At 38.1% G+C, this 57,671-nt stretch carries 48 protein-coding genes (2 of these 48 cut by a window edge); 16 read left to right on the forward strand and 32 right to left on the reverse strand.

The features are described from left to right. The 27 genes from BVH02_RS02010 to BVH02_RS02140 all read right to left on the reverse strand — a co-directional run. A protein-coding gene (locus tag BVH02_RS02010; protein WP_086498337.1) for an ankyrin repeat domain-containing protein crosses the window boundary here: on the reverse strand, positions 1–489 show its 5' end (the start). The gene continues 705 nt to the left of window position 1, outside the view; the window shows 489 of its 1,194 coding nt (coding positions 1–489); the start codon lies at positions 487–489; the stop codon falls past the left edge of the window. A 27-nt stretch (positions 490–516) separates the two neighbouring features. Continuing rightward, positions 517–2,874 (reverse strand): GumC family protein, encoded by a 2,358-nt coding sequence (locus BVH02_RS02015; protein WP_086498339.1) that lies wholly within the window; start codon positions 2,872–2,874, stop codon positions 517–519. A 7-nt stretch (positions 2,875–2,881) separates the two neighbouring features. Next, a complete protein-coding gene (locus tag BVH02_RS02020; protein ID WP_086498947.1) occupies positions 2,882–3,613 on the reverse strand; it encodes a polysaccharide biosynthesis/export family protein in 732 nt (243 codons plus the stop codon). Between the two features lie 164 nt (positions 3,614–3,777). After that, positions 3,778–5,082, reverse strand: coding sequence for a nucleotide sugar dehydrogenase (locus tag BVH02_RS02025; RefSeq protein ID WP_086498949.1), 1,305 nt, complete (start codon positions 5,080–5,082; stop codon positions 3,778–3,780). 239 nt (positions 5,083–5,321) lie between these two features. Beyond that, on the reverse strand, positions 5,322–7,007 hold the full coding sequence (locus BVH02_RS02030) for a capsule assembly Wzi family protein (protein WP_086498341.1): 1,686 nt from the start codon (positions 7,005–7,007) through the stop codon (positions 5,322–5,324). A 5-nt stretch (positions 7,008–7,012) separates the two neighbouring features. Beyond that, entirely contained in the window at positions 7,013–8,101 is a 1,089-nt protein-coding gene (locus BVH02_RS02035; protein ID WP_086498343.1) for a DUF1972 domain-containing protein, read from the reverse strand. Beyond that, entirely contained in the window at positions 8,094–9,689 is a 1,596-nt protein-coding gene (locus BVH02_RS02040; protein ID WP_086498345.1) for a glycoside hydrolase domain-containing protein, read from the reverse strand. Before BVH02_RS02040 ends, BVH02_RS02035 begins: the two co-directional genes overlap by 8 nt. Beyond that, entirely contained in the window at positions 9,686–10,753 is a 1,068-nt protein-coding gene (locus tag BVH02_RS02045) for a glycosyltransferase family 4 protein (protein ID WP_086498347.1), read from the reverse strand. The genes BVH02_RS02040 and BVH02_RS02045 overlap by 4 nt, the downstream gene beginning before the upstream one ends. Continuing rightward, positions 10,716–11,876, reverse strand: coding sequence for a hypothetical protein (locus BVH02_RS02050; protein WP_146849409.1), 1,161 nt, complete (start codon positions 11,874–11,876; stop codon positions 10,716–10,718). Before BVH02_RS02050 ends, BVH02_RS02045 begins: the two co-directional genes overlap by 38 nt. Next, positions 11,869–13,152, reverse strand: coding sequence for a glycosyltransferase family protein (locus BVH02_RS02055; protein WP_086498351.1), 1,284 nt, complete (start codon positions 13,150–13,152; stop codon positions 11,869–11,871). Before BVH02_RS02055 ends, BVH02_RS02050 begins: the two co-directional genes overlap by 8 nt. A gap of 3 nt (positions 13,153–13,155) precedes the next feature. Next, positions 13,156–14,325: a glycosyltransferase family protein gene (locus tag BVH02_RS02060; RefSeq protein ID WP_143244172.1), complete on the reverse strand. Its 1,170-nt coding sequence runs from the start codon at positions 14,323–14,325 to the stop codon at positions 13,156–13,158. Continuing rightward, positions 14,322–16,199, reverse strand: coding sequence for an asparagine synthase (glutamine-hydrolyzing) (gene asnB / locus BVH02_RS02065; RefSeq protein ID WP_086498354.1), 1,878 nt, complete (start codon positions 16,197–16,199; stop codon positions 14,322–14,324). The genes BVH02_RS02060 and asnB overlap by 4 nt, the downstream gene beginning before the upstream one ends. Positions 16,200–16,206: 7 nt before the next feature. After that, positions 16,207–17,337: a glycosyltransferase family protein gene (locus BVH02_RS02070; protein ID WP_086498356.1), complete on the reverse strand. Its 1,131-nt coding sequence runs from the start codon at positions 17,335–17,337 to the stop codon at positions 16,207–16,209. Between the two features lie 3 nt (positions 17,338–17,340). Beyond that, complete coding sequence (locus BVH02_RS02075; RefSeq protein ID WP_086498358.1) at positions 17,341–18,804, reverse strand: lipopolysaccharide biosynthesis protein; 1,464 nt, start codon at positions 18,802–18,804, stop codon at positions 17,341–17,343. After that, entirely contained in the window at positions 18,801–19,937 is a 1,137-nt protein-coding gene (locus BVH02_RS02080; protein WP_086498360.1) for a TDP-N-acetylfucosamine:lipid II N-acetylfucosaminyltransferase, read from the reverse strand. The genes BVH02_RS02075 and BVH02_RS02080 overlap by 4 nt, the downstream gene beginning before the upstream one ends. Further along, the gene (gene rffA, locus BVH02_RS02085; RefSeq protein WP_086498362.1) at positions 19,934–21,076 is read right to left on the reverse strand and encodes a dTDP-4-amino-4,6-dideoxygalactose transaminase; all 1,143 of its coding nucleotides are present in this window, start codon (positions 21,074–21,076) and stop codon (positions 19,934–19,936) included. Before rffA ends, BVH02_RS02080 begins: the two co-directional genes overlap by 4 nt. A gap of 68 nt (positions 21,077–21,144) precedes the next feature. Continuing rightward, positions 21,145–22,113, reverse strand: coding sequence for a Gfo/Idh/MocA family protein (locus BVH02_RS02090; RefSeq protein WP_086498363.1), 969 nt, complete (start codon positions 22,111–22,113; stop codon positions 21,145–21,147). Positions 22,114–22,115: 2 nt separating this feature from the next. Further along, complete coding sequence (locus tag BVH02_RS02095) at positions 22,116–22,688, reverse strand: acyltransferase (protein WP_086498366.1); 573 nt, start codon at positions 22,686–22,688, stop codon at positions 22,116–22,118. An 85-nt stretch (positions 22,689–22,773) separates the two neighbouring features. Further along, positions 22,774–23,901 (reverse strand): DegT/DnrJ/EryC1/StrS family aminotransferase, encoded by a 1,128-nt coding sequence (locus BVH02_RS02100; protein WP_086498951.1) that lies wholly within the window; start codon positions 23,899–23,901, stop codon positions 22,774–22,776. 7 nt (positions 23,902–23,908) lie between these two features. Beyond that, positions 23,909–25,009, reverse strand: coding sequence for a GNVR domain-containing protein (locus BVH02_RS02105; protein WP_086498368.1), 1,101 nt, complete (start codon positions 25,007–25,009; stop codon positions 23,909–23,911). A gap of 49 nt (positions 25,010–25,058) precedes the next feature. Further along, positions 25,059–25,658 carry an acetyltransferase gene (locus BVH02_RS02110; protein ID WP_086498370.1) on the reverse strand — a complete coding sequence of 200 codons (600 nt, stop codon included), beginning with the start codon at positions 25,656–25,658 and terminating at the stop codon, positions 25,059–25,061. Positions 25,659–25,716: 58 nt separating this feature from the next. Then, complete coding sequence (locus tag BVH02_RS02115; protein ID WP_086498371.1) at positions 25,717–27,036, reverse strand: UDP-glucose dehydrogenase family protein; 1,320 nt, start codon at positions 27,034–27,036, stop codon at positions 25,717–25,719. Between the two features lie 28 nt (positions 27,037–27,064). Further along, positions 27,065–29,677 (reverse strand): SLBB domain-containing protein, encoded by a 2,613-nt coding sequence (locus tag BVH02_RS02120; RefSeq protein ID WP_191278308.1) that lies wholly within the window; start codon positions 29,675–29,677, stop codon positions 27,065–27,067. Between the two features lie 169 nt (positions 29,678–29,846). Further along, entirely contained in the window at positions 29,847–30,275 is a 429-nt protein-coding gene (locus BVH02_RS02125; protein ID WP_317045410.1) for an ArsR family transcriptional regulator, read from the reverse strand. A 203-nt stretch (positions 30,276–30,478) separates the two neighbouring features. Then, the gene (locus BVH02_RS02130) at positions 30,479–30,850 is read right to left on the reverse strand and encodes a hypothetical protein (protein ID WP_086498375.1); all 372 of its coding nucleotides are present in this window, start codon (positions 30,848–30,850) and stop codon (positions 30,479–30,481) included. A gap of 96 nt (positions 30,851–30,946) precedes the next feature. After that, a complete protein-coding gene (locus tag BVH02_RS02135; protein ID WP_086498377.1) occupies positions 30,947–33,361 on the reverse strand; it encodes a penicillin acylase family protein in 2,415 nt (804 codons plus the stop codon). 138 nt (positions 33,362–33,499) lie between these two features. Further along, on the reverse strand, positions 33,500–34,075 hold the full coding sequence (locus BVH02_RS02140; RefSeq protein WP_086498378.1) for a DUF2911 domain-containing protein: 576 nt from the start codon (positions 34,073–34,075) through the stop codon (positions 33,500–33,502). Positions 34,076–34,114: 39 nt separating this feature from the next. Here BVH02_RS02140 and BVH02_RS21355 point away from each other — a divergent pair, with 39 nt between their 5' ends. Then, positions 34,115–34,282: a hypothetical protein gene (locus tag BVH02_RS21355; protein ID WP_158093848.1), complete on the forward strand. Its 168-nt coding sequence runs from the start codon at positions 34,115–34,117 to the stop codon at positions 34,280–34,282. Between the two features lie 37 nt (positions 34,283–34,319). Continuing rightward, on the forward strand, positions 34,320–35,363 hold the full coding sequence (locus tag BVH02_RS02150; RefSeq protein ID WP_086498384.1) for an endonuclease/exonuclease/phosphatase family protein: 1,044 nt from the start codon (positions 34,320–34,322) through the stop codon (positions 35,361–35,363). Between the two features lie 8 nt (positions 35,364–35,371). Here BVH02_RS02150 and BVH02_RS02155 read toward each other — a convergent pair whose 3' ends face one another. After that, positions 35,372–37,627, reverse strand: coding sequence for an efflux RND transporter permease subunit (locus BVH02_RS02155; protein ID WP_086498387.1), 2,256 nt, complete (start codon positions 37,625–37,627; stop codon positions 35,372–35,374). Positions 37,628–37,762: 135 nt separating this feature from the next. Between BVH02_RS02155 and BVH02_RS02160 the strand changes: the two genes are divergently transcribed. Together BVH02_RS02160 and BVH02_RS02165 are read left to right on the forward strand one after the other, a co-directional pair. After that, the gene (locus BVH02_RS02160) at positions 37,763–38,557 is read left to right on the forward strand and encodes a thymidylate synthase (RefSeq protein ID WP_086498389.1); all 795 of its coding nucleotides are present in this window, start codon (positions 37,763–37,765) and stop codon (positions 38,555–38,557) included. 102 nt (positions 38,558–38,659) lie between these two features. Then, positions 38,660–39,358: a PKD domain-containing protein gene (locus BVH02_RS02165; protein ID WP_086498392.1), complete on the forward strand. Its 699-nt coding sequence runs from the start codon at positions 38,660–38,662 to the stop codon at positions 39,356–39,358. Between the two features lie 63 nt (positions 39,359–39,421). Here the strand turns inward: BVH02_RS02165 and BVH02_RS02170 are convergent, their stop codons facing one another. Together BVH02_RS02170 and BVH02_RS02175 are read right to left on the reverse strand one after the other, a co-directional pair. Then, complete coding sequence (locus tag BVH02_RS02170; protein ID WP_086498394.1) at positions 39,422–42,250, reverse strand: S9 family peptidase; 2,829 nt, start codon at positions 42,248–42,250, stop codon at positions 39,422–39,424. Positions 42,251–42,255: 5 nt separating this feature from the next. Further along, a complete protein-coding gene (locus tag BVH02_RS02175) occupies positions 42,256–44,175 on the reverse strand; it encodes a M14 family metallopeptidase (protein WP_086498396.1) in 1,920 nt (639 codons plus the stop codon). A 404-nt stretch (positions 44,176–44,579) separates the two neighbouring features. Between BVH02_RS02175 and BVH02_RS02180 the strand changes: the two genes are divergently transcribed. The 10 genes from BVH02_RS02180 to BVH02_RS02225 all read left to right on the forward strand — a co-directional run bounded on the left by BVH02_RS02180 (position 44,580) and on the right by BVH02_RS02225 (position 53,198). After that, positions 44,580–45,053 (forward strand): Lrp/AsnC ligand binding domain-containing protein, encoded by a 474-nt coding sequence (locus BVH02_RS02180; RefSeq protein ID WP_086498399.1) that lies wholly within the window; start codon positions 44,580–44,582, stop codon positions 45,051–45,053. A gap of 232 nt (positions 45,054–45,285) precedes the next feature. Further along, positions 45,286–46,731 carry a Fe-S cluster assembly protein SufB gene (gene sufB / locus BVH02_RS02185; RefSeq protein WP_086498401.1) on the forward strand — a complete coding sequence of 482 codons (1,446 nt, stop codon included), beginning with the start codon at positions 45,286–45,288 and terminating at the stop codon, positions 46,729–46,731. 49 nt (positions 46,732–46,780) lie between these two features. Then, complete coding sequence (gene sufC, locus BVH02_RS02190) at positions 46,781–47,545, forward strand: Fe-S cluster assembly ATPase SufC (protein WP_086498956.1); 765 nt, start codon at positions 46,781–46,783, stop codon at positions 47,543–47,545. 22 nt (positions 47,546–47,567) lie between these two features. After that, positions 47,568–48,836, forward strand: coding sequence for a Fe-S cluster assembly protein SufD (gene sufD / locus BVH02_RS02195; protein ID WP_086498404.1), 1,269 nt, complete (start codon positions 47,568–47,570; stop codon positions 48,834–48,836). Positions 48,837–48,838: 2 nt separating this feature from the next. After that, positions 48,839–50,062: a cysteine desulfurase gene (locus BVH02_RS02200; RefSeq protein WP_086498406.1), complete on the forward strand. Its 1,224-nt coding sequence runs from the start codon at positions 48,839–48,841 to the stop codon at positions 50,060–50,062. Then, positions 50,059–50,490: a SufE family protein gene (locus tag BVH02_RS02205; RefSeq protein WP_086498408.1), complete on the forward strand. Its 432-nt coding sequence runs from the start codon at positions 50,059–50,061 to the stop codon at positions 50,488–50,490. The genes BVH02_RS02200 and BVH02_RS02205 overlap by 4 nt, the downstream gene beginning before the upstream one ends. A 4-nt stretch (positions 50,491–50,494) precedes the next feature. Then, positions 50,495–50,839 carry an iron-sulfur cluster assembly protein gene (locus BVH02_RS02210; protein WP_086498958.1) on the forward strand — a complete coding sequence of 115 codons (345 nt, stop codon included), beginning with the start codon at positions 50,495–50,497 and terminating at the stop codon, positions 50,837–50,839. A gap of 26 nt (positions 50,840–50,865) precedes the next feature. Next, positions 50,866–51,288, forward strand: a complete 423-nt coding sequence (locus BVH02_RS02215; protein WP_086498412.1) for a BrxA/BrxB family bacilliredoxin — start codon at positions 50,866–50,868, stop codon at positions 51,286–51,288. Positions 51,289–51,529: 241 nt separating this feature from the next. Further along, entirely contained in the window at positions 51,530–52,816 is a 1,287-nt protein-coding gene (locus BVH02_RS02220; protein WP_086498415.1) for a citrate synthase, read from the forward strand. A 121-nt stretch (positions 52,817–52,937) separates the two neighbouring features. After that, the gene (locus tag BVH02_RS02225) at positions 52,938–53,198 is read left to right on the forward strand and encodes an acyl-CoA-binding protein (protein ID WP_086498416.1); all 261 of its coding nucleotides are present in this window, start codon (positions 52,938–52,940) and stop codon (positions 53,196–53,198) included. Positions 53,199–53,272: 74 nt separating this feature from the next. Here BVH02_RS02225 and BVH02_RS02230 read toward each other — a convergent pair whose 3' ends face one another. Beyond that, positions 53,273–54,262 carry a bile acid:sodium symporter family protein gene (locus tag BVH02_RS02230; protein WP_086498419.1) on the reverse strand — a complete coding sequence of 330 codons (990 nt, stop codon included), beginning with the start codon at positions 54,260–54,262 and terminating at the stop codon, positions 53,273–53,275. Beyond that, on the reverse strand, positions 54,259–55,008 hold the full coding sequence (locus BVH02_RS02235) for a TrmH family RNA methyltransferase (RefSeq protein ID WP_086498960.1): 750 nt from the start codon (positions 55,006–55,008) through the stop codon (positions 54,259–54,261). The genes BVH02_RS02230 and BVH02_RS02235 overlap by 4 nt, the downstream gene beginning before the upstream one ends. A 19-nt stretch (positions 55,009–55,027) precedes the next feature. Between BVH02_RS02235 and tamL the strand changes: the two genes are divergently transcribed. Together tamL and hemF are read left to right on the forward strand one after the other, a co-directional pair. Further along, a complete protein-coding gene (gene tamL / locus BVH02_RS02240; protein ID WP_086498421.1) occupies positions 55,028–57,451 on the forward strand; it encodes a translocation and assembly module lipoprotein TamL in 2,424 nt (807 codons plus the stop codon). A 10-nt stretch (positions 57,452–57,461) separates the two neighbouring features. After that, positions 57,462–57,671: the 5' portion of an oxygen-dependent coproporphyrinogen oxidase gene (gene hemF, locus BVH02_RS02245; RefSeq protein WP_086498424.1), read on the forward strand. Its footprint extends 702 nt past the window's final position; only the first 210 of its 912 coding nucleotides appear in the window; it begins with the start codon at positions 57,462–57,464; the stop codon falls past the right edge of the window.

Below are 57,671 nucleotides of genomic sequence, written 5' to 3' on the forward strand. Positions count from 1 at the left end.
TAAATTCACAGCATTATTCATATATGCTGTGAATAAACCATAACCATTAAGATCTAATGGCAAAGGGAAGGAAGTTTGAGTTAAAATTTCACCAGTATCGATTCCATCGTCAATTTTATGTAAGGTGACACCTGAAACCTTATCACCGTTTAACAAAGGTAAACAAGATGTATATACACCTTTATATAGCGGTAATAATGAAAAATGTATATTAAATAAATTTGAAGAATTAAATTTTTGTGTTTTAATAATTTGGTCAAATTCTAAAGATATGAAAACTAAGTCTTCAATATCATATAATTCTTCAAGCTGAACAATTTGAAGATTTAATCTCTTTGCAGATTTCTTTAATGATGGCTGCCAGCCATCCATCTCCTGATCATTTTTATTAGTGCAAACTAGAATATCATGTTTAGAAATGCCTATTTCTAATAAATAGTCTATTGCTTCACATGCTATTTTATAATTGCCTCCAATAGCAATCTTCATTTTTTATGAATTTTTTTGTGAAACAATTTATTTACTTTTTTTATCGTCTTCATAGTAACCGTAACCATATCCATAAGTATAACCATACCCATAAGTTACATTTTTACCATCAACGCCGTTAAATACAGCATACAAATTATTAATGCCATTCTTGGTTTTAAGACCATTTAGTGCACTCACAAAGCTTCTCTGAGAGAAGTTCTGTCTAAACACGAATATGGTCATATCAACATAAGCTAGAAGATCGAGTGTCTCACTTACTAATCCCACAGGAGGAGTGTCCAAAATGATTACATCATATTCCTGTTTTAATTCAGCCATCAAGGTTGCAAAAGTCTCAGTAAATAACAGCTCCGCAGGGTTAGGTGGAGTTGGACCTGAAACAAGAATATCAAGGTTATCATACTTTGTTTGTTTCACGACATTCCTCCAATCTTTCTCTTGTTGACTGAGAATAGTGGAGAGTCCTTTATCATTTGGCAAACCAAAATCTTCAAAGATTTTCGGCTTTCTCATATCACAACCTATCAATATCGTCTTTTTACCAGTCAAAGAGTAAACCGAAGCAAGATTCATTGCACAAAAAGTCTTCCCTTCACCAGATATGGTAGAGGTAACCATTAGAGTAAGTTGATTCTCAGTAGGCAATATAAATTTAATATTTGCTCTCAAAGACCTAAACCCTTCTGCAATACCCGACTTACCCTGTTCAAAAACCGCTAGGCTATTTTTCTTTTTATTGAATAAAATAGTGGATAAAACAGGTATTTTAAGTCTATTCTCAAGAAACTTCACATCCTCGATTTTAGTACGTACAATTTCCCTCAAAAAAACCAGCATTATTGGGAAGAATAATCCAGCCAATATTGATATGAAATAATTTCTTGTATCCCTTGGACTTACTTTGCCTAAAGCAGTGGCAGGCTCAATAACTTTATTATTTGCTGTATTAGATGCCTTGGTAATTGCTGACTCAGCTCTTCTTTGACTTAAAAACGTATAAATATTTTCATTCAAGTCAAACTGCCTTTTAATTCTGATTAAATTTTGCTCAGTTTGAGGTAAGCTTCTAAATGAAACTTCGATTTGGTCTATTCTACTCTTCAGATCTTTTATTAAAAATGCTGAATTAGAATCACCATTTGCTAGCGCTTGTTGAATAGATAAATTAAGATCATTAATTTTCCTAATTACTTCCTTAACTATAGGAGAATCCTCCGTGTTGGTTGCCAGAATTCTTGACTTATCTACTTGTAAGGACAATAGGTTAGTGATAAGTGTATTTAATATTGGATCCTCTATACCAATTCCTGATGGAACAATTATATCTCTGTAATTTTCCCTTACTAAATAATCCTTTAACTTCTGATAATATGATTTTTTAAATTCCTCTTGTTTTAATTGAGTTTCATATTGCACCAATTGCTCGTAGACGATAGAACTTTCATTCTCTAAATCATAAATTTTATTTGATGATCTGAAAGTTTCTAGTTGACCTTCAAAAAACCGTAATGAATCCGCAACACCTGCTACTTGAGAATCTATAAAGGCGATGGTACTTTCTGCAATCTCATTTTTTTCTTCAAGTTCAAGCCTCATATATGTTTCCATAAGCTTGTTTAAATAAACTTCCCCTTTTACAGGGTTAGAAGTAACCAATGAGAGACTTAAAATGGATGCATTTCTGTCCACCTTTTGAATTTGCATATTACTTGCATATTCCCAAACCAACGAACTTAAATCACGAAGTTTAATCAGTATTTCTCCTGATTCTTCAATATTTGTTTTTGTAATTTTGAATGTGAAGTTATTCGTTTGAATTAACTCTCCGAAATTAAATACCTGTGGTTTAGGTAAGATTTCAAGTTGTATTACGTTTCCATCCGGAAGATATTTCCAATATACTTCCTCGATAAAACTTACGGTGTATTGTTCGGAATTAACCCAACTAATTTTCAATAAGCCATTAATTATCTGAGGAGATTTCCAATCTATTTCCGCCAGAATAGGAATGTTCCTATAGACCTCATTATTTATATATCGCCCTTCTTCAAAATATTCAACGTTGAAGTCCAACTGCTTTAAAGTTTCTTCAGCAATTGGTTTAGATTTAATAACAATAACCTCATTTTGTAATCCAAGATTGCCATTATCCATAATGCTAGGAGCATCAAATAATGCTAAGGCAGATTCTTTTTCCTTAACAAAAAACAAGCTAGAGACCTTATATAAAGGCACCGTGAATTTCGTGTAAAAATAACCGGCTAAAAAGAACACAACGACCGAAAGTAAAATATACGGCCAAATTCTAATAACTTTTGGGATTAAGGCTTTATAGTCGAATGATCTATTCTCTTGTAAAAGCAAATCTTCCTCTTCTCTCATTTTTGAATTATTTACTAATTAGTGCGATAACCAATGCTACTGTGGATACCAATGATGTTACGAATGTAAGTGTCTGAAGAAAATTCCCTTCTGAGCCTACTTCTCTAGCCTTCAATGGTTCTGCATAAAGAACATCATTTGGTCTTATGAAATAAAAATCTGAACTGAGTAAATTTTTATCAAGCAAATTAATTTTATTAATTTGTGATCCTTCAGGATATTGTCTAATTAAAACAATCTCTTCTCTTTTTGCAATTAAATTTAAATCTCCAGCTGCCGCAATAGCTTCAAATATTGTGACGCTATTTTGGAGTATGGTTTGCTTTCCAGGTGAATTAAATTCGCCTAAAGCACTGAACCTAATCCCTCCTAATCTAACTCTCACGAAATATTCATCCTCATTAACGAATTGTCGAACTTTATTTTCAATAACCTCTTTAGCTTGCTTCAAAGTATGCCCCTTTAAATTCAATTCGCCAATGAGCGGCAATTCTACTATTCCATTTCTGTCAAGAAAAAACCCATTCATAAAAAAAATATCTCCTCCATTCTGAACCCCCATCATATTTCCATTGGAGTTACTAGTTCCAGTCATTTCAAATAACTGGTTAATTTCAGCACTGGTGGTCTTAATATTAATTTCGATTATATCGTTTGACTGAAGCATATACTCCTCAGCATTATAAGGAATAATCTCGCTTGTCGATACTACAGGATCTGTTACTCCTAAATCTTGCATGTAAGTCAACTTTTTGTTGGATATACAGGAGGATGCTATCAAGACAAATAATATGATCCAGAAATTATTGGGCAAATGTATATTTTTCATTCTATCCATGGTACCGATTAAATTTAAATTCTTAAGTGTGGGTGATTTTTTTATATTTTAAGTTGATCTACAAATTATAATCTAGCATCAATATGTTCTTTTTTTAGAAATCCTTTCACATCATACACCACCTGATCTTTGGTCTTTGATATATTGAAAGAAGCAAATTCTTTATGGGCTACAGCCAAAATTATTGCTGAATATCCCTCTAGAATTGGGTCGCTTTCCTTACTCAAAATCTGTATCCCGTATTCATGCTCTACCTCCACTGGATTTGCCCAAGGATCATACACATCCACGTCCATATCAAAAGACTTTAATTCGTTGTAGATGTCAATCACACGTGTATTTCTTACATCAGGACAGTCTTCTTTGAATGTAAATCCTAAAATAAGAACTTTAGAATCTATCACTTTTAGATCCTTGCGCATCATTAGTTTGATGACTTCTGTGGCTACATGCTTCCCCATACTGTCATTAAGTCTTCTACCGGCTAGGATAATTTCTGGGTGATATCCTACTTCTTGAGCTTTTTGTGCAAGATAGAAAGGATCAACACCAATACAATGACCTCCAACGAGTCCCGGTTTGAATTTCAAAAAATTCCATTTGGTGCCGGCTGCTTCAAGAACTTCATTCGTGTCAATTCCCAACAAATTGAAAATCTTGGATAATTCATTTACAAATGCAATGTTTATGTCACGTTGAGAGTTTTCAATCACTTTTGCTGCTTCAGCCACCTTGATAGAAGATGCTTTATATGTACCCGCTGTAATAACAGTTCGATATAGCTGATCAACAAACTCTGCAATCTCTGGAGTAGAACCTGAGGTGACTTTCAAAATCTTGGCAACCGTGTGTTCTTTGTCTCCAGGGTTAATTCGCTCTGGTGAATAACCTGCAAAAAAATCATCATTGTATTTAAGCCCAGATATTTTTTCTAGAACAGGTACACATTCTTCTTCAGTCACTCCAGGGTAAACTGTGGATTCGTAGATGACTACATCTCCTTTATTCAAGAATTGACCAATATTCTCAGATGCTTTGAGCATTGGTGTAAGTACAGGTCTGTTATGCTTATCTGTCGGAGTAGGTACAGTAACAATATAAACCGTACAATCAGTAAGAGCTGAAGACTGATTACTGACGAATAATCCATTTCCAGATTTCCCGGAAAAATCGCTTACTAAAACTGATTTTAGCAGATCATCTGATATCTCAAGCGTATTATCTTTACCTGAATTCAATTCTCCTATCCGCTTTAAATCTATGTCAAAACCCACTGTAGGATACTTCTTTGCGAACTCAACTGCCAATGGAAGGCCAACATAACCTAAACCAATAATTGCGATTTTTACGTCTTTTAAATCTGTATTCATATTAAATTTTTTATTACCTGAAATCATAAAAAAGATTTCTTATTTACTTCTTTATACAGCTTCGCTCTTTCAGTCCCAAGACTTAGCTTTACAGGTAGAAATCAGGAAACTTACAGCTGGATAATTTGACATAAAATATGTCCTGATATCCTAAATGTTTAATTGAGTCTTAAGTGAGTACTTCTGGTACTCATTTAAAATTCAGCGCAAAACTAATCATTTTTAACTTATTTTAAGTATTACTTTTTCAACTTTTGGATTTGATAAATAAAATTTAAGGTCCCTGAAAAGGTCCACAGGTTCTGTCCTTGCGGAAAATCAATAGTTGAACTTGGAGAATTCTCCCATTGGTAATTTTGGCCTTGAATCATCTGAGCTTTACTACTGAGTATTAATCTATCCCATTGATGATCCCAGAGTAGCCCCACACTAAAATCTACCCATGGGCGCTTACTGGGATTTTCCGCAAAGGCTCTGTAATAGAAATCTTGATGATTTTCTAGTCTTTGTAGAAGGACCCCAACCTTATTGAGGTTGGTGATTTTGGAAACTTCCAATATCTGCGCATTACCTCCTACTCCAATTCCTACTCCCATAGATTGACCTTCATTGGTAAATCCTCGTACTTGGTAATGCGTATGCCAACTGGTATTTCCTGAATTAAGGTCTGCATATCTAATGTATCTATTCACAGACTCTGCCTGCTGAACAATCTCAGCTCGCACTTGAACAAATTCTCTTGGTTTGTTTGTCTTGAAGAGTTTGGAGAAACCAAACAGATACGCTCTTGCATGCTCTGGATTTAAGATAAATTCCCGCCAATTATAACTATGATCCTGCTTCCCATACTCTGCATACAGTTCGAAATTGCCTTTATCACTGTAATACCTCAAGAAAAAAGAGACTTGTTGATCCTGGCCCTCTGAATCATAAACAACCGAATTATCATTAGTGAATAAATTTACCTTTTGAAAGGCTTCAAGAACAGGCATTCTTCCCTGGAAAGTATTGGTCACATCGTCATTGTATTGCTGAAAAGTTCTACTAAAGCCCGCAAAAAAATTAGGTAAAAACACTGGCTGAAATGTCATAGTTAAACCAGTAACATATTTCCAGTCGTCGCGGAAAGGTCTAGCAAAAATACTATTCAAGCGTGCATTTTGAGAAGGTAGCAAACCAGAATCCTCTGCTCTACCCACGATCAACTCGGCTTCTAGCTTCCCTATAAAAATATTTACTGGTCGGCTAGTCCGTAAAAACAAATGCTTCATCCCCCTAGCATTATTACTGAAAATCAGTGAATTAAACTGACCTGGCCCCCACCAAATATTCTCAGTGGATGCTCCAAGTGCTATAGGACCTGCATTTAGGCTAATGTAAGATTGACCCCACCAAGCGAATGAATTATACGCTTCCGAAAATCGCTCTGGATGATCCCCAAAATTCCAATACCTGAATCTTGCAAAAAGGATATTATCAGAATAATTTTCACCAAAACCTTGATAGGGTTTATTCTGGCTTGCAACGAATTCCGGTCTAAATTGAAAATTCAAAAACAGCAATTTCCCATAAATACCAGGAGATAGCAGCGTCTGAATTCCAGCACTATTCATCATGCTAAAATTACCCCAACCGTATGGTCTATTGGAATTATAAACTGTGGTGCTAAGCACTGGAAGGAGTTCCAAATGAGCCTTCTTCACGTGAATTGGCAAAGTGTCATTTAGGGAATTAAAGCGATTTTGCTTCAGATTCACAATAGGCCTCAATCCAAAGGAAAAGTCTTTTAATTCTTCTACTCCTTGTAATTGCTGCCTTCTGAGGCTTTCTTCCAAAACAGGAAATCCGGCTGGAATAGTCTGCGACAAGCTAGCATTGGCAATAAAGAAAACCAAATAGAGAGAATTCCGAAATAATGGAAACATCAATTTCAAAGTGATTTCAACATCTTGACGTACTGTTTATTTATCGCTTTCCACGAGTAATTTTTTCGAGCAAGTTTATACATGACGCCAGACATCTCATCTCTATCATACTCCTTCAGCTTGGATAATTGCAAATACAACTCATTTGAATTATTGAAATAAATTGCCTGATTGAAAGTAGTCTCTCTATTGTAATTTACTCCAAATGCAATAATCGGAAGGCCTAGATACATGGCCTCTACAAGAGAGGGATTAGTTCCTCCTGCACTATGACCATGCAGGTAGTAATGACAATTTGATCTCAATACGTTCAGCTCTTCACTTGCATAAATGGGATTATACAAAATCACATTCTTCTTTGTAGAGTACTTTTCATACAGTCGCATGCCGTAGTCACTGGCATTCCAATTCCCTACGATCACATAGGGAAAAGAAAGGTCATTCTCAGAGAAAACCTTCAGTTGCATTTCTATATTATTTTCTGGCTCAATACGGCAGACAGTAAAAATATAAGGCGAAGTTATGAATGAGTATTTCTTTTTATAAGGAATAGGGTCCACATAGCTTACATGGTTTGCTCCATAGGCTATCAAATGTGAATCAGCATTATATTCTTCCTTTACATAATCGTAAATATGCTTGTTGTCTGATATAATAGAATCAGAATACTTAACAGCTACAGATTCTGAGAACTTCAAAAATCTCTTTGCAAAAGCCCCCCATTTATCACGCTTCCACTCTAATCCATCAATGTGGGTAACAATTTTAGCTTTGGTAAATGGACGTATCATAGGAATGGAGATAGCTCCCGAAACTCCTAAGATCAAAATATAGTCAAATCCTTTGGTTGACTTCCATAGAGAAATCGAATCATAGATTACACTCTGCACACCGTTGGCCTTGAGATTTAAGTAAACAAGCTTTGCACCCTTATAGGTATCCATCTTCTCAGGATAACTCGAACTTTGACAGTAAATTGTGACGTCGTAAAACTTTGGCAGTAAGTCTAGTAGGTATTCTACCAAAGTTTCAAAACCTCCGTAATTAGCAGGGACACCCACTATGCCGACAATAGCTAATTTTTTCTTAATCATTGAGATAGTTCTTCATTGCTCTCACCATACTACTTCTTTCGGTCTGATTATTACGCAAAAAGTAACGGGTATGTGAAGTTATTAATTCTTGTGTTTTACTAAGATTGGCTTTTTGATCTGCCTTAAGAACTTCTTCCAATGCATCTTTCAAAAGTAAATACCGCAAAGAAACTTGTCCATCAGGATATACAAAGTGGCTATCTCCAGAAGGTAAGTCTGAAAATAACGCTGATTTCATTATCTGTGGTGACCAGAGATTGAACGCCCATCTTAGCATACCATCGTACCCATGTGCTCTAGAGAGCATTACCAAGAAGTAGATGTCTTCATAATTCGAAGCAATTAACATATTTGGTTGCACTTCAAAGCAAGAGGTATAGATTGTAGTTTTGTATCCTTTAGAAATTCTCGCAGCCAATTGGTTAGGTTCTAATATGATATTGCTAGACAAAGAATAGTCAAATATTTCCTCTGATAAAGTCGAACTGAATGTGCCCGAGTATCCAAACTTAAATTTTGGCTCAATTTCTTTTACAAAATGAATGAGATTTTCAGTCATCGAAAAATCACGCTCATCAATCCAAAAGACGGTCTTATCCATCCATTTTTTAGACTTTAAGAATGAGGCGAAGTCAATGAGAAAAGGCTTCCAAAATGCTTTATACTCCGGGGTACCTGGTTCAGAAGTAAAGGTCTTTATTTGACCAGAAGCTTCATCAAAGTAAAAGTATGTTAAGTTCCACGGAAAAAGATTATGTACAGCAATTTCTTTTGAAATGCCTTTCGATACTGCCAGTTCTACATATTTTTCAAAAATTGAATAATTATAAGTAAAGGAGCCATCCTTCTTTTTGCAAACTTGGATCATCATCTGCTCCAGCGGTTTGACAGAAGTGTTATACAAGTCGTAGAATATAGATGTAGTAACCACCCCTTGATTGATCCCTTTCAACTGGTCAAACATCAAGGCTATTTTGTTCCAATGCTCCGATGAATAAGGAACAAGTGCATGATATGTGGAAATAGAAAGTGGAAATTGCCAAAAGTCAATTTCATAGTTCAATGATGAAAAATCAGGAAGATTCCTGTCGATCACATGGATCACTGCCTTCATTTTATGTTCAATCCCAGCCTGCGTAAATAGCAATGTCAGGGGATATTTGCCTGATTTAAGTTTGTTGAGCCCTTGAATTTTCACCAAACCATAATTGGTTTTGCCTTCTACCTTGAATGTATTGTTGGTTAAAACTTCAGCTCTATCTGGGAACATCTTTTTCTCAAAATTCCCATTTGAGATTGCTTCACCGCAATTTCCAGCCGATATATCCCCTTCTACTAAATGCAATTGTAATAACTCAGTTTTAAAATTTTTAGAATCAAAAGAAAGCTTAACTGTAAAATCACTCTCAGAATCCGTATTAATCAAAAAAGGTAAAATTATCGTCTCATTCTTCCATGATTTGAATACAGAATTATCTGATAATCTGCTTCCGAAATTTTCAAATGTGGTAAAAGCACCAGCAATCTGTGCCAGAAGAGAAGTGGTTTGAATCGTACAACAGATTAAAATTAAGAGTAACTTTTTCATTGATTTAGTAAGTTTGCCACTTTTTCTTCAAAATTCCCTCTTACAAAATCTATTTTTTTGAGGGCAGACCCGCTACTTAACAGCTTCCAGAAATCAGGCTCAGCAACCATTTTTTCTATTTTTCCTGCAATCTTATCGAGTTTTGTATAATTGATACAAAAACCATTGAAACCCTCTTCGACTAATTCCGTGACCCCTCCTACCTCAGGCACTATCGCGGGAAGATTGTAATACATCCCTTCCAAGATGGTCATACCAAAAGTCTCCACACATTCATCGGGATGTGTTAGATTTAAAATCAGTGAGGCCTTTTCAAAAAATGGGTGCACGTCTTTTTGAACTGGAAACACTTGGATATTGAAAGTCAAAACCTCTGTTTCTACGAATTGATTCACTTCCTCCGATTCATCGCTGAGAACTAACGTGAAACTTACCGCTGGCAGTCTCTTAGCAAGAGATATAAATTCTGTCACTCCTTTGTACGGTCGAAGGGAAGCTAGCATCAAGACATCAAATCTCTCAGATTTTACACCTTGCATTTTTGATTTCTCTTCAAAATCTTTAGTCACACAATTATAAATCACCTGCGCTTCAATTCCTTGAAGGTTTGCGTTAGCTTGTAAGTAATCGGAAACCACTATCACTTCAGAAGAAAAATTGCGAACCACCCAAAACAGAAAATTGCTCAACAGCTTGGGATTAATCTCGTTTTCATGCACATGAGTGATTACCCTTTTGCCTAAAAGCCTTCCAACAAGTATTGCTCCGAAAGGCAAAATAGTGTTGACATAAAATATTTTTTGCTCTTTCTGTATGGTAAAAAGCAATTGTATGGCCAGTAATAATTGACTGAAGAAGAATGAAAAAAGTGTGAATATGCGATGTTCAGATCTTTTATAAAAATTGGTTTTACGTTCAAATGAAGACAAAAACCCGTCAGTTTCACTCGTGTATAAGCTTACGTCATATCCTTCCTTGAGCGCAGTATGAATTACGCTTGAAAGAATCTGAGGGCTACCTGTGAAATTATTCAGCAGGTGGAAAAACACAACCCTTGGTCGCATTCGGAGATTTAGAGTTTAGAATTATCAGAAAAACACTGATCATTAAATAAAGCGTTGTAGCATAAAATTCATGGGTAAATTGCTGCGCTAGTAAGAAAATGTAGAAAAACATGGCTGCGTAAAATACCTTCTTCCTGATAAACAAAAGGGTCGAAAACATAAACACAGCAGCCAAATAGGCTACATAACCAATAAAACCATAGGTGTATAAGAGCACTGACGTTCCATTTTCAATATATCCTGTACGGTAAATAGTAGTTCTAGCGATCACCTCATCTACCATATTATTCCCATGCCCAAAAAGATATTCTTTCCAAGCTGAATATTCGAAAAAGGAAATCCTAAAAGCCTGAAGTAAATCTGCACGGGAGTTTAGGGTGCTCACATTGAAAATCAGTTTGTTGATAAATTCAAAGTAATAGAGGTAGAAAACAATAGCCAATACTACAGTAGTTATGAAAATTCTTCTATGCCTGAAGAAGAGTATAATGTAGAATACCACCATGGTATTTCTGTTAAAAGTAAGTATCAGTCCAAGTATTGCAATCCAGTAAGCTATTGAATCTAGTCTCGTCAGAATGCCCGATTCTTTCTTCCAATAAAAAATCAAAAACCAACTTATCAATAAGGTTCCAAATGACTGAACTGTAGTGGTGAAGCCTTTCGCAGCATGAAGAAATGGTAAGCCTTTATCATACATCGGGTGAACATAGATATTGTACCCAACTAGATAACTGCTAAATACAAATAAAATGCCTGCAACGATATGTATGAAAATTGCCCAGTAGATGATGTCGAGAAAGCCTTCCTCTTCGGAAACTAAGCTTGCAAAAAACAGCCCTAACACTGGGAAAAAGATGATTAAAGAGGAATCAGGAAGGTTCAATAAGTATGGCAACAGGAAATAAGATGCCACGCCAATTATTGGAAACAGTGAGTTGGCAGAAAATGACTTATTCTGAAAAATCTGATGGAACAAGAGCAAGCCCAAGACTCCCAACATAGCCACCTTATCCAAGGGCAAGCTAATCATTGTAGAACAGGACACCAGAAAAACCAATAGTATCATTCCAGTTTTGCCTATTACACGTGTTGATTGGATAGCTAAAACCGAACTAGTCACCCAGTACCTCCTTGATTTGTAGTAGCTGATTGAACCTGGAATATTTAATGATTTTTGCCTGAGAGTTTGTTCTCAATTCTCCTACTTCTCCCCGCTCATATAGTCCTTTGATTTTTAATAGTTGCTCATAGCATCCTTCTGCTGAGTTAGCGACAAAACCTAGTCCTGACTCCGTGATCATTTGCTCCATTACGTCCCCATCTGAAGGACACATTAATACAGGCTTGCCTAACGCCAAATACTCATAAAGTTTGCTGCTAGGAATTCCTTTCATGTTTCCGTAGGCCATGGCTAAGACAGCATGAGATTTTTGCAATTCAATTAAAGCTAGCGCTCTAGGAAGTCGATCTGTTACTTTTACCAAATGCTGCAATTCTAATGGGACACTAGCTAGGATTCGCTTTAGTTGTTTCACATCAAAGCCAGCTCCAAGAAAAACTAATTGAAAAGGATTTCCATTACTTTGAGCTAGTTGCAAGGCTCCGAAGATCGCTGAGAGATCTTGGGAAGGGTATAAAACACCGCTGTAAGTAAGAGTGAAAATCGGATATAAATCTTCTGATTTCAGGTTAAACAATTCCTCTTCAAATCCATTTTCGATGGTGTAGCCTTTTTTTCCAAGAAATTTGCTTAATCGATCAGTGTAGAGCTTAGAAACTGAAATAATAGATTCAGCGGTTCCTACCCACTTTTTTTCATAATTAGCTTCAATTTTGGCGATCCATTGACGAATGGCTCCTCCCGAATTTTGCATCTGAAGTTCATTGGTACTCCAATCATCCCTATAGTCGGCGATCCATTTGAGACCCAGCTCAGTTTTGAGTGAATACCCTAATCTAAACAGGTAGAATGGCTCACCAGAAATGATTGCTACGTCGAAGGATGTATTCTTTAGAAGATTTTTGGTAAAAGGTAAAAAGTTTGAAAACGAAGTGAATTTCAAGGTAAACCTAGCTAAAAATACATCCAGTAATTTGGTGAGCAAAAAGAGTGGTCGTAGTGCTGACTCTCCAAAAGTAAGGTATGCTCGATCTAATATTCCGGGTTGAAAAGGCAGGTAATACACTTCATGCGTATCAAATACTTCGTGGCGCACAGTATGTCCGTAAGCGCGCTTGGTATCATGGTGCGAACGGATATCAGCAGTCCATTCTCGTGTGATAACAGTAGGATAATAACCTAGGCGATGCAGGTTTCTAGCCCAAAAAGTAATACGCTGAGAGGGTGTCAGCGTACAGGGTGTAAAGTAATTGGAAATTAGAAGTATTTTTTTCAAAAACTATTCTTGGGCAGTAGAATGGGTCTCATGCACTGAGATTAAATGAAGGTCGAAAAGAATTTGCTCCATTACTTTCTCATTTTCATTATTAGAATACTTCAAGGCAGTGCGGTTCGAATTTTCTTTCATCCTTTCAATTTCAGAGTTGGATAGTGCGTTTAGCATCGCTGCCATTTCCTTTTCATCGAAGGACTTGGTGACAATACCATTATTCTCAGCTCTTACTATTTTTTCCATCTCTGGGGACGGTCCTATTGCAATGGCTAAACGAGCCTGAATAAACTCAAACAATTTATTAGGAAGTGCATTCGCATAATTAAAGTTTACCGGCTCCAAAATAAAAAGGCCTATATCAAAAGAGTTAATGAATGCAGAAATTTGAGTGGTTGGAACAGGTGTTAAAAATTCTACGTTTCGCCCGGACGCTAAGATTTTGAGCTCTTCAAAATACTTCTGATCAGTAGGCATTAGGATAAGCTTCAACTCAAATCTTTGATCCAGTTGATCCATCATGAGAATCATTTTCTCGATTTTCCTGCTACGGATAGCAATTCCATGATGAACAATCTGGATCGTATCACCGATGGGTGAAGGGCTGAGATTTGATTCATATTCCGGTGTATTGAGAATCAATTCTGCTTTTACACCATATTCCTTTTGATAATCTTGTGCAATACCATCACAGACGGTCAAAAACTTATCTGCTTGTGGAATGTAATTGGCGCAGACGTACTCCAAGAATCCTTTGTGAAACCATTTCCAGACAAAAACATCACTAAATTCCTTCGCATATTGCTCGTGAGCATCGAAAATAACTTTAACATTGGGATGAGTTTCTTTCAATGCAATTGCCAATGGCCAAGTTTCTGCATCGTTAGCCACTATTAAATCAAAGCTTGAGGATTGATTTGCAAGCTCTTTAAAGCTACTGTGTTGTAGTGAGTCTTTTACCCTGAGCTTATATAACCCTGCGACCATTACACCGAGTTTCATAGCTCTGGAAAATGGAGATTTCACTTTGATTAAAGGATAAAAAACGTGAGCCCCTTCATATGCCAAGCCACTGAGAACTAGTTCAAAGTCAATTTTTTTGAAAAATGATATCTGACGAAGCACTCTTGGATCTGAGTGCATCGTCGAATAAGACAATATTAGAACTCGTTTACTCAAGATTCATACATTTTTGCAACCATGAGATGACTCCAACTTCCGTCCCCTTGAGTATTTGCAGCTTGGGAGACTATAGGAAGATCTTTTGCCCCTAGCTTAAGAATCCCTTCTTTACTTAGAACTTCTCGAGCTGCTCTGATTTTTTCTTGGCTTTTTGAACTCTCCATCCAGGATTTCTGAGGAGGCTCAAACCCTATCTTATCCTTTCTCCAGGTAATTTCCTCAGGTAAAAGTCCCTGAAAAGCTTCTCGCATCAGATATTTAGTCCAGCCATTGTGAATCTTGAATTCAGCAGGCATGGAGAACACAAACTCAACTAGATCATGTGACAAAAATGGAAGCCTCACTTCACGGCTATGTGCCATAGAGTTACGGTCAGCATACCTAAGCAAAGTGGGCAATCCTACCTCAAAGGTTGAGAAGTAGAGATGGCTATTCAGGTTCCCCAAGTCAAAGTTAAAGTCATTGTATGCCTTCTTTTTATATTGGCCGAAAAAATCATCCGACATTAAAGTGGAGTTCTTCTTTTTATAATTGACCACTTTTCTTCCAACTTTATTAATCAAACTAGGAAAGCGAGATGCTACAGATTGCTTTAATCCTGGCTTGGCTACTTTCGCATTGATCTCATTTTGCTGATGAAGGTGCAGATAGGATGAAAACTCCTTTTCAAATTTGCTTCCAGATTTTTTTCTTATCTCATTGAAAAATGTGGTGAAATAAGGATGATAACCAGCTAGTATCTCATCCGCTCCCTGACCGTCTAGGAGCACCGTTACTCCATGTTTTTTTGCTAATTCATAGACTTGGTACTGAACCAAGATGCTTGCCGATCCAAATGGCTCCTCTTGATGGTAGCATATTTTATCAAAAACGCCCTCCATCTCATCCATATCACTATAGATCTCATGTGAGGTGATCCTAGTCTGCTCTCGAACTTTATCGATGAAATACCCTTCGTCTTTATGGAAATTTCTAAAACGCGCAGAGAAGGTGTTTTGGATAGATTCAGGATGGTCCTTTAATAGGTCATCGATAGCGCAAACGACAAGAGAACTGTCAATTCCGCCAGATAAACTGGAACCCACTAATACGTCCGACCTAAGTCTTCTGCTTACTGATTCCATAAATAAGCTTCTAAACTTTTCTTTAGCCTCGGCTAGGCTTATCGAACGGTTCTGTTTCAATGGATCAATTCTCCAATAATTTTTAATCTGGAATTTTCCATTTTTCCACACCAAATAATGGCCTGGCTCTAGTCTTCTTACACCTTTATAAAATGTTTGTCCTGAATCGGAGTGATTGTCCAGTAGATCATAATGGAGATAATTGAAAACCATTTCAGAATCTGGAATTTTCGATATTCCCAATGCCCAAAACTCTTTCATTTCAGATGCAAAGAAAAATGCTCCTTCTATTTGAGTATAGAAAAAAGGCTTTTCTCCGAATCGATCTCTTGCACAGAATACTTCACCGGTTTGCTTGTCATAAAGCGCAAAAGCAAACATCCCATCTAAATCTTCGAGGCATCGTTCCCGCTTTAAATCGAAAAGAGCGAGTAGGACTTCCGTATCTGAGTGACTTCGAAACTGGTAACCATTTTTGATTAGCCTCTCTTTTATTTCAAGGTAATTGTAAATCTCTCCATTAAAGGTCAAGGTATAGCGATCAAGGTAATGCATAGGTTGCGCACCTGATTCGCTAAGATCTAGAATCGAAAGTCTTCGATGACCAAAGCCAACCTTGCCATCCTCGCTGACCCAGTGGCCCGAGCCATCTGGTCCACGGTGGATTATTGAGTTGGTCATATTCACCAATTTTTCTTTGCTTACTTGATTAGGGTTTTCAGAAAGTATTCCCGCTATTCCGCACATAGAAATATCAATTATTTAAACTTTGTATAGAACTTAATAATAGGCTGTTGTATTGTTCTGCATTTAATTCCATGGCTGCCTGATTAGAATTACGCTTAAATGTATTAATCTCATCATGTGACAACTTGCTTAATAGTGAATGCATGGACTCTACTGAGAAATCGCTTGAAACAATACCTAATTCATATTCCTTCACCACATTAGCCATTTCTGGAGAAGGGCCTACGGCTATCGCTAATCGAGCTTGAATAAATTCAAAAAACTTGTTTGGCAAAGCATGCAGATAGTTGAAGTTGGCAGGAGGAAGTAGAAACAAGCCAATGTCGTACTCACTAATTGACGAAACTATGTCATCAAACGCTACTGGAGGTATTATTCTTACGTTCGTGTAATTTGAAGCAAGTGCAGTTAACTTGTCGAAGTATGCTTGATCCTGATATACAAGCATCATATCTAGCTCATAATTAACTTCTAACCGACCTGCTAACTCAATCATATTTTCCAGACTTCGCTCTTTAATTGCTACTCCATGATGAATCATCCGGATTTTACCATCTGAGCGAAGCTTAGGTTTCAGATTCGGATAATAGGGCCCAGCATTAGGGATAATTATGGAATCTCTACCATAAGCAGTTTTACATTCCTGCCCTATTCCTTCACAAACATTAATTAGTAAATCAATTTTGGGAAGATGGGTACGGTAAATATGATCGTGAATCTTACCCCAAGTAGACTTCCATCGTTGGTCACTTTCGAATTCTTTAGGGTGAAATTCGTGCGCATTGAAAACCAATTTGTATTGGCGGTTTGCTTTGGAAAAATAGGACAAATATGCTCCAGGATGCACGATCACTATATCAGGATTCGTTTCTCTAATCAATCGATCAATTTTTGATTGAATAGATGGATACCTTCCTTTGAATACTCTCCCTAAGGATAAAACTCTAAAGATTTTGCCCAGCGTATATTCAAAGCTAGAAAGCACGAATTTCTCAGCATCGATGTATTCAATGTTTTTATCGTGGGGTGGTGTAATGCCAGTGGCTATAATTTCAAAATTGTTTTTTAACGCATCAATTTCACGAATAACACGTGGCGCATTATGAAGAGGATTTATTGTGAAAATTAATATTTTCATAAACTAACGGACACTATACCGAACTTTTAAAATTGACTTAATCTTATAAAGTTCCTCTTTATTAACCCAAGCAATAAGAAAAAATGTCACAAGTAATAGAATCACTTTCAGAAGTATAGTACTGAAAAAACCAACTATTGGGAGGTGGTAGGAAGCAATCGAGCAGGCGATGAATGCTGCAAAAACCGCCAAATTTTTTAAAAACTTATACGGGATAAAATAAAGCTGCTGGGATTTCCAGAACATATAAATAGGAATAATTAATTGAGCTATACAAATAGCAAAAGCAGCACCTTCCTTACCATAGAGCGGAATTAAAAACAGATTTAAAGCCACGAGGAGACCGGCAGAAAGTAAGCTAATCATCCCAAGTGGAGCGGTCTTTTTAGCTATCGAAGCTCCTAGCCCTGCAATATTTGTAAGCCCCATCAACAAATAATTGAAAGTCAACATACTAGCTACTAGTGCAGCTCCATAATATGCTGGTGTAGTAAGAAGGACTAAAGCCTCAAATGCAAATACTGAAATAAGTGTGCAGATAAACCCTATCACAAATACATACAATTGAAGAGAAGCGGCATAAATTTCTTTTGCATGAGGCTGGCTTAAAATAGAAAAAGCAAAAGGTGACCAAGCTTGTTGAAAAGAGGTAGTTGCCAGTGCAGAAACTGCAGCAATACTAATTCCTATTTGGTACAACCCTACCTCACTTTTGGGAAGAAATTCATTGATAAAAAATACGCCGGACAAATTCACTACCCAATAACCTAAGCTAGCAGGAACGAATGGCAAGGCATACCGTAGCATTTCTTTAAACTTGACCCAATCAAACCAGCTAGGAAGCCCAATCCAAGTATATAAAAAATAAATAGCTACAGGTAGGGTCAAAATGGCTCCCCATAGCTGAGCGTAATAAACTCCTGCTACACCTTTTTTAAGAATTACTACAAAAAGTATGTTAAAGCCAATAAGAATTAAACTCTGGTAAAGAGACAAAAACACTGCTCTTCTTGCCTTTCTTTCGAATCTCAACACATTGACTCCTATAGAAGGCAACACCAATAGAGGCAGGGTCAAGGCTAAAAGCTTGATCAAATAAGCCCCATCAGCATAATCATCTAGAACTAGTGCTGCCCAATAATTTGCAGTGAAGAAGAAAAAAACGGTGGCTATTACCGAAATAAATAAATAAAACCAAAGCCAAGTATTAATTATTCTCTTCCGCTCCTCACTTACTTCAGTATCATAAAACCAACGTGCAGTGGAATTATCCATTGCGAAGACCAAAAAGATAGTAATCAGTATAAATGCATTTGTTAATACACCTATTACTCCGTAATCATCTGGAGTATATACTCTAGTATAGATGGGTGTAAGAAATACACCTATAAAGCGGGTTAAAATTCCTGAAAGACCATAGATCAAGCTATCAGAAGCTAGATTTTTCAGATTTTTCAGTACACTCATTTATCTTTACTCATTGACCCCAAGTACATTCTCTCGTAGCTTTCTGCTATCTTATCTTCACTGAAGAATTTGAGGATCAAATTTCTGTTTACTAATCGATCTTGTTCGTTTAAAATATTTCCTAGTGAGTTATTTGAAAGGTCTTCTAGCGAAAAAAGCAAAAATCCTTTATCACTTAGATTAACATAAATGGAGTTCTCCTTCGGTAAAAAAATCTTCACTCCTAAAAATAACAAGCCCAAGATATTCCCAAAAGCCTGCTGAACTTTCAAAAAGAACACTGCAAAACCAACCTCTGTGAGCATATTGTAGTATTCAAACTTTGGTAAAAAAGCTGTACGCGGTTGGAATTTTTCTCCAAAGGCATCTCTGCCTGCTGAGATAACAGCTTGGATATATGTCTCATTTCCATAAGAAAGTGGGCAGAGAATATCATGCGTTACTCCAGATTCCTGTAAAAACTCAATTGCATCTAGGTGATTGTTTTCTAATGCACCTGAATGTCCAAGTAGTAGCTTCTCCCCTTTTGATTGAATTGTGGAAAATGATTTTACCTCAAATAATTCGTTAACGGATAAAATAGTATGAGGGATAATATCATAGCTTTTCCTAAAAGTGTTTTCTGCTTCTTCTACATCTTTCAGAAAACCCGTCCCAATATATTTTATCCTCTGAAAAGACTTTTTATAATCATAGGAATTGACCTTTCCCAATTTACTTTTTAGCCTTTCCTTAAATCTACTATTAGACTTTATTTTATCAGAATTAGCTTCTATCCAAGCTAGATTCATTTTGAAATAAAGAGACTTTGTATAAAATTTTGAATTATATAGATCTCCACTCCAAAGTATCCATACCAGTTTCTCAGAAGCTATCTTAAATTTCTCGACAAAATAACCGGTCTCTTGATTGTGATAATGGATGACAACTCTGTCATATTTGTTCGTGTCGTTGAAGAATTCAAGGTACTCGCTAGAGCCAGATAGCAAAAACTTGCACACTGAAGATTTAATATGGTTCCTCTCCACGCTGAAGCACACAAAGTCACATTGATTGCCATTGAGGAGCTGCACTTTATGAATAATCCAATCTGCATACGGGGAGTCAGGAAGTATAACTAATACTTTCCTCATTTAGGCAGGATAGAGATTAAGGAATCTATTACAAGGTCTTGATCTTCCTTTTCCAAATCAACAAACAAGGGTAATCTCAAGAGGCAATTAGAAAAGTGGTCGGAATTCCCAAGAATTCTTCCATCATGGCAACTTGTATAGAATTCGCTAGAATGAAGGCTGAGATAATGAAAAACCGCCCAAACCCCACGTGATTTGAGTTCCTTTATAATATGATCTCGTCTTTCCAGAGTAAAGCAATCAATATAGAATAGATGCGCGTTGTTAGTGGAGTAATCCGGGATTGAACATGTTTTAATCTGCCCAGTTTGTACTAGTAACTTCAACCCTTCTTTATATTTTTCCCAAATGTTAATTCGCGTTTGCTGGATATGATCCATGTGCTCTAGCTGAGCCCATAGAAAAGCAGCGGTAATCTCTGATGGCAAAAACGAAGAACCAATATCGACCCAACTGTACTTTGCCACCTCTCCTCTAAAGAATGCTGTTCTATTGGTGCCTTTTTCCCAGATTATCTCTGCCCGGTCTAAAAGATCAGGATCTGAGACAACAAGCATCCCTCCTTCTCCAGAAATGATATTTTTAGTGTCATGAAAAGAAAACGTAGCCATGTGACCTATGGAACCTAGCGCTTTCTTTTGACCGTTTGAATCTATAAAATAATTATCAATAGCCTGTGCAGCATCTTCCACCACAAAAAGTTGATGTCTATCTGCAATCTCCATAATCTGATCCATTTTACAGGCTACACCAGCATAATGAACTACTACTATGGCTTTGGTACGAGGAGTGATAAGCTCTTCAATCAATGAAACATCCATTGCTGGATGATCAGGCAAGCTATCAACGAACCTTATTTTTGCACCTCTAAGCACGAAGGCATTAGCAGTGGATACAAAGGTATAAGATGGCATGATCACCTCATCCCCTGGCTCAATATTCAAAAGAATAGCGGCCATCTCTAGGGCATCAGTGCATGAATTTGTCAAAAGACATTTTTTGAATCCATACTTCTCTTCAAAAAATGTTTGACATAACTTTGTGTATTTACCATTACCAGAGATTTTCCCCGACGCAATAGCATCTGCTATATACTCTAGTTCTTTGCCTGTCTTGAATGGCTTATTAAATGGAATCATTGAGAAATTAAAACAACATTTTTAGAAATACATGAAGAAGAAATAGCACAGCTCAAAAGCCAAAAACATTAGGTTGCCGAAAACGGATGCTTTGCCAATTCTCCAGCTGCCAAAGGATGATAATCACCCTTTAAGCCTATAGGTTCTGCATGTCTGATATGCTGCACGATTTCGATACTTGGCCTTGCTTCTTCTAATCCGAAGCCTTTTCCTTCTAATATATGCTGGTAACTGTGTGTGTGAAGCTCTGTAAATCCATCGCTGAATTCAATTTCAGTGCCTTCCATGGTTAGCGATCGGTAAGTTCTTCCTCCTCGTGTTTTTACTGCGTCTGGCAGAGTATCTTCATTTATGCTCAAAAACCAACGAATTCTAGCTCTTTCTAATTCGAAATAACCTGCTGCTCTGTCATGGGTATGTAAATGGACCACATTTTTCTTTACCGACCCAAATACCCAGGTAAGCATATCATAAAAGTGAACGCCAATGTTGGTAGCAATGCCTCCAGATTTGCTCACATCACCTTTCCAAGATGTATAGTACCAATTTCCTCTAGAAGTAATGTAAGCTAAATCAACATCATATATTTTATCCGCTGGACCTTCTTCTATTTGTTTCTTAAGCGCAATAATGGAGGAATGTAACCGCAACTGAAGGATATTGAACACACGTGTACCGTGCTCCTTCTCCACCTCTGACAAAGCATCGATATTCCAAGGATTTAGCACTAATGGTTTCTCACAAATAACATTAGCTCCTACACGCAATCCAAAACGAATATGTGAATCATGGAGGTAATTTGGTGAGCATATACTTACATAATCAATAGGGTTGTTAGACCTTTTTAATTTCTCAACATGCCTGTCGAAACGCTCAAACTCGGTAAAAAAAGCAGCCTCTGGAAAGTGACTATCCATCACACCTACACTGTCAAATTTATCATATGCTGCCGACAGCGTGTTTCCTGTATCTTTTACTGCTTTCATGTGTCGAGGAGCAATGTATCCTGCGGCACCTATCAATGCAAAATTCTTCATTCTTAAAGTTTGGTTACTTGATTGTTTTGAAGCACATAGCGATCGCCTGTTTCTTTGCACTCAGCTTCACCTTGCTCATTAAAAACTAACTTACTTCCAAATTCGCTCATCCAACCCATTTGTCGGGCAGGATTACCTACCATTAAGGCATAGGCAGGAACGTTTTTGGTGATTACTGAACCGGCACCTACAAAAGCAAACGAACCGATGTCATGTCCACATACAATCGTCGCGTTAGCACCAATGCTGGCACCTTTTCCCACATGTGTTTTGGCATATTCTGACTTCCGGTTCACCGCACTTCTTGGGTTGATCACGTTAGTGAAAACCATCGATGGACCTAGAAACACATCATCATCACATGTCACTCCAGTATAAATAGAAACGTTGTTTTGAACCTTTACATTGTTGCCCAAGACCACTCCTGGCGAAACAACTACATTCTGACCGAGGTTACATCCTTTCCCTAATTTACAATTAGGCATCACATGCGAAAAATGCCAGATTTTAGTTCCAGCTCCGATTTCACAGCCTTCATCTATGTAGGCACTTTCATGTGCAAAATATTCTTTCATCTATCTATTGATTTTTATGTGGTCGGATTGTCGATCTAGCGCGATTGAAATAACATGCTAAATTACATTAGTGCCACGCTAAATTTTATGAAAAAAACTTATTTATCGTTTCAATTATATACGCTTGATCATCTGCTTTCATCTCCGTGTGTATAGGAAGTGATAGCACTTTCTCACAAAGCGATTCTGCTACCGGGAAATCACCCTTCAGAAATCCCAAATTCTTATAGGCTTCCTGCTGATGAAGTGGAAGTGGATAATAAACCATGGAAGGAACACCATTTTCAGCCAGATAACTTTTCAATTCTTCCCTACTGATTCCCTCAACCTGTATCGTATACTGGTGAAAGGCATGGGTAGAATTTGCCGCCCTTGCAGGAATTTTTATATGCTCATGTCCAGCAAAAGCTTTATCGTACTGATCTGCCACTTCATTTCTTGAAGCAGAATATCGATCAAGGTGCTTTAGCTTAACATTTAAAATAGCCCCTTGAAGTGTATCAAGTCGAGAATTCACTCCAACAATATGATGATGGTATTTTTTCTTCTGACCGTGGTTGGCAATCATGTGCAGTTTCTCCGCCAATTTTTCATCGTTGGTGAACATGGCTCCTCCATCTCCATAGCAACCTAGGTTTTTGGAGGGGAAAAATGAGGTAGTCCCTATATCTCCCATGGTACCAGCCTGCATAACTCTTCCGTCTGAGAACGTGTATTTCGCACCTATTGCCTGAGCAGTATCTTCAATGACTTTGATGTTGTGCTTCTTTGCAACATCCAAAATTGCTTCCATATTAGAGCATTGTCCATAAAGATGAACAGGTACTATTCCAGCAGTTTTTGATGTTATTTTAGATTCTAATTCAGTAATATCTAACTCATAAGTAGAATCAATTACATCAATGAATATTGGAACTAAACCTAATAAAGCTATCACCTCAGCCGTAGCCACATAGGTAAAAGCTGGAACGATAACTTCTTGTCCGGGCTGAAAGTCTAAGCCCATCATCGCTATCTGAAGTGCATCTGTACCATTGCCGCAGGTAATAGCGAATTTGGCGCCGGTGTAAGCAGCCAAAGAGCTAGAAAAACTTTTTACCTGAGGACCATTGATAAATGCTGTCGTATCGATGACTTCTTGAATAGCCTGATCTACCTCAGTTTTGATTAAATCATATTGGGACCGTAAGTCCACCATTTGAATAGCACGCATATTTTGATTACTTAACATATAGGGAAAGCAATATCCTGTAGAGTGAAAATAAAACACCAACAAAAAAACCTAGAAATAAACTAAAGACAATGATTAGAGGCTTATTGGGTTTACTAGGCCCTAATGGAATACTCGCTTTTTCCATAACAGTAAATATTGGAGTATCTTTTTTAAGTTGAATAGTTGCTTGCTCCAACTCCTGCTTCATCGAATTGTAAATATTGAAGGCAATATTAAATTCAAATTGTAGCTGCTCCTCTTTAGTCATAGCTCTTCGAGAGATCATACCTTGATTGGAATCTCTATAGGAAGCAAGTTTCATTTGTGCTTGTTGAAATTTATCTTCTGCCTCAATTACTCGTTCTGCAATAAACTCTAAATTAACTTTTTGCTTGGCCGTTTTGTAATTAGTGACATAGTCGATCAATCTTTGAAAAACGATTGCATTGACTTTAGCTGCGACTAATGCCTCAGGCATTGACACCTTTAGCTCTAGCAACTTCATTTTATCCTCGATCAAAATTTTCGACTTTAATTGTCCCATTGCGAAAATCTCTGAAGAGGATACTAAAACGTAAGGCAAAACTTCTTCCTCCTTATTTGGACTTGTCTCATCTGAAGATATTACTAACTCTTGGGAAGAAAATAAGCCAATTACTATAACTGGAATACTGAATACATAGTCTATGGTTTTCTTTACAATATTCCCTGGCTTCTCTTCAAGATAATATTCCTCCAAAGTCATCTCCTTACCCATCGTGTGAAAGTAAAAGGACTCTTTCATAATGCTAAGCAAAAAATCCCTGCTATGAATCACATCAGGAAATAATTCCGAGCTCAACACTGCTTGGTCTCCCTGCATTTGCGGTAGTGTAATCCCAGCGAGTCCAACTAAGGCTCCCATTTGGCCAAGTTGTGCTCCGCCATCTGCTTCTTCAAGAATTACCAGAGAGGAAGAGGTGTATTCCTTGGGACTAGTCGACGCAATTAATATTCCGACAACCAGACCTCCCAAAGTAAATAGTAATAACCTTCTCTTATTTCTGAAAATTTTCTGGATCAATTCTAGGTAATCCATTTCCACTTTTGACTGACCATTTGAAGGCATTTGCAATTTCTATTTGTTTGAAATGAAGGTTAAATTTGAATATAAATCTTTAAATTAAAGTCTTTGCAGGAATACCTACCAGGGTTGACTTTTCAAATACTGACTTCGTGACCACAGCCCCTGCACCTACAATGACTCCGTCACCTAACTCAACTCCTGGTAATACAATCACTCCAGCGCCAATACGACAATGTTTTCCAATCTTAGAACCTCCCAGCATCATTGCTCCAGGCCCGATTTCGCTGAAATCACCTACCTCGCAGTCATGGTGAATGTGAGCACGAGTATTAACCAAAACACCCAATCCTATTTTTGTATCAGGACCAATAAAACTGAAGGGCATTTCGTCAAATCCATATGCTAAATCTTCCGAAAGAACAGGATGATGGTTAGTTAAACCAAATAATGTACCACCCAGCGCTACTAATAAATTGTATAATTTTTCACGAAAAAATGGATTACCAACACCCAACACAAATCGAGAATCTTTACTGAAGTGAGCTTGTGTTTCTTCTGAGCTAAGTATTCCTGAATCTATTAATCTAGTTGGGTCTTCGTCAAAAAAGGAAATCTCAGAATGGGAAAAGCCTTGTTGAATTAAGACATGTCTTACTTCTTTGCCATGTCCACCAGCTCCTGCTATTATCATAGTTATTTATTACTCAACACAAAGTTATGCCCTTGAGCGAAACCCAAGGGCAATAAAATCATTTAGATCCAATACCATAAGTCTCAAATCCTAAGGTCTTTAAATACTTTTTATCATAAATATTTCTTCCATCGAAGATCACTTTATTCTTCAGCAGCTTACCCATGACATCCCAGCTAGGGATTCTGAATTCCGACCACTCCGTGATCAATAGCAAAGCATCTGCATCTACTAAGGCTTCGTACGCATCCTTGCAATAGGTCACTTTATCGAAAATGTAGTGCGCTCTTGCTTCGTCCATTGCTACAGGATCATATGCTTTTACTTTGGCACCTGCAGCCCTTAGCTCATCGATAATCACTCCAGCTGGAGCCTCGCGCATATCATCCGTATTGGGTTTGAAGCTCAGCCCCCACATAGCGAACGTCAATCCGGTAAGATCCTCACCAAAGTGCGCCTTCACTTTCTTGGAAAGCACATACTTCTGATCATCATTCACATCTTCTACAGACTGGAGTACTCTGAGATCATAACCATATTGTTTGGCAGTTCTGATTATTGCTTTTACGTCTTTTGGAAAACAGGATCCTCCATAACCAACACCTGGATAAATGAATTTATTGCCAATCCGAGGATCGGAACCTATTCCTTTTCGTACCATATTCGCATCTGCACCTACAAGTTCGCAGAGGTTAGCGATGTCGTTCATAAAAGAGATTTTGGTGGCTAACATTGCATTTGCCGCATATTTTGTCATCTCTGCAGATGGGATATCCATGTATATGATGCGCTCTCCGCTCAATTGGAATGGCTTATACAAACGTTTCATAATCTCTTCTGCTCGAGCGTCATCCACGCCAATTACAATTCTGTCAGGTTTCAAGAAATCTTCCACGGCAGCACCCTCCTTCAAGAATTCAGGATTGGATGCTACGGCAAATGGCAAATCAGATGCTCTTTTATCCAAAGCTTTTTTGATCGCTTCTCTAACTTTCTCTCCTGTAGTCACAGGGACTGTGCTTTTGGTAGCTACTACAATGTAATCGGTCATTTTAGCTCCGATTTCATCCGCTACACCCAAGACATATTTCAAATCGGCTGACCCATCTTCACCTGGAGGTGTGCCTACAGCAATAAAAGCTACAGCTGCACCCTGAATGGCTTCGCCCAAATCAGTACTAAATTTAAGTCTTCCACTCTTAAAATTTCTAACAACAACTTCTTCAAGTCCTGGCTCATAGATTGGCATAATGCCATTTTTGAGGTTATCAATTTTCTTTTGATCAATATCAACACAAGTCACTTCGATCCCTACGTCAGCAAAACATGCTCCTGAAACCAAGCCAACATAGCCTGTACCTACTACTGCAATTTTCATATTTTTCTAACTAGTATTATGGTAATTACTATTTACTGTTATTTACAATGGTCTGCACCAAGATAGCTACTGTAGCAAGACTAGAAGCAATACCTATCCACGTTCCCGCCCCCATCCGATTTTTAATAGGCTTTCTAGGTACTACAATCTCAGCTCCAGGCTCCAATTCTGGGTAAAAATTTATCCCTAAGAAGTTATGGGTCCTTTTAGCATCTCCATTTGCATAGACTACATAAGTTTTTCCGCGTCTTGCAACTTCAGTAAAACCACCAGCTTTAGAGATATAATTTTTAAGACTACTGTTTTTACTGAATCTTGTGGTGGTAGGCAACAACACTTCTCCAACCATTCTTACGGTCTGTAATTCTTTTGGAATCTGAATTACATCACCTTCTAAAAGTATCAGATCCTCTTCTGATCCTGGATGCTGTAAAATATACCCAAGATCGATCCCAACGAAATCTTGCTCTTTCATTCGCATAGAAGTGATCGTCGAGTCTTGCCGGAGAGTATCAAAGGCTGGGGATATATCGAATAATCTACGTTTTTGCTCTGCTTTCTCACGTTTATACTTCTCTAGTTCATTTTGAGCAATCTTTTTATCAATCCTGTCATAAAGTAGCTGTTCTGCCTCATTCGAGTTCCTATTAGTCTCAGGGTCCAGATTATATAAAATTTCCTTAAGAGATTGTGCCCGTATCTCCTCCTCTGTTTGACCTTTATAATAGACAGTCCTTCTGATCAAGCTAGCTCCTTTTGGATAGGCATATTGAGTGATCCCTCCAGCGCGTTTGACTACATCAGAGATTCGCTCATTTGCTGATGCAATTGCAAAATCTCCTGGATAGGTCACTTCACCTCGTATAGACACCAACTGCTCTCTTTCAAACCCTGGACTCCTTCGTATAAAAACATGATCAAAAGGTTGAAGTGGACTATTCTTCTCTTCAGCAGTCAATTCCAGATTAGGGTCAATTGTCAAGGTCTGTATTTCAGCTATTTTCCCTGAAGACCCATCTCGCACTCTTCTAGCTATCTCTATTGAAGAATTAGTGGCTGACTCTAACATTCCACCTGATCTTAAAATTAGATCGCCAACAGTCATTTCTGATGCAAATGGATAAGTACCTGGATAGTTGATCTCTCCAGATATTTTCACATAGTACTCTTCCTGAATATCATACCTACTAGGGACAAATAAAAGATCCTCATTTTTCAATGCAACATCTTGAACTGATCCGCTTAATATTCCTTTCAAATCGAGCGGCTCTGCGGCCAAAGTCAAGTCAGCACTTGTCCTGTACAATGTAGCCCTAGTTGAAAATGCTTCAGGCTTCAATCCTTGTGCTTTTTCTACTAATCCTTTCACTGTCAATCCGCTTTCATCCAAAGAATATTCACCTGGTCGGGTGACGGATCCAGTTACTTGAACTCTATTTGAAAATCTATCTAATGCTTCGCCAATCAATATTTCATCTCCATCTTTCAATGAAAATGATGCGAATTCATCAGAAGGAACATCTACTACTTTTCGCTGATTATTTTCAATTCTCCTTACAGTTACTCTGTCACGATAAGCTATGCTGGTGAAGCCACCAGTATAGACATACAACTCCTCAAGTGACTCCCCAGCTTTGACTTCAAATAGACCTTCTCTACGAACTGGACCACTGATTTCAACTCTAGTTTCTACTGGTGGAACGATCACTACATCATTATCCTGAAGGGTGATGTTGGCACTCTGAACACCTTTTGCTAGAAATTCATAGATATCTACTGTAGCCACTAATCTACTATCTCTATACACTTGAATCTTTCTAAAAGCTCCATTTTCGTTAGGACCGCCTGCGGCATATAGACCATTGAAGACTGTTGCAAAAGAAGGAAGTGTATAAGTGCCTGGCTTGGTCAACTCTCCAACCATAGACACTTTGATGGAGCGAATATTTCCAAGTCTTAGTTGAATGAAAGTATTTGGGTTAGCTCCATTAAGACCTGAATAGATCCTACCTAGGGCAGTTTTTATTCTTGCCGTAGCAGCTTCAATACTCGACCCACCCACTTGAACTGGGCCAACATTTGGAATAAAAACTCTTCCTTCCGGACTGACATCCAAATCATAAGACTGCTGTGATGAGCCGTAGACATCTAATAATAATTGATCTCCTGAACCAATTACATAGGACATAGGCGTAGGAATATTTAAGCTAGGATTAAAGTTTAGCTCCCGATTATGAAACAATTTATAACCAAAAATCTTCTTCTGCTTTAATGTCAAATCAAAATACGGATCAGATCTACGAATGGAATCAAACATGTCTTCTTCTTGAAAACCATTGACCGTCCTACTTCCAGAACCACTTTGTCCCTCACCTTGTGATCCGACAGACATTTGTAGCTCGCTGATTCGTTTACTTAGTTTACCTGCTTCCAAGGCAGGCATACCTCTCTCACGTGCCAAAGCCGTTAACTGATTGGTAGTTAATCCGTTTGACTCTGCACGTTTAATCAATTGTTCGATTTGCGCATCAGACAAGTCATCCACTTTAAGATTTTGTATATCAGAAAGACTCTGACTTTGTGCCACAAAGCCTACAACCAAAAAAATCACCAGTAATAAGTAACTTTTGGTATTCTTCAACCAAGTATATTTTTCCAATTTTATAGTGTTCGAGTTCAACTCAATTTTACAATTTAATCAGTTACTAATTTCTGACTTTTAAAGGATTCACGGGCAATTGCACAAAGCTTCGCCCTTTCAGTCACAAATGTGCCTATAACCATACGCAATTAACTCTACTCCAAGCTATCTAAACTACTTCTTCCCTGTCAAATAATATCAAGCCAGTGGAAACCATCCTCTCAACAAGCAATGTCAATACCACTTTTCGATCAATCATCTCCTCTATCTTATTCGATAGATTTAAGATATAATCTTCGTTTAGGTTATCACCAATCACCACTACGTCTATCTTTCCCGAATCGATACCTTTTGAAAGATCCCCAACTAAAATCACCTGACTCACCTCTCCCATTCTTTCGAGTATTTGCTCCAAGAGCTTATCCAAGCCCAAATACTTTCGAATGATTTCTTGAATATTTGTAAAAAAGGGGTGAGCTACGTTTGCCTTGTACGCGATTTTATTTTTATCAGTTTCTTTTACCAAAAATCCTGCTTTTGTTAAGTTGTTCAACTCTTTGCGAATAGCATTAGTAGATTCTCCAAATTCTTCTGCCAATCCTCTCAGATGGCTCCGTGTTTTGGAGTTAACAAAAAACTTCACAAGTAACCTCAATCGTGTCTTTGAGGTTATTAAAGATTCAAGCATAAAAAAACACCTGCATAGTGAGTAACAAAGGTACTCATTGCAATGAATAGGAAAAATAAATCAGGTTTTTTTGATGAAGATTTGTAGTCGAAAATTACCTAGATAATATCAGATCAGCCGCCATAGATATTTGTAGGCTTCCTTTTGAGGGATTTTCGAAATAAACTCCCACTTAGCGCACTAAAAGCCCCAAGAAGAAACCCGAGTAAGCCAGTGACCGCAAATAAAACCATATCAGAACCCAACCCCATCAATTCACTCATTTTTTGGGGTAATTGACTGCCAGAAATTATACCGATATAGATGCTCTGTCCAAGCCATGCAAGGCCCATTCCTAATCCCCCTGCGAAAAAAGCTCCTACTCCATTTATACCTACCAATGCAGTAAGAATTGCGATAAATATCATAACTGCCCAATAAGGAAGAAATGGATTAATAATAATGATAAGCAAGGCAGTGAGAAAAGTGACTAGTATGAATTTCATGTGTTTATAATTTGTCTTTTAATTGTCACATGGAATCTCGCATGGTTCATAATCATCCCAGTGTGTGTGGTTTGAGACATGCTCGATTTCATGGCTTTAGTTTAAAATAGTTTGGAATAATACGCCCTCTGCTTGATCAGATTTCCTCAAATCAAAATTCAGATACTCGCCATTTGCCCATTTATTAATGAAATTGCTATAATACTTACTTCCTGGATTGCCAGATTGTCCACCCGGATATATCCCAAATGCCTTTATTTCTTCCCCTAACTCTACTACCATTCTCCAACTTGCACCAGCTCTATCGCTAGTGGCATTTAGCATTCCAGAACCTCCGCCTGTATATACATTATCTACAGAAAATGACTTGAACTGTGGAACCAGGTGTTGTATTTTAGTCCTTTTGTAATTGGCCCAGGAAAAATCCCCTTCGTCTGCTTCCCACTTTGCCATATCCACGAGCATCTCTTTGAATCCTTGCTTCACATGAGTAGCAGCAGTTTCAATATCTGCAGTATTCTTTAGATTAAAAATAGAGTCAGTTGGCTCATTCTTCATGAAAAGTACAGTTTGATAATAGCTTGGCAGTACGACTGGGGCTATGTTATTTGTAAGATCGGTCCAGATATGTGCATAGGTTTTCTTCCACCAGATATAAAAAACTGTAGGAGCCTTTTGATTAGGGTCAGCGTAAAAATCCCATTCGTTTAGTAGAGCAAGATACTTTTTGGCCACAGCGTCAGATTCTGAATCCTTACCCAGCAGCCCTAACATAATTGGCAATGCTTCAGCAGCATGGAGATAATAATCATCGAACTGTAAGCCCTGCATATCCTCAACGGTAATGTTACTCATTCCTTTAAGTTGGTTATTCAGGCGGCGATTTCTATAGAACTCAAAGCTATTATCGAATACATAATAAGGATAGGTCGAGTCGGTAGGATGTTGATTTGCCGAACTTACAAAACCACGAGAAGGATTTAAAGTTCTAGCATTTTGGTCATTTGGAATATAGCCCTGCCATTCCATTCTAGGATCTGCACCATCCATAAAAAATTTTCCTTGACCTCTCCATTTCAGAGGGAATTTCCCCTGAATTCTCATCGCGATATCGCCGCTTTTGGACGCAAACACAAAGTTCTGCGCAGGGGCAGTATAGTTATTCAACGCTTCATTGTAATCTTCATGATTTTTGGAAGCATTTAAAAGCAGAAAGGTCTTCTGCTCATTTGAGCCTTCATGGACATTCCATTTCAACGCAAAATTCACATCCTGACGATTGGAATTAAAGGTTTTGTCATAGACTACAGGTCCATAATGTGTATAGACCACCGTGTCAAGAAACACTTTTTCTCCCTTCACTTTTATCTCCTCAATTCTGAATGTTGTCTGCTCCCACCTATCTCCATAGCGATAGGCTTTTCTAGTATTGTCCTGAAAAGTTATTTTATACCAATCTCGTGTATCTCTAGTGGCATTCGTAACACCCCAAGCGATATCTTCATTAAACCCTGAAATCACACCAAGTGCACCCGGTAAAGTCGCACCTTTGACAGAATGATCAGGTGTGGTCAATTGCATCGAGTACCAAAGCGAAGGGAGATTCAAACTCAAATGTGGGTCATTGGCCAATATTGGGTTGCCACTTTTAGTTTTTGAGCCAGATACCGCCCAGTTGTTTGAGCCTGTACCATCTTCTGGCTGAGGCATAGGATCTATCAACAATAGATTATCTGGATACGAGATACTATCTGGACGAGTCACAGAAAGAGACTTGAAACCCCACTTATGCCCAGATTCTATGATAGGATCGACACCTTGAGGATATTCGGGATATAGTTTGTCCAGCATCACCTCACCAAGAATCTTACGTAAATTTGAGTATTCCAAATCCCGATCACCGACCAACATATCTGTCATGTATTTCAACAATAGTATGGACTTGAAAGCCGACCAGTGTTCTGGCCTGTAATTCAATATCTTATATTCTACTGGAAGCCTTGCATCAGATAGCTGGTCTATGTATTGATTCACTCCGTCTGCATAAGCTTCTAACAAAAGATAAGACTCCGGATCATTTTCTTTGATAAACTCCGCACCTTTTTCAGCTCCATAAGACAGACCTTTTCTACGAGTCATTCTATCTAGGTCCAAAGCCAAAGAACCTACAACCTCAGAAAGTCTCCCTCCCGCTGCCATGGTTTGGAATTCCATCTGCCAAAGTCTATGTTTTGCCGTGATGTATCCTTGAGCTCTGTATAAGTCAGCGTCGTTACTTGCAAAAACATGTGGAATAAGATTTTCATCATAAATCACTTTCACTTCAGCACTCAAATTACTAAGCTCTAATTCCTCCTCTGCCAATTCATCTTCAGAGAATGTATTTTGCCAGAATCCATTATTTGGGTCAAGTAATGGAGCCAAAGGTGGAATCGCTCCAAAAGGTCTAGATACTGCTACAGCAAGGGCAATAGTCAATGCAAAAGCGACAAAAAATCCTATGTACTTCATTGAATCGATTTTAGGTAAGGTGACGAATTTAGCCCAATCTGGTAACTATTAAGCATTTCAAGTAATTCTATTTGATCGAAGTCAAAAAAAAGCCCTCAAAACGCATTTTTGAGGGCTTTAAAAGAATTATATAAGTAACTATTTAATGCTGATTGGTAGCTTTAGTTTTTCCCAACGAATGATTATTCCAGGATTTTCTACTTCCATTGATAGTGATTCTTGACTAGTATCTCCCCAAACTGGAGTTACTTCTACGCGAAGCACATCATTTTTTTCGTCATACTGAAAATGCCCATGTTCCAATTCCCAATCAGAATTAAAAATCACTGTCCATGGTCCGGACTCCTTAGGAATTGTGAACAACGAGTACTTGCCAGCTGAAAGTTTTTTTCCTTCCACAGTTACATCTTCGGCTAGTTCTACAAAAGAAGCCTCATTAGCACCCGTTCTCCATACTACATTATAAGGCACTAAATCACCCCATAATTCACGCTCTTTCACAGCAGGAGAACCATATTGAACTTTAATTGTCTTGCCAGCAACTTTACCTTGCTTGACCATTAATGGACTTGGTCTGGACTCTGTAGTTTCAGCTGCTTCTTTGGTCTCAGAAGCCACTTCAGATTCAGCTGATTCAGAACCTTTTGGTTCCGTACAGGAAGCTAAAACTAGCGCTATCATTGCAGTCGATACTATCGCTTGGTACTTTTTCATATTGGGTAATTTTCTATCGAAATAACTAATATTTAGTAAATGAGCAAAATTATAGCCTCTATTTCATCATTTGTACTCCAATCATTTGCTTCAGAAGCAAAAATTCTACCTTTACGAATCAGCTTGAATGAATTCTGGGGATGGATAATCAATTGGATCAAAGATTGCTCAGGAGCTAATACGCTAAACACCAAAATAGGATCATGATACATTGCACAATATATTACGGCATCAATTTTATTTCATGAAGATCATTATTTGGCTCATTTTTGCCCTTACCCTTGTGTTGTTTGCCAGTGTTTACATCTCACCAGAGTATTTTCGATACGTAGGACTTTTGCCGTTTTTTATCCCTGTGATTTTACTTGTAAATCTTTTTCTACTAGTAATATTAATTCTTTCTTGGCGAAAAATAGCCTTCTTACCTCTATTAGCCTTGCTAATAGGGTATAAGTTTTTCATTGCTACATTCCAGATTCACCCCAAACACGAAGCTTCAGAAGGGCTTAAGGTACTCTCCTATAATGCGCATATGTTCTTTGACAATCCAAAAAGTGAGACTACACCTGAATCAAATGTACTTTCTTGGCTACAAGATCAGCCGGCAGATGTGAAAGTATTTCAGGAGTTTTATCAGGATAACACTACCCCCTCTCGAGATGCATTGAAAATTCTCGGCAAGAATTCAAACTATAAAGTCTCATATCACATTACTGATGGCAATTCTAAGAAAAGGTCCAACGGACTGGCCATTTTTTCCAAGTACCCAATTATCAATGATGGAAAGGTATTTGATGCGCAAGGAACAAATGGTGCAATTTTCGCAGACATTTTAGTAAAAAATGACACTATCAGAATTTACAATGCTCACCTAGAGTCAATGCGCATTGATTCTGATGCTCTAGAAAATCTAGAAGGTGTTAAAGAAAATTATAGACAAACCTTGGGGAAATTGCAAAGAGGAAGTTTGGCTAGAAGCAAACAACTCAAAGTGCTTTTGGAGCATATGAAAAATAGTCCTCATGCATTAATTCTACTCGGTGATTTGAATGAAATACCTTACTCGTACACCTATTTCAAATTAGGTGAAGATTATGAAAATGCATTTGAAAATGCTGGAAGAGGCTTCGGATTCACGTATAATCGTATCTTGTTTTTTCTGAGAATTGACCATATTTTCTCAAGCAAAAAGCTCAAAGCAATAGAATTTAAAACACATACTGAAGTAGACTACTCAGATCATTATCCTATATCGGCTACTTTTGCATGGGACAGTTTTGGCCAATAGCAGGGAATTTATGCATGCTTAAATTTATTCTCCCACATTTTTTTCAATGGTAAAAGCAAGAGTGGCAACAACATTAAATCTGCTAACAAGGCAAAAATCATAGAAGCAGAAATCAGTAAACCTGTGAAATGTGTTACGCCAAATTGGCTGAAAATTAATAGACTGAATCCTGCAGTTAGAATCACTGTCGTCAAAACTATCGCTTTTCCAGTTTCCAAAAACGTGCGTTTTAGTGCGTAAATCAAGTTCTTGCCTAAACTCAATTCCTGCTTAAGCCTACTCATAAAGTGTATGCTATCATCGACAGCTATACCAAATGCAACTGTAAACAGAATTGCAGTAGTCAGCTTAAATTCTATACCCAAAAGATACATCAAGCCCAACAACCAAATTAGTGGGATGAAATTGGGAATTAGAAGCAAAAAAGAGATTCTCCAGGATCGGAATAAAAAGCCAACAATAATCCCTACCAACAAAAAAGCTACTCCTAAGCCCTTAGCCATTTGAAGAGTAACGGATCTATGTCCTTTATCTATCAAATGCGCTGTACCTGTCCAGCGTAGGTAAATCAAATCAGAATCAATTTCCTCTCTTACAAATTGATTTAATTCATCACGAAGTTCTGTCATCTTCAGGGAGCCAAGATCTGGGGTCCTGGCACTAATTCTACCTGATTTTCTATTCTTTGAGATCACCTTCGAGTCACTTTTCTCTAAGGCCACTTCCAGCCATTGATTCATCCGTTGTCGCTGTCCTCGTGAAGGCATGGTGAATGCTTTCGGGTCGCCTTGATTCTGTGCTTGATTGATTGATTTCACTAGAGTAAGCGGTGAAATAATCTGCCCTTCTCCGAATAACTCTAGGATTTTATTTTCTACTTTTTCCAGTTCTTGCAATACTTCATAATCGAGTAAAGAAGTAGCGCCATTTCCTACAGCTACGTAAATCTCTAAGGGATTTGAACCTCCATATTGTGTATTGAAATATTCGAAATCCTGCTGTATCGGGTGGTTCAATGGCAAATTATCTAAAAGATACCCATTGATTTTCAATGTGGAACCCAAGGCAATACAAGCCAACGTTATCCCCAAAAATGAAAACTTAATCCATTTTTTATGCTTGAGTTGCCATGAGAAAATGAAAAGTAACACACTAGGCCTTTCTAATTTATCGGTGACACGGGAGATCGTAATAGGAAACAGGTATAATAATCCTGGCGCAACAAGTATCAATGCACCAAACATGATTAAGACGCCTAAGCCAGTGCTCCAACCGAAATCCTGCAAAGCTGGAATACTTGTAAAATAGAGTGAGATAAATCCCAGGGAAGTAGTAAGAATCGTCAACCAAACTGGCACAATTAATTCATTGAACACTTCTCGAATCGCCTGTTCCTTGACCGTCCCCTCCTTTAGTTTCTTGATCAGATGTGTAAAAAAATGTATCAAGGCACTTAAGCCTACAATCATAAAAATGGTAGGCTGCATCACTGACATTACATCTAGTGGCTTGCCCATGAAAATCAACAAACCAAAAGCCCATGCAACACCTATAATCAAAACTATAAGCGGAATAAGTACACCCCAGACTGATCTGAAAATCAATACCAGCAAAATCAACATTAGAACAATTGAGCATCCGAAAAACAGCCCAAATTCATCTTGCATTAGCTGTACAAAATCTCCCTGAGTTTGAATTTTCCCAGCTATCGCCTTTGGCTGAATTCCTTGCTCCTTGAAAACAGCTTTGATAGCAGCATAAAGAATATCTCCATCAGTTTTGGATATATTTTGTGCATTTCTGACATAAATCAAAATTGATTTCCCGTCCTTCGAAATCAATCCAGAGCGATATTGTTCTAGATTTTTCGAAGTCTTGTCCAAGGATTTTTCATCATTCCAATCAAGTACCTTTCTATTTCTCAATCCGAAAACCCCAATGATCGGTTGCTCCAAATTCAGAATAGAAATTACGGTATCAATCTTATCCAATTGTTGAATTGCTTCTTGAATCCGCATTGACCTATTTAAAAAATCAGGTCTGAAAAGTTCTCCATCTGGATTATCCAAGGCCAGAAGTAGGTAATCATTATCATTTTCAAACTGCTTTTTGAAATTTTGATAAAAATCTAAATCCTCATCATCCTGTGGAAAAAACGTCTCGAAATCGTAATTAAACTGAGGTATAGGTTGAAAAACGACTAGCGAAAAACTGAGAGCAAACGCAAAAAAGAGTAGAAGATAAGCAGGTGTTTTGCTAAACATTTGATGGATCAGGTGGATTTAATCTAGAATCAATTTTTCAAGTATAACAAGAATGAAGCTCCTTTGTGTTAAATGAATTCCATTTATTCTTTGAACTCGTTAACTTGCCGAAACTTGAAAATCAACTAATATAAGATGAAGCAATATCACGAATTGATGCGCAAAATCCTCGATGAAGGAGCTGTGAAAGGAGATAGAACAGGCACTGGAACAAGAAGCATTTTCGGGCATCAGATGCGGTTTGATTTATCAAAGGGTTTTCCAGTAGTCACTACCAAGAAACTTCATCTTCGTTCTATTATTATTGAGTTGCTTTGGTTCCTCAAAGGAGATTCTAACATCAAATACCTCAATGATAACAAGGTGTCAATTTGGAATGAATGGGCAGATGAGAATGGCGATCTGGGTCCAGTCTATGGCTATCAGTGGAGACATTGGCCCGATGGAAAAGGCGGAGAAATCGATCAAATCAAGAATCTTATACACCAAATCAAAACTAAACCGGATAGCCGTAGGCATATAGTCAGTGCTTGGAACGTAGCAGACGTGGACAACATGGCCTTACCTCCATGTCACACCATCTTTCAGTTTTATGTGGCTGATGGCAAGTTAAGTTGCCAGCTATATCAGCGAAGCGCCGATGTTTTTCTTGGCGTTCCTTTTAATATCGCTTCCTACGCTTTGTTTACGATGATGGTCGCCCAGGTCTGCGGATTAGAAGCCGGTGATTTCGTTCATACATTTGGCGATGCACATTTGTATTCCAACCACTTAGAGCAAGCCAAATTGCAACTGAGTCGTGAGATTAAAGAGCTGCCTACTATGAAAATCAATCCTGAAGTGATGGATATTTTTGAATTTAAGTATGAAGACTTTAAATTTTTGAATTATGATCCGCATCCACATATTAAGGCTGCAGTGGCAGTTTAATCTTATTAGAATCAGCTACTAAAAAAAAAATCATCATAAGTTATTGATAAAGAACAATTAGTTATACTTTACGTACTGTCTATCATACTTACGTAATCCTATATGAAACTAAACTATTTAAGTGTTTCGCTTTTAGCTATAATACTAGCTGGATGTTCATCGGATGATGAAAATCCCGTAATTAAAGCCGATTTTGAAGTATTATCAGACAGAACTTTCGCGTTTGTTCCAGTACAATTCGAAGCTGTTCCTAATAGTGCCTATGCTTATTTCTGGGATTTCGGCAATGGGAAATCTTCGAATGAGAAAACAGTTTATCCAATCTATGAAGAACCAGGCACCTACACTGTAAGTTTAACTACTACCTCGCTCAATAAAGTAAAAAATACGGTGAGCAAGGAGATAAAAATTGGAGCTTACTTCATTACAAAAATTACTGCATTACCATATGAAGGATATGCAAATGAAAATCTAAGCTTTATAATAGAGCAGAAAAAAGAAGTGGGGAACGTTTCTCTCGAGCAACACAATATATCTTCTGAAGAAATTTCTACGGGTAATCCTTTTCAGATTCCCACTTCAAAAATATACTTTAGTGGTGCTAATTTCGATTTAGGTTTTCCGATTTTTAGAATTTTTGAATCAAACAATCCTAATGAAATTCTCAATTCTTATAACCTAGGTAGTGTAATAAAATTGGAGTTGAACGAGGATAAAACTTTTGGTAAAGGATTTCAAGAATTGGGATTTCGATCTCCTTATAATTTTGAATTTGAATTCATTTATGATTACGTAGATTAATGTTTTAAACAACATAGAAAAGCCTTGAATCGAAAGATTCAGGGCTTTTCTATTTTAAATTATTTATGGATTCAATTCATACTTAAGCGTTTTGCCTTTCTCCACCGCTGGCAAACCTTCCGTCATCCAAAGTGGTGCAGGAGCTCCTTTCAGGTAATGGTCAAAGAATTGACTCAAACGCACCGAAAGATCTTTTCTGTTTTTACGCTGAACCAGGTTATGGTCTTCACCATTGTATTGCAGGAGCCAAGCTGGCTGATTTAATCTTTTTAATGCCATAAACATCTCAATTCCCTGATACCATGGCACAGAACCATCTTCGTCGTTGTGCATGATCAAAACTGGTGTATTCACCCTATCCATAAAGAACAGTGGAGAGTTCTCTATATAATAAAGTGGTTTTTCCCAAAGGGTACCTCCTATCCTAGATTGAGTTTGCTCATACTGGAACATACGGCTCATTCCTGTCCCCCATCTGATTCCGCCATAAGCTGAAGTCATATTAACAACAGGTGCACCAGCACCAGCAGCTTTGAACATATTAGTTCTAGTAATCAGGTGAGCGACTTGATACCCACCCCAACTTTGTCCTTGAATCGCCATGTTATCAGCATCTACAAAACCTTTAGCAACTATCGACTGAACTCCTGGAATAATGCAGTTGTACGCACTTGGTCCTGGCAGTCCTAGTTCATATTTGATATCCGGCACAAAAACCAGGTAATCGTTGCTGACAAAATATGGAATATTTATCGTGGATGCACTTGGAGCTGGAGCTCTGTAATTGTGCAGACCGTCACTATTTCTCTCATAGAAATAAACCATCAGTGGATATTTCTTCTTAGCGTCAAAGTTTTCAGGTTTAAACAATAAACCTTGCAGTGGCTCTCCATCATTGGTCAAGTAATCCACTAATTCCACAGAACCCCAGTTTACGTTTGCTTGCTGAGGATTTAGGGCGGAAACTTTTTTGAGGTTTTTGAAAGTGAGATCACCTAGATATAAGTCAGGATTCTCAGCATAAGTAGATTTATTGAGTATAACCTCTGTGCTTTCCTCTGCTTTGGTCAAACCATAATATCTATTTGCCGACATGACCAACTGTTTAGGAGCTGACTTTCCGTCAAATGAACCTGTGTAATAACCAGCATCCTTGGTCTTTTCATTGAATACGGTAAGAAGTAATTGTCCTTTTGGATCAATGCTCCTCTCTTCTCGATCAAGATCTTGTCTTCTGAAAACTAACTCAGATTTTCTACCTTCACCCTGTGTCAGATTTACTGCTCCAGATGGATTCTTTGGATCAATTTTCCAAATATCAAATCTATCATAAACCAAAAATGCTTTGTCCTCAGCTAACCAACCTGCGTTTCCATAACTTCCTGGACGCGAAGGGGAATCGTGTAATTCCTCGTAAAAAACCTCTGATATTCCTTCTGTAAGATTAATTTTTGCTTTTTGACCTACATCATAGGCCACCCAACTACTATCGCGACTGTCATACCAATAAACGTACGTTCCTTCAGGGGAAATAGAAGGTGAACCAGAAGCATCTTTCTCGATCAAGGTTTTTTGTCCAGTCTTAAAATCCACCAAGTACAAATCTCTTCCAGTCTGAATATCCCAAGAATAGTTGATCCTGTAAGGTGCATCAGACCAAGCTATCCCAAAGTCGCGCTCAACTTTTGATTCTAAGCTTACATTCTTAACATCCAAATCTGCGAGTTGAATGATTTTATTGGAAGCTAAATCTATCGTAGCTAAATAAGAGAACTTTTCCTCACGACCTTTATTCTTCAACTGCATAGGCTGAATCTCAGAATCCTGCCATCCCCAAATATCCAAACTTACTCGTTCTTCATCCAAAATCGTCGTGTCGTTTGCATAGCTATAATCCACGTAATCAGGAACTACTCCAAAAAATAAACGTTGCTCATTCTCCGAAAATTTTAGATTCCCATCGGCGCTAATTCTTCCATTTTTCAAAATCCCTTCAGAGTCTTTAGAAGCTAGTTCCTTTACTTTTGCAGTCTTGGTTTCAGCAATAAAAAGTGAATAATAAGGCTTCTTCGCTTTGGTCGAATCATCAGTAGTAAGGTAAGCCAGGTAGTTTGATTCTGGAGAAAAGGTAAGGTCTGAATACGAAGTCATTCCTTCAGAAATCATTTTACTCTCACCATTAGCTAGATTAAGCAAGTAAATTGAGGCATTGTCCAAGGTATCTTCCTCAGCCAAAACATACTGTAAGAAATCTCCATTCTTAGAGAATCCAAAGGACTTCACCCGCTCGAAATCATAAATTACAGAACCATCTAATTTTCTTACTTGAAGTAAAGTACCATCTGTTTTCTTTGGCTTTTCTACCTTTGAGGTAGAGTCAGCTTCAGCCTTTTTATCAGTCTTAGCTTTCTCCTGCTTTTCTTTTTCAAAGTGAATCGCTATCCAATTTCCTGCTTTCTCAGGAGTAGCAAAAGATTTGACACGAGGAAGTTTTTCTAATTTCCCTCCGGCCAAATTGTATATAAAAAGACTGTCAGCAGGCATATCATCCTTCTTAGTCTTTTTCAGTTTCAGCATATAGACGGAGTCTTTCTCTGGCCCGATTTTCCCTACTGCAAATAAATTGTCTTCAGTAAAAATGTATGATTCCCCTCTAGGTATAACTTTGCGCTTACTTGGATCCTTAAAAGAAAAAATCTCTAACCTGCTATCTCCATCCTGAGGTCTCACTTGGTAGCCGACCCATTGTCCATTTTTTGTGATTTTCTGCGAACCCAAACTCTCCCATCCATCATAATCTGAATGAGTTAAAGATCTTTTTTGCTGCGCAAAAATGATGTGTGAACCTAAGAGAAGCACAATCAGGGTCACTCCAATTTTTTTAATCGTCATCGTTTTTATTTATTAATAATGAATTCTTGCTCGAAAAACCCTCCTCTAGTAGAGGACAATCTGATTTTCCCTTTGACCTCTTCCTTCCCATCCACTTGTACTTTGAATGTAGCAGACTTCGTCTCTCCAATTCCTGTATAGCCAGTATAAATAGTCTTGTCGTATAAATCTGGGCTCACAATTTTAACTTTTGCATCCTCATAACCTTTGGTTAATTCCTTGTCGAAGGTTAAGGAAACTCTATCCTCTTGAACGATTTTCACCAGCTTGGCCTGTTCAAGTGCAACAGGTAGTCCGCCAATATTTTTCCAAGAGATCGTAATTTCAAATTCCCCCTCGGAAATCTTCTTAACTCCTACTTTTTCAACCTTTAATTCTGGGAGTTTTTTAGCCATTGCGAGATTAAACAGTGCTTGCTTTTTAGCCCAGTTTTCCAGTTGCCAAGGAGGTCCATTTTGTCCGAAAAACTTAGGATGAAACCCGCCAATTTCTACCTCGCCAAGTGTTGGATGCGTCAAAGGAGTCCAGGATTTAAATCCATTTCCCTCATTCTCTTCTTCATCCCACATTAAGGCATCGTAGTCATCGTAAATACCATCTTCATTGTAATCCTTCATTGCGCCGTTATTCCACAGCTCATCTCCATACCAAATAGTGCCATAATAGAAGTATCCAAAATCTGGCCCATGACCAAATAGCGGAGTTGGCTTTAGCGGATCGCCAGTCATGCTGTTCACCTTATATCGAGTAGCATAGGTTTCATAGACATCTCCTGCCCACGGATAGCCTGTAAAAGACAAGCCCAATTCATCCATCTCTTTGTATATAGCCAGATCTGATGGATACATACGTTCTTCAGCTTTGGAAGTAGAAGGCGCTCTAAGATGCATTGGTACTCGGGTGTCCATAGAATTTACCACCGAAATATTCGGATGGGTCAGCATCCACATCACCGTAGATTTAGATTCTATCTCACTCATTGGGAATTCTCCAGCGCCATTCTGAGTATATCCTCGTCCGGTTAAATCTCCGCCAGTATCTGGACGCCAATTTTCAGGATAATTTCTATGAAGGTCTAACCCACCTATTCCATCCTCATTGTATTCTCCATCTCCATCATTATCAATTCCTTCAGAATACATCAAGTATTCTCCTTTCCCTGGAAAAACTCGCTTCATTAATTTTCCCGCCGGGTGAGCTGGATCTATTATATAATTCGCTTTTTCTAGTTCCTCAGGCGTAGTAGCCTTTTTCCTCAATTGATAAAGAATACCGTCTCCATCTAAATCTTCTCCTGGGTCTTCATCATACAATCCATCACGATCATTGTCATTTGGCTTAACTGTACTTCTATTGGCTTGTGCAGTATGCAGATACAAATTAGAACCGTCAGGATTATTCTGAGGTCTTAAATAAATTGCTTTACTGTCGATCAGATGGGTTATTTCTGAGTCCTTACCATAATTGGCTAGCAAGTTCTGTGTAAGCCAAAGTATTGATTCACTACTTGTAATTTCGCCGGAGTGTCTTCCCCCTTCAAAATATGCTGCAGGTTTGTCTGTATCCTTACCCGTTTTTTTGTTAGTAATGGTCATCTGCAAAATCGGCCTGCCCTCGTAGGATTTAGCAATTTCATAGAGTTCTACGATTTCAGGATATTGTTTAGCCCAGACTTCGTACCAATGGTACATCACATCTACCGTGTGATATTTGTCAAAAGTCAGCTGATCTGTAGGAAGGTATTCCACCTCTGGAAAATCATGTTTTTTGAAAAAAGAGGCTCCATGACGTTCTCCTGAAACTGTATGAAATTTGGCTAGGGTGTCCTGCTCAGAAAAAACCTTTGTTGAGATGAATGGTTTTACCTGAGCCACACCTATTCCAAAAATTAGTGATAAAGGAATAATTAGCAGAATTTTTTTCATGGAATTGAAGGTTATATCAAGTGCTAAAAATATAACGCCTCTAGACCATAACCCAACCGCTTAAAAAAAAATGGAACAACCCTCCTGTAGGTATTGATTAAGGATAGGAAAACAAAAAAGTCTCGCCAAAAGCGAGACCCTTTTCAGAATATAAACCCAAATATAACTTTAGAGATTAAAAGTTTCTGTTGAAATGAACTAAAGTTTGGCGATACAATTGATCTCAAATTTTAATTCGACTTTTTACTCTATGAACAAAATATTCAATTGAACATTTTTATCAAGTCCAAAGTAAGCAGATTTTGCTTTTAATTACAAATTGAAAAATAAATTTTGGTATATTTTGAACAATCTGTAATTTACAGGCAGATTTATTAACAATCATCCAAAATCACCCAATAAAAATGGACAAAATTTTAGATATCGATAACATAGACCTAAAAATCATTTCGCTTCTCAACGAAGATGCGAAGACTCCGTACACAGAAATCGCCAAAAAAGTCTTTGTTTCTTCAGGAACAGTTCATGTTCGAATGAAAAAACTGGAGGATATGGGTATTGTAAAAAGCGCGACTTTAAATATTGATTTTTCAAAACTTGGATATGACATCTCTGCATTCTTGGGGATATACCTTGAAAAGAGCTCACTTTATGACACAGTTATCGAGAAGCTAAAGACAATTTCAGAAGTAGTCAGTGCATATTATACAACAGGTAATTATTCAATCTTCGCTAAAATCATCTGCAGAGACACGAACCACCTAAGGTTGGTATTGGATAACATCCAGAAAGTTGAGGGGATTGATCGAACCGAGACTTTAATCGTTTTGGAGGAGTCCATCAACCGACCAATACAGTTTTTTGATAAAGAAAAATAGAACAATTAAGATTAAATCTAAACAAAAGATTTTTCATAGGTAATTAAAATCAAGAGTATTGAACCTTCAATACTTTTTTTTTGTCAATACCTTGCAGAATAGATGAAAAAGCGGTTTTCTATTGAACTTTTGTATGTTTGATACAATTATCCAATTGAATCAAAGGCAATATTTTCATTATATCTTATACCTTTGCAGGTAAAATGTAATTAGTCTAAATAACTCAGCAACAATGAGCAAAGACAATCAGATTTTAGAAGAACTAACGTCAAAAGAATACGAACACGGGTGGTCAGTAGACTATGAAGCTGATGAGGCTCCTATAGGCTTATCTGAAGGCACGATTAGATGGATTTCAGCTAAGAAGGAAGAACCTAAATGGCTTCTGGAATGGAGATTGAAAGCATTCAAAACATGGCAAGCCATGACGGAGCCTAAATGGGCAAATGTCCATTATCCAAAAATCGAGCTGCAATCACTTAAGTATTACTCTGCTCCTAAGCAAGGGAATAAGCCTAAGAACTTGGATGAAGTAGATCCTGAATTGCTTGATATCTATAAGCGTCTTGGGATTAACTTGAATGAGCAAAAGCGACTTCAAGGTATTGCAGTTGATGCTATACTTGATTCAGTTTCAGTAGCTACTACTTTCAAAGGCACGCTTTCCAAATTGGGAATTGTTTTTTGCTCTTTCAGCGAAGCTGTTAAAGAACATCCTGAATTGGTGAAGAAATATTTGGGGTCGGTAGTTCCGATGACAGATAATTACTATGCAGCCCTTAACTCTGCAGTATTTTCTGACGGATCCTTCTGCTATATTCCTAAAGGAGTTCGTTGCCCAATGGAGCTTTCTACTTATTTCCGAATCAACGCTGCAAATACTGGTCAATTCGAAAGAACGTTAATCGTAGCTGAAGATGAATCCTATTGCAGCTATTTGGAAGGCTGTACTGCGCCCCAACGGGATGAAAATCAACTGCATGCAGCAGTAGTGGAAATCTACGCCGGAGCTCATGCGGAAGTTAAATACTCAACGGTACAGAACTGGTTCCCAGGAAGCAAAGAAGGCGTGGGTGGTATTTACAATTTCGTTACAAAACGAGGAATATGCGCTGGTGATTTCTCCAAGATCTCTTGGACACAGGTAGAAACAGGTTCTGCAGTCACATGGAAATACCCATCTTGTATCCTAAAAGGAGACAATTCAATCGGAGAATTCTATTCTGTAGCAGTAACCAATAACTACCAGCAAGCAGATACTGGAACGAAAATGATTCACATTGGTAAAAACACCAAATCTAGAATCGTATCCAAAGGTATTTCTGCAGGAAAATCGCAGAACTCCTATCGCGGACAAGTACAAGTGATGAAGCGTGCTACCAATGCACGTAACTTCTCTCAATGTGATTCCTTATTAATGGGCGATCGCTGTGGAGCACATACTTTCCCGTACATCGACATCCAAAACTCAACAGCTAAAGTGGAGCACGAGGCTACTACTTCAAAGATCGGAGCAGACCAGCTATTCTATTGCAACCAACGTGGTATCTCTACTGAGGATGCTGTTGCGTTGATCGTGAATGGTTATGCCAAAGAGGTTTTGAATCAATTGCCGATGGAATTTGCTGTGGAAGCACAGAAGCTACTGGCTTTGACTCTCGAAGGATCAGTTGGCTAAGCCGATTGCAAGATTGAATGATTTGAATATTGAAAGATTAGAACATATTATGTTATCTATAAAAAATTTACACGCCTCTATCGAAGGGACTCCAATCCTAAGAGGTATTAACCTAGAAGTGAAAGCTGGCGAAGTTCATGCAATCATGGGTCCAAATGGTTCAGGTAAATCTACCTTGGCTTCAGTTTTGGCAGGTAGAGAAGAATATGAAGTAACAGAAGGTGAAGTTTCATTCAAGGGAATAAATCTCCTTGATCTTTCTCCAGAAGATAGAGCTAGAGAAGGTGTTTTTCTTGCTTTCCAATATCCTGTTGAGATCCCAGGTGTTAGCTCAACGAATTTCTTGAGAACTGCAGTGAATCAAGTGAGAGAATACCGTGGCGAAGAAGCACTTGATGCGGTAAAGTTCTTAACCTTGATGAAAGAAAAAATGAGGCTAGTTGAGATCGATCAGAAGTTATTAAGTAGATCTCTCAACGAAGGTTTCTCAGGTGGAGAAAAGAAAAGAAACGAGATCTTCCAAATGGCAATGCTCGCTCCTACCCTTTCTATCCTTGATGAGACGGATTCAGGTTTGGATATCGATGCACTTCGTATCGTATCAAATGGCGTGAATCAGCTGAAGACAAAAGATAACGCAACCATCGTTGTTACTCACTATCAAAGACTGTTGGATCACATAGTTCCTGATTTTGTACACGTTTTATATAATGGGCAAATTGTAAAATCAGGCACTAAAGAGCTTGCACTAGAGCTAGAAGAAAAAGGATACGATTGGATCAAAGACGAAGTTGATTCCAAGGCTACCGTTTGATTTTCATCCTAAAACATCACTCATGAGTACGCTTATAAAAGAAGATATACTTGTGGAATTATTGGCAACAACAGGCACTGGCTTCGAGGAAGTTAGAGCTGCAGGAAAGCAAGCTTTCCAAGTCCAAGGATTCCCTACCAATAAATCAGAAGAGTACAAATTTACCGCGATCACTAAAAAGATTGAGCAAAGCATCCAAAACTTTGCGCCTGCAGCGCCTTTCACGGTGACTGCTGAGGAAGTGAATGCAAATATATTCGAAGGTTATGCTGGCGATGTGCTTGTGTTTGCCAACGGACATTTTGCTCCAGCACTTTCATCTACTATTGAAGGGGTGGAAGTTTCTCTACTTTCAGAAAAAAGTAGTATTGCTCTAGGAAGCATTGCAAAGCCGGAAAAAGATCCATTTTGCGCATTGAACCAAAGTTCTTTCGAAGGTGGAATTTTCATTTCCGTTCCGAAAAAGGCCCAGATTCAAAAGCCAATCCTCTTATTGAATTTCTTTAAAGCGACTGCTGGACAAGTGATTCAACCGAGAGTATGGATTGAAGCGGGAGATTTTGCTGAAGTAACCTTTATTAATCACAGCGTAAACCTTAGCGACATCCCTTACTTTGTCAATAAAGTTGTAGAGGTGAAAGGCGGAGTCAATACACAGATTCGCTATTACAAGCTTCAAAATGAAGGTAAAAATGTAATCGAAGTAAGCAACATCGAAACTGACATCCAGAAAGACGCAAGATTTACATCTGTGAATATTTCTCTTTCAGGTGAAATGGTTAGAAATAACTTGACTTTAAATATCCTAGGAAGTAATTCTGAAGGAAATATGTACGGCCTGTATTTGCTAAACGGCAAGACTCACGTAGATAATCATACGAATGTAGATCACACCGTGCCTCATTGCGAATCAAATGAGTTGTATAAAGGTGTCCTTGCGGACAATTCACGAGGAGTTTTCAATGGGAAAATCTTCGTAAGACAGGATGCACAGAAGACCAATGCTTTTCAGCAAAACAGCAATATTCTGCTTTCCGATGATGCTGTGGTCAATACCAAGCCACAACTTGAAATCTGGGCGGACGATGTAAAATGCTCTCACGGCTGTACTACTGGTCAGCTGGATGAAGAAGCATTATTCTATCTTCAGGCAAGAGGAATTGGCAAATTGCAGGCAAAAGGGTTGTTGCTTTATGCATTCACAGGCGAGGTCATGGATTATATCACAGACCAAAGTTTCCGTGAGTATTGCATCGCACAAGTACAAGATCGCTTAGGAAGCAATTTGTAAAAATGAGATTAGACATAGGAAAAATCAGAGGTTTATTTCCGGTACTTCATCAAGAAGTACATGGAAAGCCTTTGGTCTATTTTGACAATGCTGCTACGACTCAAAAGCCTCAGTCTGTACTGGACGCTTTGACTAAGTACTACGAAAAAGATAATTCCAATATTCACCGTGGCGCCCATGCATTAGCTGACAGAGCTACTCGCTATTTCGAAGAAAGTCGAGAAGCAATTCAGCAGTTCATTAATGCACGCGAATCAGCTGAGGTGATTTTCACCAAAGGAACTACAGAAGGAATCAACTTGGTTGCTTCTACTTTTGGGAGAAAAAATGTAGGAAAAGGAGACGAGATCATCATTTCCACACTGGAGCATCATTCTAATATTGTTCCTTGGCAAATGCTCTGCGAAGAGAAAGGTGCAACCCTTAAAATCATACCCATCAATGATGCTGGAGAGATTATCTTCGAAGAATTCGAAAAACTACTTTCTTCTAAGACAAAATTAGTCAGTATTGTTCATGCATCTAATGCGCTTGGAACTATCAATCCTGTCCAGAATGTAATAGATGCCGCACATGCTGTTGGTGCAAAGGTGCTGTTGGATGGAGCGCAAAGCGCAAGTCATTTGGAAATCGACGTTCAAAAATTGAATTGCGATTTCTTTGTATTCTCTGCACACAAGCTGTATGGACCTACGGGATTGGGCTGTTTGTATGGCAAAAGAGAAGTTTTTGAAAATATGCCTCCCTACCAAGGTGGTGGAGAAATGATCAAAGAGGTTACATTTGAAAAGACGACTTACAATGTCATTCCTTTCAAATTCGAAGCAGGAACTCCAAATATTGCTGACGTAATCGCTTTCAAAGCGGCTATTGAATTTATTAACGATCTTGGCAAAGATGCCATTAGAAGTTATGAAGATGAATTGCTCGCGTATGCCAACGAACAGCTGACGCAAATCAAGGGCTTTATCCCAGTTGGGACTGCCAATGAGAAGGTAAGTGTACTTTCTTTCAACATTAAATCTATGCATCCTTACGATGTGGGAATGATGCTTGATGCTAATGGGATTGCAGTGAGAACTGGTCATCATTGCACGCAACCGCTGATGAAAAGATTGGGGATCGAAGGAACAGTTAGAGCATCATTTGCTGTATATAATTCCAAAGCTGAGATAGATAAATTAGTGGAAGGTGTAAGCCGAATAGCCAGAATAAAGAATAAATGAGCAGTATCGACGAAGTTCAAGATGAGATAGTATCAGAGTTTGAAATCCTTGGGGATGACAAAGAGTCTACTATTTATTACATCATGGAAATAGGCGGAAGCTTAGAAGAGTTTCCAGATAAACAAAGAATTGAGGAGAATACCATCAAAGGCTGTCAATCAAAGGTTTGGCTGATCGCTGAGGAAAAAGATGGTAAAGTCCATTTCAGGGCAGATTCTAATACTGATATCACCAAAGGCTTAATTACGCTTTTGTTGAGAGTATTGAACTATCGAAGCCCAGAAGAGATTATTAATGCGAAGCTTGATTTCGTAGAAAGAATCGGAATGGGCTCGATCATCGGAAGCCAGCGATCAAATGGATTTGCATCGATGATTAAGCAAATTAAATTATACGCTCTGGCTTTTCAAGCCAAGCAAAATGCCTGATAGTATGTCAACAGAAAGTAACACAGAAGCATCCGTAGGACAAATAGAAAACCTCAAGGAAAAGGTAGTCACAGCGATAAGGTTAGTATATGATCCTGAGATCCCTGTAGATGTTTATGACCTAGGTTTAATCTATGAGATCACTGTTTACCCTGTAAACAATGTGTATGTATTGATGACACTGACTTCACCAAATTGTCCCTCGGCAGAATTCATTCCTTCAGAGATAAAGGATAAAATCCAGCAGATTCAAGGAATTAATAATGTGGAAATTGAATTAACATTTGATCCACCCTATTCTCAGGATATGATGTCGGAAGCTGCTAAGCTTGAATTAGGTTTTTTATAATTAAGAATTAAAAAAATAGTAATAATATGTATCCAGAAGAATTGATCGCTCCTATGAGAGCGGAGCTTTCCAGCGTAGGATTTGAAGAGTTCAGAACTGCTGAGCAAGTTGCGACGCATCTTGGTCCAGACCATAAAGGAACTACCCTTATTGTAGTGAACTCAGTATGTGGTTGTGCAGCAGGAGCTGCTAGACCAGGGATAACTTTTGCTGTGGAAAATGCCAAAATAAAACCATCGACACTTGCTACAGTTTTTGCAGGAAACGATAAAGGTGCTGTGGAGAAACTTAGAGAGCTATGTCTTCCTTATCCTCCATCCTCGCCAGCAATGGCATTATTCAAAGATGGTGAGTTGGTTCATTTCGTAGAACGTCATCATATCGAAGGAAGAACAGCTAAAATGATCGGAGATCATTTAGTAGAAGTATTCGAGCATTTTTGCGCATAAATATTAGCCCTGCGGGGCTTTTTTTATTATAAAAAACAAACAATCAGGAATTTATAATTCAACCTATTTAAGTGATTGAAATAAATGGCGAATTTTGAAAAGTGTCAATTTTGAAAAAAATCACAGTCTGAAAGATTATTATTCCATTAGACACATTGTAAAGCCAATAAACTACCTGATTTTATTATCTTAAGGCCCTATTACGAGGTTTTTTAACATACGCAATCCAAACACTAACTATATGTCTGAATCAGCTAAGCTTTCTTTCAAAGGACAAGACTATGAATTTCCGGTAATCACTGGAACCGAAAATGAATCTGCGATCGATATCGCAAAACTTAGAGCTACCTCGGGATTAATCACCCTAGACCCAGGTTACAAAAACACCGGTGCTACTACTAGTGCTATTACATTTTTAGATGGAGAAGAAGGAATTCTTCGCTATAGAGGATACAGAATTGAAGACCTAGCTGAGAAGTCTACCTTCCTTGAGGTTTCATATTTGTTGATCTATGGAGAACTTCCTACACAGGCTCAGTATGAGGATTTCTCAAAAGAAATCACCCATCACACTTTGGTTCATGAGGATATTAAAAAAATTCTTGAAGGTTTTCCTTCCAATGCACATCCCATGGGTGTACTTTCTTCGATGATTTGTGCGTTGACAGCTTTCTATCCAGATTCATTAAATCCAAATAGAAGCGAAGAGGAAGTAAATCTAAGTATCATCCGTTTGATTGCTAAGATGCCAACCTTCGCTACTTGGGCTTACAAGAACGAAATGGGCCATCCAGTGAATTACCCAGATAACTCGTTGGACTATTGCTCAAACTTCCTGAAAATGATGTTTGCGCTACCTGCTGAAAAGTATGATGTAGATCCAATAGTATCAGCTGCACTAGACAAACTTCTAATTCTTCATGCAGATCACGAGCAAAACTGCTCTACTTCTACCGTAAGAATAGTAGGCTCATCTCAGGCCAGCATTTACGCCTCTATTTCTGCTGGAATCAATGCACTTTGGGGACCACTTCATGGTGGAGCTAATCAATCTGTAATCGAAATGCTAGAAGCAATCAAAGCAGATGGCGGAGATGCTAAAAAATATTTAGACAAAGCAAAAGACAAAAATGATCCATTCAGATTGATGGGCTTTGGACACCGAGTATATAAAAACTTCGATCCAAGAGCTAAAATCATCAAGAAAGCAGCGGATGATGTACTTGCCAAATTAGGCGTAAATGATCCTGTTTTGGACATAGCCAAAGAACTGGAACATGCAGCACTTAACGATCAGTATTTCATCGACCGTCAATTGTACCCTAATGTAGATTTCTACTCTGGAATCATTTACAGAGCATTAGGAATCCCTACAGATATGTTTACAGTAATGTTTGCATTAGGAAGACTTCCAGGCTGGATAGCTCAATGGAAAGAAATGCGTGAGAATGGTGAGCCAATTGGACGACCAAGACAAGTATATACTGGAGCAAATGAGCGCGATTACGTATCTATGAACAAACGATAGTCGAACATAATATTACTTCTATAAAAAATAACCAGCTCAATCGGCTGGTTATTTTTTATAATAGTCAACAGCACCGCAACACTGAATTCTGAACTTACACCCATAACTAATCTCAATAAACATGTCAACCCAAACATTAGAGGAAGCTGTAGCTTTAACAAAAAAATTTACCGAAAAACCGAGTAACGAAGAATTGCTCAAACTTTACGGCTTGTACAAGCAGGCTACAGAAGGCGATAATCTAACGGAACGTCCAGGAGGATTTGACTTTAAAGCGGCAGCCAAATACAATGCTTGGTTAAACTTCAAAGGCTTATCCAAAGTTGAATCAGAAAATCAATACTGTCAATTGGCGGATGAATTAGCAAGCAAATACATTTAACTTAAACCAGGCTCGGTTAACAATCCGAGCCTGGTTTGTTTTAGACTTTTTACTTTTGACTCTTTTTCATTAGTCTACTTCCCTTTTCTGGCCATACTTGATGAGATAATACTTCCAGCTATTAACTGTTGAATATGATAAAGCATCACTGGTAAGAGTACAATCCCAAACAACGCTGGATCTGGAAAGATCACTTTGCCAATCACTACTCCTTGCACCAAGGACTTTTTAGATCCACAGAAAAGCGCAGTAATTCTATCTTCCCAGGTAAAACCAAGAATTTTACAAGCCAGTGCGATTATTATCCATATCAAAAAGAATAAAGCAAGCATAGTAGCTCCTACTTCTAGCAACACTGAAGATCCATAAGGAGAAAAAACTTTTTGGGAGAAAGACTGAGCAAAAGTGGTGAAAACGATGATCATAATTACTGTTTGATCCACGTATTTCAAATGTGAAATATGCTTAGCGATTTTCGGAAATAGCCAATTGTGTAACAAAATCCCCAGTACAACAGGAAGAAGAACTTTAAGTGAAAGCTCATATAGTGTAGGCAAGTACTCCATCTGAATATCTGCAGAACCCGCCAATATCCCCATCCAAGCAGGCGTGATTACTATACCTAGCAAACTGGATATACTGGCATTAAATATTGCCCCAGGAACATTGCCTCCAGCGATAGAAACCATTACTACAGAAGCACTAACTGTAGATGGTAAGACAGATAAATAGGTTATACCAATTCTAAAGTCCTTATCAATCCAGTTCATGTAAGGCTCGATAAGCATTACAATCAGCGGAAAAAGCAAGAAGGTAGAGAGCTGAATCAGAACGTGAAGTCTCCAGTTTGACAATCCAGATTTTAATTCCTTAGGATTAAGTTTCACTCCATAGAAGAAAAACACTAATCCAATTCCCACATTTATAATTGGCTTCCAGGGAACAGGAGACTCATTAGATCCTGCAAATGGGAATAACCATGCGAAGAAAATTGCTGCAAACAACCCCAATAAAAAACCATTGATCCCAACCTTACTTAAGGTGTTGGTGAATTTCTTAATCATTCTATAGAAAGTCGTTTGAAATTATCACAAAGAATAGCTGTAGCTATGGCTACATTTAAGGATTCTGCCTGACCAAAACCCGGAATAGTCACCTTATGTGTCACTACTCTCTCAAGAGTAGTAGATATTCCATTTGACTCATTTCCCATCAAAATAACGCCTCTGCTGACATGTTTCATTTCATGCACATTTTTCCCGTCTAGAAACGCACCATAAATTGGCACATTCCATTGATGAAAAACTTCATCAAGTTCGGCATAAAAAAAATTGACACGTGTGAATGAACCCATGCTAGCTTGAATCACTTTGGGATTGTAGAAATCCGCTGTTTGAGGTGAAAAAATCAAGTTTTTGATCCCATACCAATCAGCAATTCTAATAATCGTACCGAGGTTCCCAGGATCACGCACATCGTCCAGTCCTATTACAAAACCGTCCTTAGGAAAATCAAACGGCCTGTTTGATTTCATAAGAACTACAGCTAAGGCACTATCATTGCTTTGATATTGACCTAGTGATTCCAGTTGATTTTGAGTAGCTAAGATTAGCTGAGCATTAGAGCGTTCAATAAGTTTACTATTCTTTTCTACAAAAGATTCTGTTGCGACAAGTAGCTCCACAATGAAGTCAGCATTCAATACTTCTAATACACTCTTTTCACCTTCTACAAAGAACTTCTCCTCCTGATTTCGGAATTTCTTTTGATGTAAGGATTTAATAAACTTAACTGTATTTTTGCTAAGCATCCGGATAGACTCTGCCATTTTGAAATTCACCAAATATATACTTTTTATCTTTGTTCTCTGGGCGATGCACGCTTGCTCCTTGAGTAAAAACTTGCCTGAAGGCAAATATGTACTCGAAAACAACAAACTGAAAGGTGTAGAAAAGGCCAATCACCTTGAAATTGAAAGTTTATACTTTCAAGAACCTAACACCAAAATCCCACTTACTAACTCCTCCCTAGGCGTCACCATATACCGTATTGGAGAAGTTTTTTATGACAGTGCAAAAGTAAATGACAAACTGGAAGCTAAGACTACTGAGCTATTGGAGGTCAAAGCAAGTCTAAATGAACTACCCGATGACAGAAAGCTTATCAAAAAACGAGATAAACTACAGACGAAAATCCAAGACTTAAGAAAAATGGAGGAATATGGGAATTTCTTAATGCGTACCGGTAACCCAGTCACAATACTTGATAGTTCCCAAACAAAAAAAACGGTCACTGAAATAGGCAATTATCTGTACAACAAAGGCTTTCTGGATTCTGACGTATCCTTTGAGGTAGAGACTAAAAAGAAGAAAGCCGACGTAATCTACACCATCACGGAGCGCGAGCCCTATTTGCTAGACTCAATATATACTAACTCTGTGAATGAGGGGTTACTCAAACTCGTCAATTCAACAAAGAAGGAATCCTTCATTAAAAAAGGAGACAGCTATGACCAGAGCAACTTTACTAGAGAAAGAGATCGTTTGGAAGAACTTTTCAAAAACAATGGGTACTTCATGTTTACGAAAAGTTTTATCGATTACAATCTGTATTACGATACCACGTCTAAAAAAATCAATGTTGAACAACGGCTGCTCAAACCATCTTTTACTGAAAAACATGAGATCTATAAAATAGATTCTATAACGTTCAAAGTCAGTCCACCGAGCGATGTTTTTATAGATGAAAAACGACGAACTAACTACCGAGCAATAGATTTTACATTTTATAAAGATAGATTTTCAGAAAAGCTACTTAGTTCAAGGGTTTTGTTTGATGAGGGGGAAAATTATGAGAGAATAAACATAGTGGAAACTCAAAAACAGCTGAGTAACCTTGACCTTTTCCGATATATCAATATTTCCTTTGACACAGTAGGAACCAGTCTTACTGCGAAGATTTTAACTCAACCCAACCAAAAATATCAACTTACCAATCAGCTAGGACTTAGTATAACAGAGCAATTACCAGGACCTTTCTTCAGCATGGTTTTGCGAAATAGGAATTTCTTTCGAGCTGGAGAAATATTGGAATTCAACACGAGAATCGGTTATGAAGGAGTAGCGTCTGCAACAGACCAGGGTGTCTACCAGAGTAAGGAGTTTGGTGTTTCAGCATCGGTAATTTTCCCAAGATTTCTAATGCCCTTTTATGAGGGAAGCTTACAGAAATATGGCCGCTTCAATCCCAACACCCGAACACAGCTGGGTTACAATTATACCAACCGTCCTGAATATACCAGATCAGGTCTCAATGCAAAACTAGCCTACACTTGGGCCACTCGTGGCAATAGAACTCAGTTCACTATAAATGCTGCGGACATAAATTACATACGAACACCTCAGATTTCAGATGAATTCTCCCAAGTACTATTAGATCTAGAAAGTCAGGGAAATAATCTTATTTGGTCTTTTTTACCTTCATTTATTAGCAGTGTTTCAGGGCAGTCCATCATAAACTTCAACAATTATGGCAACTACAACTCTTCGAATAAAGCTACGCTACTTAAATTATTCGTAGAAAGTGGCGGTACAACATTGAATTTCATGAATGCTCCTAGCAATAGTGAAACCACAGATTTTGCAAGATTTCAATGGCTCAAACTTCAGGCAGATTTCCGAAGGTATCATCCGCTAAACGAAAAATCTACGATAGCCTATAGGGCAAATTTCGGAATCGCAAATCCATATGGAGTCAGTAATGGAATCCTCCCTTACGAAAAATACTTTTTTGCTGGAGGAGGCACAAGTATTAGAGCTTGGCAAGCTAGAAGATTGGGTCCAGGAAGCTACACCCCTCCTATTGGCGAAAGCGGCAGATATGATTATGCATTTGAGCAACCAGCCGAGATGATCGTAGAAACAATGCTTGAATACCGTAGAAACTTGGTAGGATATTTCGATATGGCAGTATTCATAGATGCAGGAAACTCGTGGGTTATTGGTGTAGATAATTCCAGGCCTGGAGCTGATTTCAGATTTGATAGATTTTATAAAGAAATAGCATTAGGAACTGGCGTGGGATTAAGAATGGACTTCAATTTCTTGGTAGTTCGTCTAGATTTGGCAACCAAAGCATTTGATCCATCCATGCCAGAAGGTCAAAGATGGATACTTGACAACTTATCATTCAATAATTTATTTGGTTTAAAAGGCCAAACAGTCCTTAACTTTGGCATAGGATATCCATTCTAAATCAAAAAAAATGTCGCGTAGGAGTAAAGAAGAAATAGCTGAAATTTATCAAAAAATGCAAGTTCATATCTGCAAGGAGTTAGAATTGGCAGATGGCACTGGCTTATTTTCTGAAGACAAATGGGAAAGATCGGCTGGAGGTGGCGGTAGAACTAGGATTTTCGAAGGTGGTAGTATAATTGAAAAGGGTGGAGTTGCTTTTTCGGCCGTATATGGTCCT

Source organism: Algoriphagus ratkowskyi (genome assembly GCF_002150505.1).
In the GTDB taxonomy this organism is placed as follows: domain Bacteria; phylum Bacteroidota; class Bacteroidia; order Cytophagales; family Cyclobacteriaceae; genus Algoriphagus; species Algoriphagus ratkowskyi.

Coding starts and splice junctions, on each gene's coding strand:
- BVH02_RS02225 (WP_086498416.1), top strand. CDS start 52,938: ATGTCAACCCAAACATTAGAGGAAGCTGTAGCTTTAACAAAAAAATTT.
- BVH02_RS02030 (WP_086498341.1), bottom strand. CDS start 7,007: ATGTTTCCATTATTTCGGAATTCTCTCTATTTGGTTTTCTTTATTGCC.
- BVH02_RS02205 (WP_086498408.1), top strand. CDS start 50,059: ATGAGCAGTATCGACGAAGTTCAAGATGAGATAGTATCAGAGTTTGAA.
- BVH02_RS02035 (WP_086498343.1), bottom strand. CDS start 8,101: ATGATTAAGAAAAAATTAGCTATTGTCGGCATAGTGGGTGTCCCTGCT.
- BVH02_RS02020 (WP_086498947.1), bottom strand. CDS start 3,613: ATGCAAGATTTAGGAGTAACAGATCCTGTAGTATCGACAAGCGAGATT.
- BVH02_RS02165 (WP_086498392.1), top strand. CDS start 38,660: ATGAAACTAAACTATTTAAGTGTTTCGCTTTTAGCTATAATACTAGCT.
- BVH02_RS02200 (WP_086498406.1), top strand. CDS start 48,839: ATGAGATTAGACATAGGAAAAATCAGAGGTTTATTTCCGGTACTTCAT.
- sufC (WP_086498956.1), top strand. CDS start 46,781: ATGTTATCTATAAAAAATTTACACGCCTCTATCGAAGGGACTCCAATC.
- BVH02_RS02235 (WP_086498960.1), bottom strand. CDS start 55,008: ATGCTTAGCAAAAATACAGTTAAGTTTATTAAATCCTTACATCAAAAG.
- BVH02_RS02115 (WP_086498371.1), bottom strand. CDS start 27,036: ATGAAAATTGCAGTAGTAGGTACAGGCTATGTTGGCTTGGTTTCAGGA.
- BVH02_RS02230 (WP_086498419.1), bottom strand. CDS start 54,262: ATGATTAAGAAATTCACCAACACCTTAAGTAAGGTTGGGATCAATGGT.
- BVH02_RS02090 (WP_086498363.1), bottom strand. CDS start 22,113: ATGAAGAATTTTGCATTGATAGGTGCCGCAGGATACATTGCTCCTCGA.
- BVH02_RS02135 (WP_086498377.1), bottom strand. CDS start 33,361: ATGAAGTACATAGGATTTTTTGTCGCTTTTGCATTGACTATTGCCCTT.
- BVH02_RS02210 (WP_086498958.1), top strand. CDS start 50,495: ATGTCAACAGAAAGTAACACAGAAGCATCCGTAGGACAAATAGAAAAC.
- BVH02_RS02160 (WP_086498389.1), top strand. CDS start 37,763: ATGAAGCAATATCACGAATTGATGCGCAAAATCCTCGATGAAGGAGCT.
- sufD (WP_086498404.1), top strand. CDS start 47,568: ATGAGTACGCTTATAAAAGAAGATATACTTGTGGAATTATTGGCAACA.
- BVH02_RS02095 (WP_086498366.1), bottom strand. CDS start 22,688: ATGAAAGAATATTTTGCACATGAAAGTGCCTACATAGATGAAGGCTGT.
- BVH02_RS02080 (WP_086498360.1), bottom strand. CDS start 19,937: ATGAGGAAAGTATTAGTTATACTTCCTGACTCCCCGTATGCAGATTGG.
- BVH02_RS02025 (WP_086498949.1), bottom strand. CDS start 5,082: ATGAATACAGATTTAAAAGACGTAAAAATCGCAATTATTGGTTTAGGT.
- BVH02_RS02175 (WP_086498396.1), bottom strand. CDS start 44,175: ATGAAAAAAATTCTGCTAATTATTCCTTTATCACTAATTTTTGGAATA.
- rffA (WP_086498362.1), bottom strand. CDS start 21,076: ATGATTCCATTTAATAAGCCATTCAAGACAGGCAAAGAACTAGAGTAT.
- BVH02_RS02170 (WP_086498394.1), bottom strand. CDS start 42,250: ATGACGATTAAAAAAATTGGAGTGACCCTGATTGTGCTTCTCTTAGGT.
- BVH02_RS02110 (WP_086498370.1), bottom strand. CDS start 25,658: ATGATAATAGCAGGAGCTGGTGGACATGGCAAAGAAGTAAGACATGTC.
- BVH02_RS21355 (WP_158093848.1), top strand. CDS start 34,115: ATGAGCAAAATTATAGCCTCTATTTCATCATTTGTACTCCAATCATTT.
- BVH02_RS02220 (WP_086498415.1), top strand. CDS start 51,530: ATGTCTGAATCAGCTAAGCTTTCTTTCAAAGGACAAGACTATGAATTT.
- BVH02_RS02045 (WP_086498347.1), bottom strand. CDS start 10,753: ATGCGACCAAGGGTTGTGTTTTTCCACCTGCTGAATAATTTCACAGGT.
- BVH02_RS02105 (WP_086498368.1), bottom strand. CDS start 25,009: ATGCCTTCAAATGGTCAGTCAAAAGTGGAAATGGATTACCTAGAATTG.
- BVH02_RS02150 (WP_086498384.1), top strand. CDS start 34,320: ATGAAGATCATTATTTGGCTCATTTTTGCCCTTACCCTTGTGTTGTTT.
- BVH02_RS02015 (WP_086498339.1), bottom strand. CDS start 2,874: ATGAGAGAAGAGGAAGATTTGCTTTTACAAGAGAATAGATCATTCGAC.
- BVH02_RS02140 (WP_086498378.1), bottom strand. CDS start 34,075: ATGAAAAAGTACCAAGCGATAGTATCGACTGCAATGATAGCGCTAGTT.
- BVH02_RS02100 (WP_086498951.1), bottom strand. CDS start 23,901: ATGCGTGCTATTCAAATGGTGGACTTACGGTCCCAATATGATTTAATC.
- BVH02_RS02130 (WP_086498375.1), bottom strand. CDS start 30,850: ATGAAATTCATACTAGTCACTTTTCTCACTGCCTTGCTTATCATTATT.
- BVH02_RS02070 (WP_086498356.1), bottom strand. CDS start 17,337: ATGAAAATATTAATTTTCACAATAAATCCTCTTCATAATGCGCCACGT.
- sufB (WP_086498401.1), top strand. CDS start 45,286: ATGAGCAAAGACAATCAGATTTTAGAAGAACTAACGTCAAAAGAATAC.
- BVH02_RS02040 (WP_086498345.1), bottom strand. CDS start 9,689: ATGAAAAAGTTACTCTTAATTTTAATCTGTTGTACGATTCAAACCACT.
- BVH02_RS02075 (WP_086498358.1), bottom strand. CDS start 18,804: ATGAGTGTACTGAAAAATCTGAAAAATCTAGCTTCTGATAGCTTGATC.
- BVH02_RS02180 (WP_086498399.1), top strand. CDS start 44,580: ATGGACAAAATTTTAGATATCGATAACATAGACCTAAAAATCATTTCG.
- BVH02_RS02215 (WP_086498412.1), top strand. CDS start 50,866: ATGTATCCAGAAGAATTGATCGCTCCTATGAGAGCGGAGCTTTCCAGC.
- asnB (WP_086498354.1), bottom strand. CDS start 16,199: ATGTGCGGAATAGCGGGAATACTTTCTGAAAACCCTAATCAAGTAAGC.
- BVH02_RS02155 (WP_086498387.1), bottom strand. CDS start 37,627: ATGTTTAGCAAAACACCTGCTTATCTTCTACTCTTTTTTGCGTTTGCT.